The sequence below is a fragment of the Thioclava sp. GXIMD4216 genome, assembly GCF_037949285.1.
Classification (GTDB): Bacteria; Pseudomonadota; Alphaproteobacteria; order Rhodobacterales; family Rhodobacteraceae; genus Thioclava; species Thioclava litoralis.
Window position 1 is genome coordinate 537,501 of the sequence record NZ_CP149926.1, and the last position, 56,164, is coordinate 593,664.

Here is a 56,164-nt window from a genome sequence, read left to right on the forward strand (position 1 = left end):
TTCTGTGATATAGAACGCTGCCTCCTTAGTATCCTCGGATACATTGGAGGCAATGTTCTGACTGTGAAGCCGGGCTGTAAGGCATCCGGTGGAGTGATCAGAAGTGAGAATGTTGACATGAGTAGCGACAAACAGGGTGAGAGACCCTGTCGCCGAAAGTCCAAGGGTTCCTGCTTAAAGCTAATCTGAGCAGGGTAAGCCGGCCCCTAAGGCGAGGCCGAAAGGCGTAGTCGATGGGAACCAGGTTAATATTCCTGGGCCGTGAGATGGTGACGGATCTGAACCGTTGTTCACACTTATCGGATTGTGTGGGCAGCCTACAGGTCCCTGGAAATAGCCTCTCTATAAGACCGTACCCGAAACCGACACAGGTGGACTGGTAGAGAATACCAAGGCGCTTGAGAGAACCACGTTTAAGGAACTCGGCAAAATGCCTCCGTAAGTTCGCGAGAAGGAGGCCCCATCGCTAGGCAACTGGTGGTGGGGGGCACAAACTAGGGGGTGGCGACTGTTTACTTAAAACACAGGGCTGTGCGAAGCCGTAAGGCGACGTATACAGTCTGACGCCTGCCCGGTGCCGGAAGGTTAAAAGGAGGGGTGCAAGCTCTGAATTGAAGCCCCGGTAAACGGCGGCCGTAACTATAACGGTCCTAAGGTAGCGAAATTCCTTGTCGGGTAAGTTCCGACCTGCACGAATGGCGTAACGATCTCCCCGCTGTCTCAAACGTGGACTCAGCGAAATTGAACTGTGTGTCAAGATGCACACTACCCGCGGTTAGACGGAAAGACCCCATGAACCTTTACTACAGCTTCACACTGGCATCAGGATTGTGATGTGCAGGATAGGTGGTAGCCTTTGAAACCAGAACGCCAGTTCCGGTGGAGGCATCCTTGAGATACCACCCTTCGCACTCTTGATGTCTAACCGCGGTCCGTTATCCGGATCCGGGACCCTGTGTGGCGGGTAGTTTGACTGGGGCGGTCGCCTCCCAAAGAGTAACGGAGGCGCGCGAAGGTGGGCTCAGACCGGTCGGAAATCGGTCGTTGAGTGCAATGGCAAAAGCCTGCCTGACTGCGAGACTGACAAGTCGAGCAGAGACGAAAGTCGGCCATAGTGATCCGGTGGTCCCAAGTGGGAGGGCCATCGCTCAACGGATAAAAGGTACTCTGGGGATAACAGGCTGATGGTGCCCAAGAGTCCATATCGACGGCACCGTTTGGCACCTCGATGTCGGCTCATCTCATCCTGGGGCTGGAGCAGGTCCCAAGGGTACGGCTGTTCGCCGTTTAAAGAGGTACGTGAGCTGGGTTTAGAACGTCGTGAGACAGTTCGGTCCCTATCTGCCGTGGGTGTAGGATACTTGAGAAGAGTTGCCCCTAGTACGAGAGGACCGGGGTGAACGGACCACTGGTGGACCAGTTATCGTGCCAACGGTAGTGCTGGGTAGCTATGTCCGGACAGGATAACCGCTGAAAGCATCTAAGCGGGAAGCCCCCTTCAAAACTAGGTATCCCTTGAGGGCCGTGGAAGACCACCACGTCGATAGGCTGGAGATGTAAGTGCAGCAATGCATTCAGTTGACCAGTACTAATTGCCCGATTGGCTTGATTTGATCCAGTAGTAGACAGACACTCCTACAGATCAAAATCATGCATACAACTTGACTTGCACGCTCTTTATTCGGTTTGGTGGTCATAGCGCTGGCTATACACCCGGTCCCATTCCGAACCCGGCCGTTAAGGGCCAACACGCCAATGGTACTGCGTCTCAAGACGTGGGAGAGTAGGTCACCGCCAAACCTAATAAAGAGCGTCATTCATCTCTATAACGATAACACCCCCCCAAATCAGACACAAAATAACGCGGGATGGAGCAGCCCGGTAGCTCGTCAGGCTCATAACCTGAAGGTCGTAGGTTCAAATCCTACTCCCGCAACCACTTTTACTTGCATACCAACATCACCGCCAACACACCGCCTCGTATTCGGCGGGGTTTGCGCCGTTTCCGCCTCCTGCAACGTAAGAATTGAAGCCAGATCCCCCACAAGCGCGATCGCGTGCCCGTCCATGGCAGCGGCATCCGGCATGAGCCGTACCTGCGAAATCAACCCGCGAAGCGCCTCGCTCGCCTGAAGCTGGTGCGCCGGGTCTGACAGCGACGATGCCAGATCCGCCACTTTCGCCCGATAGGTCTTAGCGAGTCCCGGATGCAGGCGCAGGGCAGGGGGCTCGGGCGCCGCGGCAAGTGTCAACCGTGTCTTCTCGGCCTTCAGCGTCTCCATTCGTGCCTTCATCGATGGATCATACATCCCGTCTTCGACCGCCGCCAATATACCTGAAATCTTCCGCTCCAGCTGGGCAAGCTCACGCTCGGCCTTGGCGCGTTGCACGACCTGCCCAGCCAGCGCGTCGTTCCAGGCGCGGCGGTATTCTTCGACGAACAGAGCAATCAGCTCCGGGTGCATCAGGCGATCCTTCAGCCCGCCGAGCACGCGGGCTTCGAGGTCCTCTCGCCCGATGGTCGCGCGGTTGTCGCAGACTGCCAGTCCCTTGTTCCGGGAGACGGAGCACCCGTAGCGGGTGCGGTTGATCAGGATGTAGTTGCCACCGCAACAGCCGCATTTGATCAAGCCGGAGAGCAGGAACTTCGGTTGGCGCGCGAAATCGCGGCGCAGCGGTGTGTCATCCTGCGCGGTATGGTTCATCTCTTCCCGGATGGTGTCTTGCCGTGCCTTCACGCGGCGCCAAAGGTCATCTTCGATGATCCGTAGATGCTCGACCTCCTTGATGACCCATTCCTCGGGTGGATTGAGCCGAGCTTGACGCTTACCGCTCGCCGGATCCTTCACTAACCGTATGCCGTCCCGACTGTCTGGGTCTTTGCATGATCCGTATTGAGAGCCTCGATCTGCGACGTGGTGCTGGCGATGGCGGCAGCGATCCGGGTGGACTGCGCATCGGAAAGGCGTCCGCTATTTGTACGGAGGGGCATCTTTGGCCAAAGCCCGTCAAAATAGCGGTTTAGCGCAGATGTTTTCAGGCGTATGGCATTGCGCCTGAAGATCGCCCCCGCGTGCGATGTGCTCAATCAGGCCGGTTCTCTGAACATCACCGGCCCGCTTGTGCCCGGATTCTGGTGAAAACCGCACCGGTATCGCGGCAATAAAAAACGGGCCGTTTGGCCCGTTTTTTATTAACTTAAGCGTCCGCTTATTTGCAGCGGCTTTCCGCCTCGCCCATTGCGGCGGTGAAGCCCATGAGCGAGAAGGTGTCCTGCGTTTGCGTGCCGCGCGCGGAATGGGCGGTCAGCTTGACATCGGCACCGGCTTTCAGCGCTGCGATGATCTTCTTGTCCTCGTCAGGAGAACCGGCCCATGCGCCCTCGCCATCGGTGAACAGCTTGAATGTGTTGCTCCCCACGGTCATATCCACGGTCGAGCCACCTGCGAAGGGATAGCCGCCCATGAAAGACACTTCGGGCTGTTTGCCCGGGCGGAAGGTGACGAAGAGCAGGATATCACCACGGCGCACCTGAACCGGCTTGCCGTCTTTGGTGTTCACGGTCGTCTTCGGTGCCGAAACGCCCCAGCATTCTTTCGGGCTGTTTTCAACAAAGACGCTCCAGTCGGTTTCAGCAGCGACACGGTTGGTGGTTTCCTGCGCCAATGCAGGCAGGCTCATGGCCGCACAGGTCATCGCCACGGCAACAGTGGTGCGCAGAACGGAATTCATCATAGATACAGCCTCCAGCTGCTTGGTGCCTCGGTCCCGCCAGAATGGCTTATGCTCTTTTTCTTAGCGTGAAACGGATTTCAACTCGATTTGCGGATAGTAGCGCAAAATTGACCCTACAGGAAAGCCCCTGTGGATGAATTTCACATCATTGTTGAGGCATTCTTCCGATTTCCCGTGCATCTGCGCGCAAGCAAGCCGTGGATTTACCCTGCCAAATTCGTTAGACCAGCACAATCACGCTTGAGGCGGGTATTATTTGACCAGTGGGATGTCGCGCGATGAGACATTTTAAGACCCTAGAGGATCGCCAGACCGTCGAGGCCGAGATGTCCTGGCCCGACCGTCCCAAAGCGCCCACGATCCACCGCTTCCTTTCGCAAACGGCGCAGGCGCATCCGCAGCGTCCGGCGATTTCCTTCCAGCTGTTCTCGGCCCCCAAAGCCCCTGCCGAAACTCTGGACTGGGCCGCGCTTCTGGCGGCGGTGACCCGGCTGGCCAATGCGCTTCATGCGCGCGGGATCGGGCAGGAGGACCGCGTGGCCTATGTGCTGCCAAATTGCAATGAAGCCGTGATCAGCTTTCTGGCAGGTACGGTGGCAGCGACGATCTTTCCGATCAACCCGCTGCTGGATGCCGAACATATCGCGGCGCTCCTGCGCGAGACCCGAACCCGTGTGGTGATCACCCTGCGCGCCTTTCCCCAGACCGATATCGCCCAGAAGATGGCGCAGGCCCTGGCTGATGCGCCCGAGGTCACCGATATCATCGAGATCGATCTGGCGCGCTATCTGCGCGGGGTCAAACGGCTGGCCGTGCCTTTCCTGCGGCCCAAAACGGCGCGGCTTGAAAACCGCCGCTATCACGATTTCCATAGCCTCTGCGCAAGCCAGCCTGCGGACCGTCTGGTCTTTGATGATCCGCCCGAAGATCGTATCGCGGCGATTTTCCATACCGGTGGCACCACGGGCGCACCCAAGATTGCCCAGCATCGGGTCTCGGGGATGATCTATAATGGCTGGTTGGGCGGGCATCTTCTGTTCACCGAAGAGGATGTGCTGCTGTGTCCGTTGCCGATGTTCCATGTTTTTGCGGCCTATCCGGTGCTGATGTCGGCCATCGCCAGCGGCGCGCATGTCATCTACCCCACGCCCGCGGGCTATCGCGGGGCAGGGGTGTTCGACAATTTCTGGAAGCTGATCGAACGCTGGAAGGTGACCTTCCTGATCACCGTGCCCACGGCCTGTTCGGCGCTGATGCAGCGCAAGGTCGATGCCGATATCTCGTCCTTGCGGATCGCGATCTCGGGCTCGGCGCCGATGCCGCGCGAGCTCTATCACCGCTTCACCGCCGCCACGGGGGTCGAGATCGCCGAAGGCTACGGGTTGACCGAGGCCACCTGTCTGGTGGCCGTGAACCCGCCCGACGGGGTCAAGAAGATCGGCTCTATCGGTATTGCGATGCCCTATACACAGGTCAGTATCCGGCGTCAGGAATACGGGGACGAAATCGCCTGTGCCGTGGACGAGATCGGCGAGATCTGTGTGCGCAATCCCGGGGTGGCACAGGATGCCTGCCCCAATGGCGAGGCCCGCCATACCGAAGACGGCTTCCTGCGCACCGGTGATCTGGGGCGTATCGATGCCGATGGCTATCTCTGGATCACGGGGCGGGCAAAGGATCTGATCATTCGCGGCGGGCATAATATCGACCCTGCGGTGATCGAAGAGCCGCTGGCCCGCCACCCCGCGATTGCCAATGCCGGTGCCATCGGCCAGCCGGATGCCTTTGCGGGCGAATTGCCCTGTGTCTATGTCGAACTCTGTCAGGGCCATCAGGTCAGCGAGGCCGAGCTGATGGCCTATCTGCGCGAGCATGTCCATGAACGCGCCGCCATTCCCAAACATATCGAAATCCTGCCGGAACTGCCGAAGACGGCGGTGGGCAAGATCTTCAAGCCCGAACTTCGGCGTCGGGCGATCCAGCGCGTGCTTTCGGATGTTCTGGCCGAAGCCGGACTGGCAGCGCATGTCGCGGAGGTGCGTCAGGACCGCAGGCGCGGGCTTGTGGCGCATATCCGGACCGCCCCCGAATGTGATCACGCGCAGCTGCGCCACAGGCTGGAGGAATTTGCCCTGCCTTACGAGCTGGAGGGCGCGGGCGTTACAGCAGATCCCAGATAAGCTTCAGCGCCAGCAGGCTCGAGGTGGCCACCAGCAGCGGGCGGATCAGTCGGGCCCCGTTTTTCATGGCCATATGCGAGCCCAGCCGCGCCCCGAAAATCTGCGCCACGCCCATCGAGAGCCCCATGATCCACCAAGGGGCGCCCATCGCGGCAAAGCCGATCAGCCCGCCGGTATTGGAGGCGAAATTCAGAAGCTTGGTATGGGCGGTGGCCTTCAGCACGCCATAGCCCGCCAGCATCACGAAGCCGATCATGAAAAAGCTCCCCGTGCCGGGGCCGATCAGGCCATCGTAAAAGCCGATCAGGGGCACGATGAAGGCGGTGAAGGTGGCGGGGGGCATACGCTGGGCGCGGTCCTCGTCCCCCAGACCCGGACGGAAGGCGAAAAAGGCGGCAATCGCGATCAGGATCACCGGCAGCGCATAACGCAGCCCGTCGGTCGGGATCTTCGACACAAGGACTGCGCCCAGCAGACCCGCACAGCCCGACAAAAGCGCCGCCTTCCATTGTGTCCGCAGGTTCACATGCCCCGATCCGGCATAGGATAAAGCTGCGGTGGCGGCTCCGAAGACGCCCTGCACCTTATTGGTGGACAGCGCCTGTAGCGGCGAGGCCCCTGCCATGATCAGGATCGGCACGGTGATCAGCCCGCCCCCTCCGGCAATGGCATCCACAAACCCCGCCAGAAAAGCGGCTCCCAAAAGCAGCATGGCCAGATCGAACGAGACTTCAAACACAGGAACCTCCCTAAGGCCGTATGGATGTGGGAAAAACAGGATCGCGACTGTCTGCCGGCCGGCAGGGAATGTAAAGAGGCGCAACCCGAAAGAGCGTTTGATGACAAGGCCGCGCAAAGCTCTTACTGTGCGGCATATTCTGTAACCGCCCGGATCTGACGTGCCCCATTATCCCCTGCTTGCCAGCTACACCGCCCCCGCCCGTGCCACCGCCGAACTCTGGCGCAGCCTTGTCGGGATTCTCGCGATTATGGCGATCTATGCGCTGGGGGCCTCGACCCTGATCGGGATGAGCCTCGCCCATATGACGGGGATGGCGCAGGTTTTCCGGTTGCAGGAAATTGCCACCGGCTCCAGCCCCTTTGGCGTCACCGTGCTGCTGGCAAGCTTTCTGCCGCTTGTGGCTGGCGTGCTGATTGTCACGCAATATCTGTGCAAACGCCCCGCCAACAGCCTGTTCGGCGCCGGATGGGGGGCCGATTTCCGCCGTGCCTTCTGGCCCCTGCTGGCGCTGGGGGTGGTGATGGCGTGGATCGGTTCACGGGCACCGGATGTCGGCCATGCCACGGCGCTTTCGGCGGCGCTGCCGTGGTGGCCTGTGGTTATCCCGCTTGTCTTCGTGCAGATCTGTTCCGAGGAAGTGCTGTTTCGCGGCTTTCTGATGCAGCAGCTGGGCGCGTGGTCGAACAACAATGTCCTGATCTGCATGGGGGGGCCATCGATCCTGTTCGGGGTGCTGCATTACGACGCGGGCACCTATGGCGCACAGGCGCTGTGGCCGGTGATCTGGGCGGCGTTCTACGGTGTTCTGGCCTCGGATCTGACCGCACGGACCGGCAATCTGGGCGCGGCGCTGGCCTTCCATTTGGTCAATAACCTCTCGGCGATCCTGCTGGTCAGCTATTACGGCCATATCGACGGGGTTGCCCTGTTCAGTATTGTGGTGAACCTCCAAGATTTTAACACAATCGCCCCAGCAATGCTGGTCGATGGTGCGTCAATTACGGTTTCATGGCTTTTGATCCGCCTGAGCCTGCGGGTTTGAACGCTGGTTGATTGCATTTCTTCGCGACCCGTCTTATCTGGACCGCAATAGGAGCCAAAGGGGCCGCAAGAACATGAACTGGATCTCGAACTACGTCCGCCCGAAGATCAATTCGCTTTTCTCGCGCCGGGAGATCCCGGAAAATCTCTGGACGAAATGTCCGGAATGCGGGTCCATGCTGTTTCACCGCGAACTGGCTCAGAACCTGAATGTCTGCACGAATTGCGGCCACCACATGGCGATCAGCCCCCGCAGGCGCTTCGAGGCGCTGTTTGACGGTGGCATCTTCACCGAGGTGAAAGTGCCGGAGCCGATCGTCGATCCGCTGCATTTCAAGGACCAGAAGAAATATCCCGAGCGGATGAAAGCCGCCCAGAAGAATACCGGCGAGAAAGAAGCCATGCTGGTGGTCGAGGGCGAGATCGGTCGCACCCCCATCGTGGCGGCGGCGCAGGATTTCAGCTTCATCGGCGGGTCGATGTCGATGTATGTCGGCAATGCGATTGTGGTCGCAGCCGAACGCGCGGTGAAACTGGGCCGCCCGCTGGTGCTGTTTTCGGCCGCCGGTGGTGCGCGGATGCAGGAGGGGATCCTGTCGCTGATGCAGATGCCGCGCACGACCGTGGCTGTGGATATGCTGCGCGAAGCGGGCCTGCCCTATATCGTCGTGCTGACCCATCCGACCACCGGTGGGGTGACGGCCTCTTATGCGATGCTGGGCGATGTGCAGATTGCCGAGCCCAATGCGCTGATCTGCTTTGCAGGCCCGCGTGTGATCGAGCAGACCATCCGCGAGAAGCTGCCCGAGGGCTTCCAGCGCGCCGAATATCTCTTGGATCACGGTATGCTGGACCGCGTGACGCCCCGCAAGGAGCTGCGTGAAGAACTGATCACCATCATCCGTATGATGATGAACATGCCGCCTGCGATCGCCGCCGATCTGCCTGCGCCGGAAATCAAGGCAGAGGTGCCTGAAGTGGCTGAGGAGGCGCCTGCCGCCGCCAAAGCCGCGCCCCAGCCTGCGGCGGACGCCAAGGGTTGACCTGTCGCGCCGGAGCGACCCGGCGTTTGCACGATATCGGCGGGTCGCGGCGCCGCGGGCATCGAGCCCCCGCCCCCGCGCAGGGATGCGCCATTGGCGCACCCTGATTGCCTATGCCTGAGGGGGCTTTCATGAGGGACACGTCCGATATCATCCTGCAGCGTCTGATGGGGCTGCATCCCAAGATCATCGATCTGACACTGGACCGGATGGAGCGTCTGCTGACCGCTTTGGGCGAGCCGCAGGACAAGATTCCGCCCGCGATCCATATTGCGGGGACCAATGGCAAGGGATCGACCCAAGCCATGATCCGCGCGGGGCTCGAGGCGGCGGGCAAGTCGGTCCATGCCTATACCTCGCCGCATCTGGCGCGCTTTCACGAGCGCATCCGTCTGGCCGGAGAGCTGATTTCCGAGGCCGAGCTTTCTGCCATGCTGGATGAATGCGAGGCCCGCAACAACGGCGGGAATATCACCTTTTTCGAGATCACCACCTGTGCGGGCTTTCTGGCCTTTTCGCGCCATCCGGCGGATTACACGCTGCTGGAGGTGGGGCTTGGTGGGCGGCTGGATGCGACCAATGTGATCACGCCTGCGCTGTCGATCATCACGCCTGTCGATCTGGACCACCAGCAATATCTGGGCGAGACTCTGGCCGAGATTGCCGCCGAGAAGGCGGGCATCATCAAGCGCGGGGTTCCGGTGATCATCGGCCCGCAGCATGACGAGGCGCTGGAGGTCATCGAGGCCCGCGCCGCGCGTCTGGGCGCGCCGGTTCTGGCCTATGGCCAGCAGTGGCATGTGCGCGAAGAGGCGGGGCGTCTGGTCTATCAGGACGAGACCGGCCTGCTGGATCTGCCGCTGCCCAATCTTCCCGGCCCGCATCAGGTGATGAATGCAGGCGCCGTGCTGACGGCGCTGCGCTTCCTTGGCTGTGATGAGGCCGCCTGTGAGGCGGCGGTGACACAGGCCGAGTGGCCCGCACGGATGCAGAAGCTGAAGACCGGCCCTCTGGTCGAGGCCGCGCAAGGTGCGGAGCTGTGGCTGGATGGCGGGCATAACCCTGCCGCAGGCGCGGTGATTGCGGCAACGCTGGACCGCCTGCCCGCCCGCCCCACATATCTGATTTGCGGCATGTTGAATACCAAGGATATCGTGGGGTATCTGCATCCGCTGGCCAAGCGCGCCCGGAGCCTGACGGCTGTGTCCATCCCCGGTGAGGCCAATACCCTTCCGGCAGAGGCCACCGCAGAGGCGGCCACCCGCGCGGGCTTTGCCCATGTGGCCGAGGCAGAGACGGTTGCGCAGGCTCTGGCGGATATTGTCGCGAAAGATCCCCATGCGCGGGTGCTGATCTGCGGCTCACTCTATCTAGCGGGCGCTGTGCTGCGCGAGAACGGCTGATCTTTTTGAACAGGGTCTGTGCGGGAAAGGGGCTGGGGAGCTGGCCCCGTTTTGCCTAGATTGTGCTCCAGCGAAGGAGCCTTTCATGACCCATCTCGAACTTGGCCTCGATACATTCGGGGATATCACGACCGACGATAGCGGCGCGCGGTTGTCGCCGGCGCAGGTGATCCGCAATACCGTGGCCGAAGGGGTTCTGGCCGAAGAGGCGGGGGCCGATTTCATTGGTCTGGGCGAGCATCACCGCCCCGATTTCGCGATCTCCTCGCCGGAGCCGATCATGTCGGCCATTCTGGCACAGACCTCGCGTATCAAGGTCGGAACGTCGGTGACGGTGCTCAGCTCGGACGACCCGATCCGCCTGTTCCAGCGGTTTTCCACCATGAATGCCTTCGGGCAGGGGCGCGCCGAAGTCACCCTTGGCCGCGGGTCCTTTACCGAGAGCTTTCCGCTGTTCGGTTTCGCATTGGAGGATTACGAGGCGCTGTTTGACGAGAAGTTCGAACAGTTCGTCACATTGATCCGCAACGAGAAGGTGAGCTTTGAAAGCCGCTTCCGGCCTGCCCTGAAAAACGCCACGGTCCATCCGCGCCCCGAAGCCCCCATCCGGACATGGCGCGGTGTGGGGGGCTCGCCCGAGAGTATCGTCTCGGCGGCGGCGCATGATCTGCCGCTGCTGGTGGCGATCATCGGCGGTGCGCCTGCGCGCTTTGCGCCGCTGGTGGATCTGTATCGCCGCGCCCATGCGCAGATGGGGACCACGCCGAAAGAGGTCGGCGTGCATAGTCCGGGCTTTGTGGCCGAAACCGACGAGCTTGCCCGCGAGACCTATTTCGAGGGCTACCAGAAGATGCATGCGTCGATTGGCGCCTCGCGGGGCTGGCCGCCGCTGCGGCGCGAGGATTACCTGCGCGAGATCGAACATGGCTCGCTTTATGTCGGCGCGCCCGAGACGGTCGCGTTGAAAATCGCCTCGACGGTGGCGACGCTGGGGCTGAGCCGGTTCCAGTTGAAATACAGCTCGGGTCCGCAGAAAGCCTCGGCCATCCTGCGCAATATCGAGCTTTACGGCACGAAGGTGATCCCGCGCGTGCGCGAGATCCTTGACCAGATGCCCAGAAGCTGAGAGCCGCGCCGATCAGCCAAGCCACGCCTTGGCGACGGGGATCAGGCGGTCCGTGTCGCCGAGGCGGTCGGCAAACCGGCGGACCAATGTCTCGCCCGCGAAGAAGGGCACCAGGTCCTGCCATTCGCCCTGCGGCAGGACATCGCTTGCCGACATGGCCGTAACCTCGTCGACCGGCAGGCCGGCGCGCCCCAGATGCTCCGCGCGGTCGCTCGCCCGCCAGCTGAGGAAACGTGCCACATCACGGGCAATCGGCAGGAGCGGGAACCGGTCGATATCGAAGCCCCAGAGCGTTTTACCGTCAGGGGCGACATTCAGGTTGCGGTCGACGAAATCTCCGTGGCTGCGGGCGCGCAGCACCATCTTGCCATTCAGATCGGGCGCCATACGGGCCAGTTTGTCAAGGATTTCGCCCGATAGCCTGCGCGCCTCGCCCTGCATATGCCGGTGCGGAAGGTCCTCGATCTGGCGCAGCCAGAAAGTGGCGTAGAACCGGCCTTCTTCGCGGGTGGGCGCGGTGTAGCGTGCCAGCCAGTGTCCCGCCGCCCCGACCAGCCGCAGCCGCATATCGGGGGCGGCATCTTTGAGGACGCGATCCAGCCGGAGACCGGGGGTGCGGCCCATGATGATCATGCCCTGCGAGGCGAAAGAGGCCACCAGCGCCACCACCCGATGCGCCCCGTCCTGCATATGGCCCGCATGGCCCAGAGCCTCGGCCATCAGGGTGGCGCGGGCAGGGCCCTTGTCACCGAAGAACTGCTTGAGCACAAAGCTTTCGTCGCGGCGGCGGATGACCGCCACGGCGCGGTCTGGGGTCAGGCGCAGCACCTCTTCCACACGGGTGCCCGCCCAGCCGGGTAACAGGTTCAGAGCGCGTTTCAGATCTCGGGCAACCGCTTCGATCTCTTCGATCCGGGAAATATCGCGCTCTAGGGCCTGCATCTCAGTCTCCGTGGTCTTGCCCCCAATCCGCGGCCTGCATTTCGCGCAAACGGGAGGCGGTGCGTTCAAATTCGAAACTGCCGGTGCCCTCGTTATAGAGATGTTCGGGTTCGGCTGCTGCAGAGGCAATCAGCCGGACCTTCGCCTCGTAGAGCGCATCGATCATGGTTACAAAACGCTTAGCCTCGTTAAATTTAGATGAATCCAGACTGGGAATCCCGTCCAAAAACAAAACGCGAACATTTTCGGCGATAACCAGATAGTCGCCAGCGCCCAAATTTGCGGCACATAGATCCCAGAACGACGCGCGCGCCACGCCATTGTGGTAATGCGGCAACGTGATTTCGCGGCCCTTATGGGCCAGAGACAGTTTCTCGTCATGGCCGCCGGTCAGTTCGGCCCAAAGGCTGTCCATCTGCGTCTTGGCTTCACGGTCGGCGGGGGTGAAATAGACCTGCTGCCCCGACAGACGGTTCTGGCGGTAGTCATTGACCGAGATGATCTCGTGCACCTCCAGCTTGTCGCGCAGGATCGCGATAAAGGGCAGGAAAAGCTGGCGGTTAAGCCCGTCCTTATACAGATCCTCGGGCACGCGGTTCGAGGTGGTCACCACCACGACACCCGCTTCGAACAGCAACTCGAACAGCCGCCCCACGATCATCGCATCGGCGATATCGGTGATCTGCATCTCGTCGAAACAGAGCAGTTTCAGCTCGGAAGCGATTCGTTTTGCCACCGGCTGGATCGCATCCTCGACCTTGGCCTTGCGCGCTTTCTCGATGTCGTTTTGCACTTCCTGCATGAAGGCGTGGAAATGCACGCGGCGCTTGGGCGCTGTGACCGCCTCGCAGAACAGGTCCATCAGCATGGACTTCCCGCGTCCTACGCCGCCCCAAAGATACAACCCCTTGATCTGCGGCGGCGCGGCTTTTTTGCCGAACATACCGAAAAATCCGGCTTTGGGCGGGGTCTCGGGGAGGGTTTCCAGATCGCGGCGAACGCGCTCCAGAAGCGGTAATACGGCGCGCTGCGCATCATCGCCACGCAGGGTGCCCTCGGCCACGCGGGCCTCGTAGATCTGGGAAAGTGTCTGTGTCATGGCAATTAGGTATCTCTTGCTCACGCATTTGAAAAGCAACCAAATGCGCTGCATACCTTGAGAAGCGCGCGCGCTTGGCCTAGGGTCGCGCCATTCTCACAAGAGAGGTTCATCGAAATGCCCAAATCTCCGACGCAACGTCTGCATCTCGTGTTCGGCGGCGAACTCATCGATCCGCAGAAGACCGTCTTTCGCGACGTAAAAGACATCCACATCGTCGGGATCTATCCCAATTATGCGGAAGCTTTCAACGCTTGGAAAGCCGAAGCGCAGCGCACCGTGGATAACGCCCATATGCGTTATTTCATCGCGCATCTCCATCGCCTGCGCGATGAAGAAATGGAAGCGGCGCCGACCGCCGAACTCGGGTTCTGATACCCTATCATGCCGGTTCCGCTCTGGTTGCACCTGAAACTGTCGGGGCTGAACCGGCCATCTGCCCTGCCCGAGCGTCTGACGCCCGTTGCAGGCCGCACGAAGCCACCCATCTGGGTCCGGCTGTCGGGCGTTTCCTCCCTTCCCCATATCGAAGCTGTGCTGCAGATGCTGATCGGGCGTCTGGCGGACCGTCCGTTTATCGTGACAGGTCCTGCGGCTTTGCTGGATCGTGTGGCGCTGCCGCGGGAATGCCATCCCTTTCCCGATCCGCCCGATACCAATGCCGATATCCACGCCGCGCTCACGGTCTGGGCGCCCGATCTGGTGCTGCTGATCGGACAGGATCTGCCGCCTGCGCTGATTTCGGGCGCGCATAGCCACGCGATCCCGATCATTCTGGCGGGCGGGCACCATCCCCGAACCGCCTATGCCGCGCGGCTGCTGCGCATGGTCCATACCATTCTGACCGAGACCACCGAGGAAAACCTGCATCTGATCGGCCTCGGCGCGCATCCGAACCGGCTGATCGCCTGCGGTCCGCTGTCGCTGCCGCCGCCGCCGTTAAGCTGTTCCGGAAAAGAGCTGGTGGCGATGGGCGATCTTTTGCAAAACCGCCCCACATGGTTTGCGACCTCGGTGCCCGAGGACGAGATGGACATGGTGCTTGAGGCCCATATGCAGGCCCTGCGCCATGCCCACCGGCTGCTGCTGTTTCTGGCCCCCGACAGTTCCGGCGATGCCGTGGAGCTGGCGCAGAGGCTGACGGATGAGGGCTGGCATGTCGCGCGGCGCTCTCTGGAGGGCGAGCCGGACCCGCATACGCAGGTCTTCATTGCCGATGACCCCGATGATTACGGCTTGTGGTACCGGCTGGCCCCGCTGTCCTATATCGGCGGCACCTTCAGTGGCCAGTCGCGCGCGCCGCGCTCGCCTATGGAGGCCGCCGCTCTTGGCTCGGCGGTGCTGCACGGGCCGGATACCAGCGCCTTCGAGGCCGCCTATCACGAGCTTCAGGCCGGTCAGGCCAGCAAGCGCCTGACCTCGAAGGACGATCTGTCCGAAGCGGTGATCGACCTGCTTGCCCCGCATCGCGCCGCCTTTCTGGCCCGCAATGCCTGGGATGTTGAAACCGCTGGTGCGGGCGCGATAGAAGCCCTGATCGATGCCATCCATCAGGCCCTTCCCGCCGCGCCCTAATTTCCTGTCATGATCGGAGCCGCCCATGCGCCCGCCCGCCTTCTGGTATAGCGCCCCTTCACAGCCAAGCCTTATGGCAAGATTGCTGGCCCCGTTAGGACATGTGACCGCGAAAGCCACACAGAAGCGTCTTGCGCATAGGGGCGTTCACCTTTCGGTGCCGGTGATCTGTGTCGGGAATATCAATGCGGGCGGCACGGGGAAGACCCCGACCACCATCGCTATCGCGCAGATGCTGCAGGAGGAAGGGCTGACCCCGCATATTGTCAGCCGCGGGCACGGGGGCCATCTGGAGGGGCCGGTGCAGGTTGATCCCGATCGCCATCAGGCGGCGGAGGTGGGCGACGAGCCTCTGCTACTGGCCGCCTTTGCCCCGACATGGGTTTCAAAAGACCGCGCCCGTGGGGGCGAGGCCGCCGAAGCTGCGGGCGCGGATGTCATCTTGCTTGATGACGGTCACCAAAATCCCGGCTTGGTCAAGGATCTGACGATCGTGGTGGTGGATGCCCATAAGGGCTTCGGCAATGGTCGCTGTCTGCCTGCAGGCCCTTTGCGCGAACCTGTTGCAACGGGGCTTGCGCGCGCGGATCTGCTGATGTCGATCGGGAACGAGGCGGCCCAGATGCGGTTCCAGACCCTTTGGGGCGATGCCTTGCCCTGTCCGCATCTCAAGGCCAGTCTGCAACCTCTGGCCACCGGCATGGACTGGCAGGGGCTGGCCTGCCTTGCTTTTGCCGGCATCGGGCATCCCGAGAAGTTTTTCGACACGCTGCGCGGCCTCGGTGCGGATCTTCAGCGGTGCGAGGCGCTGGATGACCACCAGCCCTTTACCCGACAGCTTCTGTCGCGGTTGGAGCTGGAGGCGAGACAGTCCGGACTGCAGCTTGTCACCACGGAAAAGGACGCCGTGCGCCTTCCGGCAAGTTTCCGACCGCAGGTGCTGACGCTTCCGGTGCGGCTGGAGATTGCGCAAAAGGCCATGTTGCGTGATGTGCTCAGGGGCCTGATCCCTCCTCGGCAGGGCTGAAGCCGGAGGGCGGGGCGCAGGTGAGGTTGGCCCGTCGTTGGACAGTTGCAGGGGCGATAGCCACGCCGGTTTGCGGCCCGAGGACCGATGCGCTGGGCCTGTGCGCCTTTGCTATTTGAATTTTGCGCCGAATCCTGTATAGGGGCCACTCATTTTCAGGAAATCGCCATGACCGACGCATCCGCACCGATCACGCAGGACGTGCTGACGATCCCGCGTAAAGACCTCTCTTCCGACAAGATCAATCTTGTCGGCCTCACCCGCCCGCAGCTGCGCGCGGCGCTCATCGAGGCTGGCACGCCCGAGAAGCAGGCGAAGATGCGTGAAGGCCAGATCTGGCAATGGGTCTATTACTGGGGCGTGCGCGATTTCAACGCGATGACCAATCTGGCCAAAGCCTACCGCGAGATGCTGGAGGCCAAGTTCGAGATCCGCCTGCCCGAAGTGGTGACGCGTCAGATCTCGGAGGATGGCACCCGCAAATATCTGCTGCGCATTCAGGGCGGGCATGAGGTCGAGGCCGTCTATATCCCTGAAGAGGGCCGCGGGACGCTCTGCGTGTCGTCTCAGGTGGGCTGCACGCTGACCTGCTCCTTCTGCCATACCGGCACGCAGAAACTGGTGCGCAACCTGACCGCAGGCGAGATTGTCGGCCAGTTGATGCTGGTGCGCGACGACCTTGGCGAATGGCCCGAGCAGAACTCGCCCAAGAACGAACAGCGCCTTGTGTCGAACGTCGTGCTGATGGGCATGGGCGAGCCGCTCTATAACTTCGATAACGTCCGCGATGCGATGAAAGTGGTGATGGATGGTGAGGGGCTGTCGCTTTCGCGCCGCCGGATCACGCTGTCGACCTCGGGCGTGGTGCCGGAGATTGCCAAGACCGCCGAAGAGATCGGCTGCCTTCTGGCGATCAGCTTCCACGCCACCACCGACGAGGTGCGCAACAAGCTGGTGCCGATCAACAAGCGCTGGAATATCGAGGCGCTGCTGAACGCGCTGCGCGATTACCCGCGCCTGTCCAATTCGGAACGCATCACCTTTGAATATGTGATGCTGAAGGATGTGAATGACACCGATGAGGACGCGCGCCGTCTGATCAAGCTGATCAGGGGCATTCCCGCCAAGATCAACCTGATCCCCTTCAACGAATGGCCCGGCGCGCCCTATCAGCGCTCGGATTGGGAGCGGATCGAGCGGTTTGCGGATATCATCTATAAAGCGGGCTATGCCTCGCCGATCCGCACCCCGCGTGGCGAGGATATCATGGCCGCCTGTGGACAGTTGAAATCCGCCACCGAACGGGCGCGGAAGTCCCGCAAGGACATCGAATCCGAGGCCGGTCTGTAAGCCTTCGGGCCGCCCTTCGGGGCGGCCTTTTGCATTGTGACGGTTCCGTAAACTTTTCGGGAACCGGATGCTGCGGCGCGGCGTTCTTTCCAGATCAATTCCTGACCTGGGGGGCATCATGACGCAGGATGAACAGCGCGACATTCTTGATGATTGGCACGATCTGATGAATATGAAACCGGCCGAGCTGGAAGCATGGCTGGACACCGAGGAAAGCCGCAGCGCCTGTGCGATGCTGGGGCAGAACGGCCAGTTGACGGCGCTGAAGGTGCTGGAGCTTGCGCGCCTCAAGCCCACCGATCTGACCGCCGCCGAATGGAGCAAGATGCGCGAGATCACCTTTGATATCGAGCGGACCTTGGCGGCAGGCCGTCCGGCAGATCTGTCGCAGCAGGCCGCTTGGCGCTATGCTTTGATGAATTGCGGCCACGATCCCTTGCGATACTGACGCCCCGTCCCTGACGCTTTTTCCGCGACCGGTGTCGAAAGCCCGCGTTGCGCAAGGCGGTCACATCTGGGGAACGTTTCCGTGATGGGATGCGTTCACCGGATAGGACGGAGACGAGAATGACCGATATAAGGATCGCCGCGCCAGAGCGTTTTGCCCCGCTGCCCAATAGGACCGGACCGGATGGCACCCCGCGCCGTATCGGCGTCGAGGTGGAATTTGCCGGTCTGGACGAGGCGGAAACGGCCCGACTTGCCGCCACTTTTCTGGGAGGCACGGCACAGCGCGCCGAAGGGGATGACTGGAAGGTGCGTGGCACGCGGATCGGTGATCTGGATATCTATCTGGACATCGCGTTGCGCAAATCGCTTTCCGGTCCGCTGCGCGATCTCGGGATGCGGCTCGGGCGCGAGGTGCTTCCGGTCGAGATCGTGACCCAGCCGCTGACTTTGGAGCAGCTTGCCGATCTTTCCACCTTTCTGACAACGCTGCGCGAGCGCGGGGCATTGGGTAGCGAAGCCAGCGCCTTTTACGGCTTTGGCGTGCATTTCAACCCCTCGATTGCGGGGCCGGACCATGTGGTGCGCCCGCTTCTGGCCTATGCGCTGCTTGAACCGTGGATGCGGCGGGCGCTTCCCATCGAGATGACGCGGCAGGCTTTGCCCTTTACCGACCGCTATCCCGAAAAGCTGGTGCGCCATCTGGTGGAACTCGGGCCGGAGGCTTCCCTGCCCGATGTGATCCGCGCCTATCGCGAGGCCACTTTGTCGCGCAATCACGGGCTGGATATGCTGCCGGTCTTTGTCAAGCTGCATCCCGAGATCATTGCCGCAAGCGATGGCAAGGGCGGCACGGTCAATCCGCGCCCCGCTTTCCACTTCCGGCTGCCCGATTGCCGTATCTCGGACCCGCAATGGTCGCTGGATTACGAATGGCGCCGCTGGTGGCTCGTCGAACAGGTGGCTAGCAAGGAAGCGGTGCTGCGGCAGCTTTGCCGTGACTGGCCCGCCGAGCATAGCGGCATGAACTTCCTTGGTCTGGGCTGGCCCGAACATGTCGGGCGCATCCTGCGCGATGCGGATCTGATCGGATGAGCCGCGGGATGCGCCCTGTGATCGGGGTCACCACTTCGGTGAAAACCGGCTGGCGGGTCTTTCCGTTCATCGCCTTCGGGGTCTGGCTGGCGGGGGGACGTTCGGTGCGCTGGAGCACGCGGGGCGAGGCCGATGCAACGCAGGTGGACGGTGTCATCGTGGGCGGCGGGGATGATATCTCGCCCGAGCTTTATGGCGGCGAGCTGGTCACAACGGCCGTGCTGGACCCCGCGCGCGATAGGCTCGAGGCGGGGGTGGTGGCGCAGGCCTTCGATCTGGGGAAGCCGGTTTTGGGCATTTGCCGCGGGTCGCAGATGCTGAATGTGGCACTGGGCGGCACGCTGCATCAGGATGCCTACAGCCATTATGGCGCGCGCAAATATTCGACACTCTTGCCCAAGAAGGATGTGCAGGTGATTGCGGGCACCCGACTGGCCCAGCTGACAGGGGCGGCGCCGATGCGGGTGAACGCGCTGCACAGTCAAGCCGTGGACCGTCTGGGAGAGGGGCTGGTGGTGGCGGCGCGCGACCCCTCGGGAATGGTGCAGGCCATTGAACGGATCGCCGATCCCTTTGCCTTGGGGGTGCAATGGCATCCCGAATATCTCACCTATGCCCGCCGTCAGCGCGCGCTGTTTCGGGCGTTGGTGGCGGCTGCGCGCGCCTGTCGGGAGGATCGCGCGCAGCTTGCCGAAGTCAGTGCCGAGGCGCTGACCCTTTAGGCGGGGTCAGCATTCACACTCGGGGTGGAAAGCCTCCAGCACGGCCATCGCCTCTTCTGCCGTCTCGACAAAGCGCACCAGATCCAGATCCTCATGCGCGATGGTGCCTGCCTCGGCCAGCGCCTCCCAGTTGATGATCTTCTGCCAGAATTCACGGCCGAACAGGATGACCGGCACCCGTTTCATCCGTCGGGTCTGGATCAGGGTAAGGCTTTCGAACATCTCGTCCAATGTCCCGAAGCCCCCCGGAAAGACCACGATCGCCGCGGCGCGCATCAGGAAGTGCATCTTGCGGATGGCGAAATAGTGGAAGTTGAAGGACAGGGCAGGGGTGACATAGGCATTGGGGGCCTGTTCATGCGGCAACAGGATATTCAGCCCGATAGATTCCCCGCCCGCTTTATGCGCACCGCGATTGCCGGCCTCCATCACCCCCGGGCCGCCGCCCGTGCAGACCACCAGCTCGCGGCCATAGGCCTCAAGCGAACGGGCGGTGACCAGTTCGGCAAACCGTTCGGCCTCGGTGTAATATTTTGTCAGCTCGGCCAGTTGCGGTGTCTTGGCGGTGTCTTTCTTTTCGGGCGAGGGAATGCGTGCGCCGCCAAACATGACCACCGTCGATTCGATGCCACGTTCATCCATGATGAGCTGTGGCTTGAGCAGTTCAAGCTGCAGGCGCACGGGCCGCAGCTCTTCGCGCATCAGGAAGTCTTTATCGGTGAAGGCCAGCTTGTAGGCGGGCGAGCGGGTCTGCGGCGTGTCGGGAACACGCTCGGCAGAGCGGGCATCCTCGACACTGTCGCGCAGCGTCGAATTATGCGGCTCCTGAAAGGCGGGGTCGTGTTCGCTGGCCATGAAAACTCCTGTTTCTGAATTTCGGCGAACCTATGCGCTTTGTCGCGGTTCTGCCAGACTCCCATAAAACAGGTTTTGCATTGAGAAATTCCGAAAGCACTGGCATTACGGGTCTCAATCGAAATGCTTGGAGAAGACCATGTCGAATGCACAGCTTGAAGCGGCCATCGAAGCCGCCTGGGAAACCCGCGACACGATCACGCCCGCAACCACCGGCGAGACCCGCGAGGCGATCACCGATACCCTGAACGCATTGGATTCGGGCAAGCTGCGCGTGGCCGAAAAGCAGGCAGACGGCAACTGGCATGTGAACCAATGGGCGAAGAAAGCCGTGCTGCTGGGCTTCCGCCTGAAAGACATGGAAATCCACGAAGGCGGCCCGCAAGGCAGCGGCTGGTGGGATAAGGTCGACAGCAAGTTCAAAGGCTGGGGCGAGAACCAGTGGAAGGCCGCAGGCTTCCGCGCCGTGCCCAACTGCGTCGTGCGCAAATCTGCCTTTATCGCCAAGGGCGTGGTGCTGATGCCGTCCTTCGTCAATCTGGGCGCTTTCGTGGATGAGGGCACCATGGTCGACACTTGGGCGACCGTCGGCTCCTGCGCACAAATCGGCAAGGGCGTGCACCTGTCGGGCGGCGTCGGCATCGGCGGCGTGCTGGAACCCATGCAGGCGGGTCCGACCATCATCGAGGACAATTGCTTCATCGGTGCGCGCTCCGAGGTTGTCGAGGGCGTGATCGTCCGCGAGGGCTCGGTGCTGGGCATGGGCGTCTATATCGGCCAGTCGACCAAGATCGTGGACCGTGAAACCGGCGAAGTGATGTATGGCGAAGTGCCGCCCTATTCGGTGGTCGTCTCGGGCTCCATGCCGTCGAAAAACGGCGTCAGCCTCTATTGCGCCGTGATCGTGAAACGTGTGGACGAAAAGACCCGTTCGAAAACCGGCGTGAACGAGTTGCTGCGCGACTGACTTCCGGTGCAGCCCCTCAGGGCTGCCATTCTGCCAGATAGCCCCCGAAGATCTCTTCGGGGGCTGTTTTCGTAAACAGCCGTACGTTTGCCACGCCCAGACAGGGGGGGCAGACCGGAAGCGGCTTTCCACGAACGGCTCCGGCTCTGGCACATCATCTGATAAAGTCAGGGCAAAATCCGGGGCATAGCCTCAGGCAAAGGCTGCCGCGAAGGCCTCGGGCATCTCGAATGTGGCAAGGGCTTTCTCGCGCGCCTCGGGCGACATTTTACGCGCGGTTTTCCGGACGATCTCCAGAAGCTGCTCCGTCTCTTGGGTCTGCGCGAACCCGCCCAGATAATGGCGGATGAAGGTAAAGCAGATGATATCTTCCAGCGCCTGCACTTCCGTGTCGCGCTTGATCCCTTCCTTGCGCAGCATCTTTTCGACCTGCGCGACATCCTCGGCCCCATAGCCCGCCTCTGCCATGATCGCCCCCACACGGGCGGCATGCCTGCGGCCCTGTTCGCGACGCCATTCCAGATAGCCTGCACGACCTTGTGGATAGGTGTCGCGCGGCAATGTCCAGCGTTCGATATGCTGGCCCCGCGCCGCGATTTTCAGGCGGTCCGAGGCATGGGGACACAGCGCCGCCTGCTCGGCGCTCATGCGCTGACCGTATAGCAGGGCGGCAGGCTGGCCGTCCTCCAGATTGGGGTCTTGCGCATTTGCGGCATCAATGGCGGCGAAAGCGCTCTCTAGCTGGGTCGTCATGGCGGGGCTCCTAACTGGTCCCGCCATGAAAGCGCGTTAGCGCAGGGTCTGCAAGAGTTCCAATGTCGGATACCCGTCCGGTGCCAGACCCGCCGAGCGCTGGTAGGCAACGATTGCCTCGGTGGTATTGGCCCCGATTTTGCCGTCGGTGCCCTGCGTGTCGAAACCGCGCGCGGTCAGGCGCTCTTGCAGTTCGATCTTCTGGGCCTCGCTCAGCGGTTTTCCGGTGCGCGGCCAATCCCGCACGAAGGGCCCCTTGCCCGCGATCCGGTCCGCCAGATGCGACACCCCCAGCGCGTAGCTATCGGCATTGTTGTAATGCAGGATCGCACGGAAATTGCCCGAAATCAGGAAGGCCGGTCCCTTGGCCCCTGCCGGTACGATGATCGAGGTGGCGCCCATATCGGGAAGCGTGCGGCCCTGCGCATCACGCACGCCAAGTGCCGCCCATTGCGCTGCCGTCTTGCGCGTTCCCTTGCCCGTCAGGCCATAGTTGAAACCTGCGGGCAGCACCACTTCGCGGCCCCATTCCTGCCCGCGCTGCCAGCCGGATTTCGCCAGATAGGACGCGGTCGAGGCCAAGGCGTCGGTCGGGTCGTTCGACCAGATGTCACGGCGGCCATCCCCCGTGAAATCAACCGCATAGCTGAGATAGGAGGTGGGGATGAACTGGGTATGGCCCATCGCCCCCGCCCAAGAGCCGGTCATGTGGTCGGCATCGATATCCCCCGCATCGATGATTTGCAGCGCCGCAATCAGCTGTTTGGCGAAAAACTCGCCACGGCGGCCATCATAGGCCAGCGTCGCCAGCGAGGACACCACAGCCATTTTGCCGCGATTGGCCCCGTAATTGGATTCCATCCCCCATACGGCCACGACGACCTCTTTGGGCACCCCGTAGCGCGCTTCGATCTTGTCAAGCGCGGCACGGTTTTGCGCCAGAACCGCACGGCCATTGGCAATGCGGGTATCGGAGACCGCGCTGTCGAGATAGTCCCAGATGGATTTGGTGAACTCGGACTGGTAGCGGTCGCGCTCGATCACTTTGGGGTTATATTTGATGCCACGGGTGGCGCGGTCCCATGTGCGTTCGGAAATCCCGCTCGACAGGGCACGGCTGCGGAAATTATTGACCCAAGCCTGAAAACGGGCCTGCGTGGCCGGATCGGTATCCGGCACCGGATCTGCCACCGGATCCGCCCCCCGCACCATCGGGCGCGGCGAGACATCGACCGGCCCCGCACAGGCCGACAGGCTGGTCAGAGCCATCAGAGAGATGAAAGTCACTTTAGCGGCACGAAACATGGGCGTCCCTTTTTCTGCTCGAACACGCGGCTTATATGCCGCCTTTGTGACCAGTGTAGCAGGACGCCGTTGGGTTGCAATCAAGCCGCTGTGAGCCCGCGTGAAAGAGCAGGACGGGCAGCAGCTTCTTGCCACCCGTTTCCCGCCAGTCGGGCGCAGGTCCGGTATGGGGCGCTTAGCTGTCTTTGAAGAACGGGGTCATCTGCGCAACGATAACCGAATTCTCGTCCAGAGCCCGCTGCATCAGGGCGCGCTCGTCCTCGCCCACCTCATGGCCCTGTTTCTCGCGCTCGGCCAAGGTGCCGTAGCTGTTCACATCCAGCGGGGCCAGCTCGGCCTGTTTGAGGATTGCCACGGTTTCGCGCACGGCTTCGGCCTCGTCGACCCCCGAGGCAAAGCACATCAGCGCCCCGCCTGTCGCCCCTTTGGGCAGGCCGTCATTGGCGCAGCGCCCGACCTCGACGACCAGCGTATAGACCTCCTGCGGGCGTTTGGGCTTTTTCGGGGGCTCGACAGATTTGTCGGATACGGGTTTGTCACTCATCGGGGCGCGCTCCTTTTCCTCTCGCTTAGAAAGCGTAGCCCGTCGCGTCAAACGAAAAAACCTGACCCAAGAGGGCCAGGCTTTTCCGAGACAATGAAGGCGGGGCGCGTTTAGGCGCGGCGGATCATGCGATAGCCGCCGATCAGCAGGCAGGCGCCGATCACACCAACGATCAGCTGACCGATCCAGCCGCCCATCGTGGTGCCGACAATGGCGAACAGGATGAAGTTCAGAACAACGGCACCAACGATGCCCAGAACGATATTCATCAGCAGGCCCATATTCGAATGCATCAGCTTCTCAGCGATCCATCCGGCGAGGCCACCCACGATAATTGCTGCAATCCAACCAAGTCCGGCCATGTTACTACTCCAAGCTAACTGCGTTTGAGCTAACAACACCTGCCAGCGGATTCGGTTCCCGCCCTGCTCGATATCTCTTGTTTTTGTCCTAACGTATTGGGCTGAAACTATAGAAAATTATTGATGAAAAGGCCTGATTTTCCGATACTGGCCGCAGAACGACGATTTCAGCGGAACAAGCCTATGTTGTTGGTAAAGGAATTTCTGCAGGCGCAGGGATTTTCGGCCCCTGCCGAATATACCGAGGTCGAGACATCCGGCACGGATGCGACGCCGCCGGCAGAGACCTGTGCGCTGATCCTCGACAGGCAGAACCTCATCGTGGCCGCCCATCGGCACGGGGTCTTGTTGGGGGATACCGGATTTGTCGAGATCTGTACGCAGGCTTGGGCCGATGTGCTTGAGGGTCCGGACGGGGCGACCGCGCGGAGCTGTGTCGATCTGGCGTTTCAGGGGCAGCGGAGCGGTTTCCAGACGGTTTGGCACGGGCCGGGATATGCCACCCATTGGGATGTCACCATGATGCCGCTACAAGATCGTGACAACCGGATCCAGCATATCCTGATCTGTGCCAAGCGCACGGATATCCGCAGGCGGACCGAAACCGACCTGCGCGAGGAATTGCGGGACATCGCGCATACGCTGGCCAATCTGACATCGGTGACGCGGTCCGGTGCCAAGATCCTGCGCCGCGACAGTATGACGGACGATCTGCGCGGTGATGTGGCCGACGGGCTGGCCGAGTCTGCCGCCAAGGCCGATGCCGCGCTGGAACGGTTGCGCGCCATCCTGAAATAAGCCCGCCGGTTCTGTTCTGCGAGGGGCGGAAAGCGGACGCCCGCGCCTGCCAGCCCCTCTGGCGCGACCGCCCGCAGGGCCAAGCCCCTAGTGGCCAGAGGGGGCGGGCTCTTGGGTGGTGCTGGGGGTCAGCTTCAGTTGCGAGGGGCTGCGTTTGGAATATTGCACGGCGATAATGCCCAGCGTGATCACGGCCACACCGATGAAATCGCCCAAGCCCAGAGGTTCGTGCAGGATGATCGCGGCGAGTGCGACGCCGAAGAAGGGGTTCAGGAAGTGGAATGTGGCCGCCTTGATCGGGCCCAGACGCTCGACCAGAAGGAACCAGACCCACGTCGCCAGAACACCGGGCACCAAGGCGGTATACAGAAAGGCGATCACCAGTTTCGGTGTGTAGATGATATCATGCGGCTCGAAGAAGGCCGAAAGCAGGCTGAGCGGAATGGCTCCGACAAACATCTGCAAGCCGACGGTCATCAGCACATTGCCCCCCGAGGTCGCGCCGCGCACGGCCAAGGTCGCCACGGCCAGCGCCATTGCGCCCGCAAAGCACAATGCCACCCCCATCGGGCTGATCCCGCCCGAAAGACGCGCGCCCATAATGATGGCAACTCCCAGAATGCCAAGCACCAGACCGGCAAGACCGAGCGGCTTCATCCGGTCACGCAATACGATCCAGCTCAGTCCGGCCACGATCAGCGGCATGGTTGAGGCGATGATCGAGGCAACCGAGGCCCCCACCCATTGCATGGCGATGAAATTGAGCCCCAGATAGATCGCGTTCTGGCACAGACCGAAGATGATCACGCCGCGCCATTGGGCGGCACTGAGCCGCAGGCTCTGGCCTAAAGCGGCGGCAAGTCCGCATCCGACAAGACCCGACAGCAGGAACCGCGCGGCCAGCGCCGCCATTGGCGGGGCCTCGGTGACAATGATCCGGGCGGACGTGAAGGCCGAAGACCACATCAGGGCAAAGGCCAGCCCCATGAAAATTGCACGGAAATCCATGATTGTCCTATCCGATACGAAAAGAGGGCCGCGCGAAGTAACGGCGACCCTCTCCAAGATGTCGTTTGTCGGCGAAATTAGCCGTTGACCGAGTCTTTCAGCGCTTTTGCGATGGTGACTTTCACCTGACGGTCTGCCGGTTTGGTCATGGTTTCGCCGGTGGCGGGGTTGCGGACCTGACGCTCGGGGCGATCTTTGCACATGAATTTGCCAAGACCCGGAAGCGTCACAGCGCCGCCTTCAGCCACTTCTTTGGTCACGATTTCGCTGATCGCATCCAGAGCTGCCGATGCAGTCTTCTTATCCGAACCCATGGTTTCGGCCAGAGCGGTCACCAGTTGGGTTTTGGTCATCGGTTTCGACATCAAATATTCCTCTTTGTCGCCCCGCTTTTGCGGGATCAATTATCAGGCGCGAAAATCGCTCGTGGGCCTTGTAACACACGGTTTTTCGCGCGCCTGCAAGGGTTTTTCATATGTCACGCGCGAAAAATCGCGCGCGATACATGAATTCTGCATGATTGGCAGGCGAGACCCATTTAGAGGAAGGCGGTTTCTTCAAAGCTTCGCAATTTGCGACTGTGGATGCGATCCAGCGGCATGGCCGAGATCAGTTCCATCGCGCGCACCCCGATCTGTAGATGGTTGGCCACTTGCGTGCGGTAGAATTCGGTGGCCATGCCGGGCAGCTTCAGCTCGCCATGCAGCGGCTTGTCCGACACGCAGAGAAGCGTGCCATAGGGCACACGGAAGCGGAACCCGTTGGCGGCAATCGTGGCGCTTTCCATATCCAGCGCCACGGCGCGGGACTGGCTGAGCCTTTGCACGGGGCCTGTCTGGTCGCGTAGCTCCCAGTTGCGGTTGTCGATACTGGCCACGGTGCCTGTGCGCATGATGCGCTTGAGTTCATAGCCCTCAAGCTGGGTGACCTCGGCCACCGCATCCTGAAGCGCCACCTGAATCTCGGCCAAGGGCGGGATCGGCACCCAGATCGGCAGGTCATCATCCAGCACATGGTCTTCGCGCAGGTAAGCATGGGCCAGCACGAAATCCCCCAGCTTCTGCGAATTGCGCAGCCCCGCGCAATGGCCCACCATCAGCCAGGCATGCGGACGCAGCACGGCAATATGGTCGGTCGCGGTTTTGGCATTCGACGGGCCGACCCCGATATTGACCAGCGTGATCCCCTGACCATCGGGTTTCTTCATATGATAGGTGGGCATCTGCGGCAGTTTCGCCAGCCCCGGAATATCGCCCTGAGGATCGGTGATCTCGAAATTCCCCGGAGCGACAAAGCTGGTATAGCCCGAAGACGGATCAGCCAGTTTCTCGCGGGCCATCTTCTCGAATTCATCCACATAGAACTGGTAGTTGGTAAACAGCACATGGTTCTGGAAATGCTCGGCCGAGGTCGCGGTGTAATGCGACAGCCGCGCCAGCGAATAATCCACCCGCTGGGCGGTGAAGGGCGCCAGAGGTTTGGTGCCATCAGGCCCCACAGTGAAGGTGCCATTGACGATATCATCGTTCATATTCGCCAGATCGGGCACATCGAAGACATCGCGCAGCGAGAAATCAAGCGCGCCTTCCTGCGGGATCGTCACATCGGGTTTTGACGCCACGGCGAAATGCACCGGCATCGCGGTGTCCGAAGGCCCCACCTGCACCTTGATGCCGTGATTGCGGATCATCAGGTCCAGCTGCTGGGTCAGATAGTTACGGAACAGATCGGGGCGGGTGATCGTGGTGGCAAAGACCCCCGGCACCGGCACATGGCCAAAGCTCAGCCGGCTGTCATGTTTGAGATGCGAGGCCACGGTGACCCTAACTTCCGGATAGAAGGCGCGATACCGCGTGGCGGCCTGACCGCTTTCCATCGTGGCGTTGAACTTCTCCAGCAGGAAGCCGGTCGCCTCTTCGTAAAGCGCGATCACTCGGGCCACGGCGGCCTTTGCATCATCAAAGAATTCCGGCTCGGCCGAGGCGGGCATCTGGATTTCGAGGCGCTCACTCATTCAAAAAGCTCCGTCAGTTCGAATTTCGTCACATCCACAAGGCCAAGGTCCGAGATCCGGATTTCGGGGATCACCACAAGGGCCAGCAGGCTGTGCTGCATATAGGCGTTGTTCAGGGTGCAGCCGCAGGCGGCCATCGCCGCGACCATCGCATCGGCGCGTTTGGCCACGGTGGCCGCCGGATCATCCGACATCAGCCCCGCGATCGGCAGCGGCACCGAGGCCAGTTCCTCGCCATCCTTCCAGACCGAGATCCCGCCGCCCATCTCGCCCAGACGGTTGGCGCATTTGGCCATCATCTCGCGGTCGGTGCCGACAACGATCATATGGTGGCTGTCATGGGCCACGGTGGACCCCATCGCCATCCGGCCTTTATAGCCAAAGCCCGACACAAACCCGTTGGTGACCTGCCCCGTGGCGCGATGGCGTTCGACCAGCGCGATCTGGGCGACCTCGCCTTGGGCCTCCACGCGGCCCTCGGTGACGGGCAGGGTGGCGGTCAGCGCGCGGGTAGGCGCCTGGTTTTCCACAACCCCGATCACGCGGGCGGTGACCTCATTGGCGCCCTCGGGTGCGTCGATGATGAAGTCATCGGCGTCCAGCCGTTTGCCCAGCTTCACCGTCTGCCGAGCCGCGGGCGGCCAGTCGTAATGCGGACACTCGACCATCAGCGTGCCATTCATCGCGACCGTTTGGCCCCGCGCGATCACATGTTCCACCGGCAGGGTCTTGAGATCCGAGGACAGGATAATATCCGCCCGACGGCCCGGCGTGATCGAGCCCAGCTCGCGCTCCAGCCCGAAATGGGTGGCGGTGTTGATCGTGCACATCTGCAAAGCCACCAGCGGATCGGCGCCGCAATCCACCGCATGACGGTAGACGCGGTTCATATGACCGTCATTCACCAGAGTGCCGGAGTGGCAGTCATCGGTGCAAAGGATAAAATTGCGCGGGTCCAGACCCTTTTGGGTGATGGCGGTAATCTGGCTTTCCACATCATACCAAGCCGACCCGAGCCGCACCATCGCGCGCATCCCCTGCCGCATGCGGGCAATCGCATCGGCCTCGCAGGTGCCCTCGTGGTCATCCGCCGGACCGCCCGCCACATAGGCGCGGAAGGGCGCGCCAAGATCGGGCGAGGCATAATGCCCGCCCACCGTCCTGCCCGCGTCTTGGGTCGCGGCAATCTCGGCCAGCATCTTGGGGTCGGCATTCACCACTCCGGGGAAGTTCATCATCTCGCCCAGACCGATGATACCGGGCCAGGTCATTGCCTCGGCCACATCCTCGGGGGAAATCTCGAAGCCCGTCGTCTCCAGCCCCGGAGCCGAGGGCGCGCAGGACGGCATCTGGGTGAAGATATTCACCGGCTGAAGGGCAGCTTCGTCATGCATCATCCGCACACCCTGAAGGCCAAGCACATTGGCGATCTCATGGGGGTCGGTGAACATGGTGGTGGTGCCATGCGGGATTACGGCTGCGGCAAATTCCGCCGGTGTCAGCATGCCGCTTTCGATATGCATATGCGCATCACATAGACCGGGCAGCATGAAACGCCCATTGGCCTCGATCACCTCTGTCTCGGGGCCGATAGAGGCCGACAGATCGGGCGCTACGGCCGCAATGCGGCCATCGGCAATCGCGATATCATGGCCGTCCAGCACCTCGCGGGTGTGGACATTGACCCATTTGCCCTGACGGATCACCAGATCGGCGGGCGCGCGCCCTGCGGCCACGGCAATCAGGCGCGTGGCGGCTTCGGGCCATGTTTTCAGTGTGTTCATATCCATGTCCCACTGTGTCTTGGGTTTTTCCACAACGCAAGATGGTGCGAACATCATGCGTTGTTTTGACGTTTTGTCCGCGCTACATCTTCCGTATGACACAGATGCGAAAACCCAAGATCTCGATCACCTATTGCACCGGCTGCAACTGGCTTTTGCGTGCCGGATGGATGGCGCAGGAACTGTTGCAGACCTTCACCGAGGATCTGGCCGAGGTCTCGCTGATCCCCGGCTATGGCGGGGTCTATGAAATCCGGCTGGATGGCGATCTGATCTGGGAGCGCAAGCGCGATGGCGGCTTCCCCGAACCCAAAGAGATCAAGCGCCGCATCCGCGATGTGATCGAACCCGACCGCGATCTGGGCCATATCGACAAACATAGCGAGGCAAAGCCATGAAGACCCTTCTTTCCATCGGGCATGGCTATTCGGCCCGCGCGATTGCTCCGGCGCTGATCGAGAATGGCTGGACGGTCTATGGCACCGTCCGCACGGAAGAAAGTGCTGCTTTGGCCGAGGCGCAGGGGGTCAAGCCGATTATCTGGACCGCGCCTGATGATCCGTCGGTGCTGCCTCTGGATGAGGCCACGCATATCCTGTCATCCGTGGCGCCCGAGCGTGGCGAGGACCAGATGGACCCAGTGCTGGCCTGCGCTGCGATGGAGATCGCCCATGCGCCGCAGCTCGAATGGATCGGCTATCTGTCCACCATCGGCGTCTATGGCGACCGTGAGGGCGGCTGGGTGGATGAATATTCCGAGCGCACGCCCTCTACCGCGCGGGGGCGCGCCCGCCTTCAGGCCGAAGAGATGTGGACGCGTCTGGGCCAGATTGCCGATATTCCGGTCAATCTGTTCCGGCTGGCGGGTATCTATGGTCCGGGACGAGGTCCTTTCGAAAAGGTGCGCCAAGGCAAGGCCCGTATCATCAACAAACCGGGGCAGGTGTTTTCGCGCATCCATGTCGAGGATATCGCGCAGGTGGTCCATGCCGCGATCCTGCGCCGTGATCTGGCGGGGGCGTGGAATGTCTGCGACGATTGCCCCATCGATCCGGGCGAGGTGCTGGCCTATGCTGCCGAGTTGCTGAACCTGCCCAAACCACCCGTGGTCGATTTCGATAGCGCCGAGATGTCGCCGATGGCGCGCAGTTTCTATTCTGAATCGCGCCGCGTGAAGAACGACCGCATCAAGGATGAGCTGGGCGTCACGCTGAAATATCCCGATTATCGCACCGGATTGCAGGCTCTGCTAGATCAGGGGCTGGATCAGGACGCGCGCTAGACGGCCTTTTCCGACAGGCTGTCATCTGGTTGTAAGGTTCGTTTCCGAAAACTCTCCACAACGTTTTATGTTGTGGAGTGGTCCATGATCAACCAGCCTTTGCGCAGCTTTTCCCTGTCTTCGGGCCGCCGCCTGCGTGCAAAGCGGGTGCCGCTTCTGGTGATGGGGATTCTGGCGCTGGTGATCGCGCTTAGCCCACCCAGCCCGCGCCGCTATGGCGACCACCTGCAAATCGCGCTGCCGGTTCTGGCGCTGGGCTGCGAGATCGCCAATGGCAATGGCCTCGAATATCTGGGCCGCTATGTGGTGCTGTTTGCCGGAATTCACGGCACCAAACGCACGCTTGGGGATATTCCGCTGAACACGCGGCCCAATGGCAAGCCTTATGGCTTCCCCTCGGGCCATACCGCGACGGCCACATTCGGGGCTGCAAGCCTTGTGAACAGCTGCCTGCTTTCCAGCCCTGTGGCAAAGGGGGCTGTGATTCTGGCAGCGGCATTCACCGGTGCCAGCCGTATCCAGTCGCATAATCATGACATCTGGCAGGTTCTGGCGGGCGCGATCTGGGGGATCGCCTGCAATGGCCTGTTCCGGCGCGAAAGCTTCATGCGGCGGGTGCTGAGACGGGGCGCGAAAGCGGCGGGTCGTGCAGCCCGTCGCGGGATGCGTCCGGTTCTTGCCGTAGGAGCGTGGCTTCCGGCGCAGGTTTTCGCGCTGCGTCGGGCCAAGCCATTGCGTACCAGAAAGGGAGTATGAGCGATGCGGGTCCGTGCAAGGGGCGTTGCCTGCGGAATTGTCGCCTGCGGGTGCGCGGGGCTTGCGCTGGCTGAACCCGTATTGGCTGAAACGGACGTCTCGGTCTATCTGGGCGGCCAGTCCGCTCCGCATTCGGGGGTCAGGATCCGCGATCATCTCGACCTTGGTGACCGCGACTTTACAGCCGGTTGGGACGGGAACTCCTGGACGGCCCCCTATTACTGGGGGGCGCGTATCACCCGCTGGCAGGATGCCCGTTTTGGCTGGGGCGCGGAGTTTACGCATACCAAGGTCTATGCCGATCGCGCCACATTGGCCAAGGCCGGTATGTCGCATTTCGAGTTTTCGGACGGGCTGAATATCGCCACGGTCAATGTGATGTATCGCTGGCCCGGTGTGCTGCGGCCAGAGGTGACGCCCTATGTGCTGGGAGGGGTCGGGGTGTCCATCCCGCATGTTGAGACGGTGACGGCCAATGACCGCACCTGGGGGTATCAGCTGGGCGGTCCTGCGGTCCGGCTGGGCGCGGGCGTCAGCTATGCTTTTACCGAACGCTGGTCGGCCTTTGGCGAATACCAGTTTACATGGTCGCGCAATGATGTGGATTTCAAGCAGGGCGGCAGCCTGACGACGGATCTTGTCACCAATGCGGTGAATATCGGGGTAAGCTATGCGTTCTGACGCGACAAGCGGTGCCTGAAGGAAAAAGCCCCGCAGATGCGGGGCTTTCGTTGCGTGCTGGCTCAGGCGGTTTGCAGGTCCAGCGGGCGTTCTCTCACGGGCAGATGGATGATGGCCGAGAGCAGCCCGACCCCGACGCCCACCCACCAGACCGCGGTGTAATTGCCGTAGATGTCGTAAAACCGCCCGCCCAGCCAGACGCCCAGAAACGCCCCAAGCTGATGGCTGAAAAACACCACCCCGTAGAGCGTGCCCATATAGCGCAGCCCGTAAATCTGAGCCACCAGCCCTGAGGTCAGCGGCACCGTGGCCAGCCACAACGCGCCCATCACCAGCGAGAAGACCAGCACAGAGGCAGGGGTGATCGGCAACAGGATGAAGGCCCCTGCCGCAATCGTCCGGCCCAGATAAACCGTGGCCAGCAGGTATTTCTTGGACCAGCGATGGCCGGCCCAGCCCGCAAAGACGGTGCCTGCGATATTGGCCATGCCGATGACGGCAATCGAGACCGCCCCAAGCGCCGAGGTTGTCTCGATGCCGAGCCCTGCCAGAAGCGAGCCGGGAGCGATGGCGCCGCACATTTCGGTAATCATGGCGGGGAAATGCGCCGTGATGAAGCCAAGCTGGTAGCCGCAGGAGAAGAAGCCGATAAAAATCAGCGAATAGCTCGGGTCGCGGAACGCGCGGCCCAGCACCTGCCCCATGCTTTCGCTCGGACCGTTCGGGGCGCTGGCCTCGGGGGCGCGCAGCATGGGCAGCAGGGAGAGGGTGGCAAGGATCATCAGGGCGAAGATTATGAAGACGCTCTGCCAGCTCATGAAGGCCAGCAGGATCTCGGCCAGAGGGGCACCGAAGACTTGCCCCGCCGACCCTGCGGCCGTGGCGATGCCAAGCGCCAGAGACCGGTTCTTGTCGGAGCTGGCCCGCCCGACGATGGCGAGGATGACGCCAAAGCCTGTGCCCGCAATGCCGAACCCGACGAGGGTTTCAAGAAACTGGTGTTGCAGAGCCGTTGTCGCGAAGGAGGAAAAGACCAGCCCTGCGGCGTAAAGGAAGGCCCCCAGAATGATTGCCCGACGGTCGCCGAAACGTTCGGCGATGGCCCCGAAAATGGGTTGGCCGATCCCCCAGAACAGGTTCTGGATGGCGATGGCGAGCGAGAACTCGGCGCGGGGCCAGCTGAACTCTTCGGCGATCGGGATCTGGAAGACCCCGAAACTTGCGCGGATGGCGAAGCTGATCATCAGGATAATGGCGGATCCGATCAGGATCGGGGTGAAAAGGCGTTGGTTTTGCATGGGGGCTCCCTGTCTTGCGGCCACAGTCGGGGGAATGCTCTGGCGCGTCAAGCGGGGGCTTGTGATGGATACAATCGCGGCAGGGGCTCTGCCCCTCTGGCCCTTGCGGGCCATTCACCCCGGGATATTTCAGGCAGCTGGAAGGTCAGGCAGCTGGAAGGGTTGAGAGCCTTCGGGCGGCGGCGCGGCCTGCGGCATATCCGGTGGCGAAGCAGGCGGTCAGCAGGTAGCCGCCTGTCGGGGCCTCCCAGTCGAGCATTTCCCCTGCGGCGAAGGTGTTGGGGATGGCTGTGAGTTCGAGGCCGTCTGTCAGGGCCGTGGCGGCGATGCCGCCTGCCGTGGAGATGGCTTCGGTGATCGGGAAGGGCGCGCCCAAGGGAGTGGGGAGATGTTTCAGGCGTCGGGCCAGTTGGACTGGGTCAGAGGGCAGCGGGCGGGCCCATTCGTTCAGGAGTGCCAGTTTGGTCGGGTCGAGTCTGGTGATTTTGCGCAGGTGGTTGGAGAGGCTTGCCTTGCCGCGGGGTTTGGCGAGTTTCTGTGCAAGTGCGTCGAGTGGCGTGTCGGGCAGCAGGTCCAGTGCCAGCGGGGCGCCATTGCGCAATTCGGCCGAGAGTTCATAGATGCCGCCGCCTTCCAGCCCTCGGGCAGAGAGAACGCATTCTGCTTTCAGGCTGCGGGTCGGGGTAATGAGCGCGATGGATTTCAGCGGGCTGCCGAAATGGGGGTGCATATGGGGCGACCAGTCGATGTGGAAGCCCATATTGGCGGGTTGGAAGGGGGTGAGGAGGACGCCTTTTGCCTTGAGCGCGTCGGTCCAGCCGCCTGTCGAGCCGAGTTTGGGCCATGAGGCACCGCCCAAGGCGAGGACGCAGACCTTGGGGGTCAGTCTTTGCGGGCCGTCGGGGGTGTTGAAAAGGACGGCGGTGCCGTCCCAGCCCGTCCAGTGCCAGCGTTGGTGTCTTGTGACGCCGAGGCTGTCGAGGCGGGCGAGCCATGCGCGCAGGAAAGGCGAGGCTTTCATGCCGGTGGGGAAGACGCGTCCGCTGGAGCCCGTGAAGATGTCGATGCCGAGGTCGCGGGCGAAGGCCTGCATCTGCGCGGCGCCGAAGGATGTGACATAGGGGCGGATCCATGCCTCGGGGTAATGGGCGGCAAGGGCCTCGGGCGGTTCGTCTTTGGTGAGATTCAGCCCCGATTTGCCCGCCATCAGGAATTTGCGGGCAGGGGTGGGCATCGCATCTGCCACGGTCACGCGGTGGCCTGCGCGGGCGATCTGTTCGGCGGCCATCAGCCCCGCAGGGCCTGCGCCAATGACCAGCGCCGTCATCGTCTGGCCATCATCGACAGCCGAAGGAAGGCACGCTCGATCAGGGCCATTTGTGGTGCGCGCGAGGCGGACCGCAGGGTGAGGTCGGTCTCGATCAGGATCTGGAGCGCCTCTTCCAGACGGAACATGCCCCAGCTTTGCGCCTGTCTTTGCATCCGGTCGCGGCGTGGGCCGAAGATGGGCGGGCGCATCTTGGCGATGCCTGCTCCGGGGCCGCCGGGGTCGGAGGCCGCAGCATGGAGGGCGCGGAAGTGGCGCAGCGCCTGAATGGCAAGTGCGACGGGCTGGATACCCTGACCGGTCAGGCGGGTCATCATGGGCCCCAGCTCATTGGCGCGGCCTTCGGCAACGATGTTCAACAGATCATCCGTGCCTGCCTCGATGGTGGCGGGCGCGCAGGCATGGATATCGGCGGGGGTGACAGGGGCGCTTTCGCCATGCATATAAAGCGCAAGCTTATCAACCGTTTGCCGGAAGTCACCCGGATCAAGGGCGCGGGCGAGGTTATGCAGGTCTGTCGTGGCCTCGGGCGTCATCTGGGCAATGCCCGCGCGTTTGAGGATATCCTCGATTTCCTCGCGCGAGGGCGGGTCGTCATAGATGCCGATGGCATAGGCGTTCTGATGGGTCTCGAAGACCTTGCGCAGCTTGGATTTGGCGGTCAGCGACCCTGCGGTGACCACAATCTGTGCGTCCCCCGCATGCCAGTCCTTGACCGCCGCTGCGATGGCATCGGTCAGACCGTCGGTTGCCTGTTCCACGAAAACCGCCCGAGGGCCGGGGAAGAAGCCCACGGCTTTGACGGCATCGGCCAGCAAGGCACTGTCGCGGCGCAGCTCGGAGGCTTCGATGCGGGTCAGCCGCATCTCTTCTTCGGCGGTGGGCCCCAGAAGCGCCTTCAACATCTCTTGTCGGCGCAAGGCCACCCGCATCGCATCCGCCCCGAAGATCAGCAGTCCCATACGGTCTGGATCGGGCTTGGCAAAATAGCGTGTGGCAGCGGCGCCGGTCAGTTTCATGCCAGAGTCTTTCTTGGGCCGGTCTTGCTTGCAAAGGCCGGAACGGCCCGCATGGGGTTATTCGGGAAGCGATCCGGCCTGCGCCAGAAGCCGTGTCACGGTCTGGTCTGCCAGAATACGCATCAGGCGTTTATGGGCGTCGCGCTCGGCGGTCTGGGTAGCAACAATGGTGCCGGTTGCCGACCAGCTGGTGAAGGAGCTGACACGCCCCGTCAACAGGACCGCATCATTGGCCATATCATACAGCCGGTAGGTGGCCGTTCCGTTGAGCGAATAGCGGTTGGTCACATCGTCCTGGCTAATGGCCTGCCCCATGACGCCGGTGGTGATCGTGTAGGACAGGCGGTAGCGCGGAGTTTGCGCCGGACCCAGACGTTCGGACAGGCGGCGGCGATAGGCGAAGTCGTCCTGGCTTTGGGGGGCATCGACCTGCAAGGCCGACAGGAGTTTCGCGCCACCGCCCTGCGGGCCATAGGCGGGAGTGAAGCCGCAAGCGGCCAAAGCGGGGGCGGCAAGCGCCCCCAGCAGGAAGGTTCGGCGGTTAGATGACCACATTGACGATACGCCCCGGAACAACGATCAGTTTCTTGGGCTGCCCACCGGCCAGCGCCTTTTGCACATGCTCGTCTGCCAGAACCCGTTTTTCAACCTCGTCTTTGGGCATATCCTTCGGCACGCTCAGTTCCGAGCGGCGCTTGCCATTGATCTGGATCGGCAGGGTGACGTTGTCATCCACCACCAACGCCGGATCGGCCTTGGGCCAAGCGGCTTTCACCACGAAACCCTCGCCGCCCATCAACGCCCAGATATCCTCGGCCAAATGCGGCACCATCGGCGACATCAGCTGCGCGGTCAGCTTCATTGCCTCGCGGCGGGCCGCATTCGAGGCCTGCGTTTTCGACAGGGTGTTGGCCTGTTCATAGAGTTTCGCGATCGCCTTGTTGAAGGCGAAGCCCTCGATGGATTTGGTGATCTCGTCGATGGCCTTATGGGTCGCGCGCATCAGGTCTTCATCGGCCTTTGCCTCGCCATCGGCCCCTTCCGCGATGTCATTGGCAATGCGCCAGACACGGGCAAGGAACTTGCTGGCGGCTTCCGCACCGGCCGCCGTCCATTCGACATCACGCTCGGGCGGGCTGTCGGACATAACAAACCAGCGTGCGGTATCGGCGCCGAAATCGCGGATGATATTCATCGGGTCCACGACGTTGTTCTTCGATTTCGACATCTTGGCCGAGGGCACCACGGTGACCTTCTCGCCCGTTTCCTTCACATAGGTGCCGTCTTCGCGCTCTTCGACCTGTTCGGGATAGTGATAGACGGGGCGACCGTCTGCTCCGGTGGTCTTGAAGATCGCATGGGTCACCATGCCTTGGGTGAACAGCGCGTTGAAGGGCTCGCGGGCCGAATCGGGCAGATGGCCGGTCTCATTCATCGCACGGGCGAAGAAGCGCGAGTACAGCAGGTGGAGAATCGCATGCTCGATGCCGCCGATATACTGGTCGACATTCATCCAGTATTTCGTCTCGTCGGTGGTGGGCGTATCGGCCCGCGCGCAGGTGAAGCGCGAGTAATACCACGAGCTGTCCACAAAGGTGTCCATCGTGTCGGTTTCACGCTTGGCCGCTGCCCCACATTTCGGGCAGGTGCAATCGCGCCATGTCGGGTGACGGTCCAGCGGGTTGCCGGGCACGTCGAAAGCGACGTCATCGGGCAGGCGGACGGGCAGATTGGCCTTCGATTCGGGGACCACGCCGCAGGTCGGGCAATGGACAACCGGAATCGGGCAGCCCCAATAGCGCTGACGCGACAGGCCCCAGTCGCGCAGGCGGAACTTGGTCACGCCTTTGCCAAAGCCCTTGTCTTCGGCGAACTTGATCGCTGTAGCTACGCCCTCTTCGCCGGTTTGCAGGTCATTGCCCGCGAATCCGCGGATATAGCGGACCTTCTCGGTTTTGGCGGGAACGAAGGCTTCGGTCAGCGCCGCCTCTTCCGCGCCTTCGGCGGTGAAGACAGGGGTGATCGGCAGCGAATATTTGGTGGCAAATTCGAAATCGCGCTCGTCATGGGCGGGGCAGCCGAAGATCGCGCCGGTGCCGTAATCCATCAGGATGAAGTTGGCGACCCAGACGGGCAGTTCCCAATTCGGGTCCAGCGGGTGTTTCACGCGGATGCCGGTGTCGCGGCCCAGCTTCTCGGCGGTCTCGATGGCTTCTTCGGTGGTGCCGCCCTTGCGACAGTCCGCGAGGAAGGCGGCAAACTCGGGGTTGCCCTTCTCCAGCTCTTTCGCCAGCGGGTGATCGGGCGAGATCCCCACAAAGCCCGCGCCCATCAGTGTGTCGGGACGGGTGGTATAGCAGTCGATGGTCTCAAAACCGGCAGGCGCATTCAGCGTTTCAAAGCCGAATTCGAGGCCCTGCGACTTGCCGATCCAGTTGGCCTGCATCAGGCGCACCTTCTCGGGCCAGTCCTTCAGATTATCGAGGCTGTCCAGAAGATCGCCCGCCATATCGGAGATCTTGAAGAACCATTGCGTCAGTTCCTTACGCTCGACATCCGCGCCCGAGCGCCAGCCCTTGCCGTCGATCACCTGTTCGTTGGCCAGAACGGTCATATCGACCGGATCCCAGTTCACGACGGCATTCTTGCGATAGACCAGACCCTTTTCCAGCATATCAAGGAACATCGCCTGCTGCTGGCCGTAATATTCCGGATCGCAGGTCGCGAATTCGCGCGTCCAGTCAAGCGAGAAGCCCAGCGGGCGCAACTGGCCCTTCATCGTCTCGATATTGGCATAGGTCCAGTCTTTCGGATGACCGCCCGAGGCCATCGCGGCATTCTCGGCGGGCATCCCGAAGGCGTCCCAGCCCATCGGGTGCAGCACGGCCAGACCGCAGCTCATTTTGTAACGGGCAACCACATCCCCCATGGTGTAGTTGCGCACATGGCCCATATGGATGCGCCCCGACGGATAGGGGAACATCTCGAGCACATAGTATTTCTCTTTATCGGCATCGGGCTTGGCGGTGAAAACACCGGCCTCCGCCCATGCGTCTTGCCATTTCTGTTCGGTCTGGCTCGGTGCGTATTGCGCCATGTCTCGCCCCTTGAGCTGCGAATTACTGTATTTACGTGCTTGCTACACTGTCCACAGGGCCAAGGTCCAGACAGCTTGGGGATAAAGCATGGCCCCTATGCAAAACGCCCGGCACTTGGCCGGGCGTTTCGGAACCTCTGTCGGGGCCGCTTACAGCTTCGAATCGGCCACGCGCAGCTGGCGGGCGCGGGTCAGGATCGCATCCTCGACCGCCTGCACGGTTTCCGCCGATACCGTCCCGCCACGCGATTCGAGCGCGACTTTCAACGAGCGCGCATCCAGTGCCGGGTCCGTGACATGGATCGTGGCACGATAGGCACGGCCACCGCCGGGCGGGGTGCCATAGCCGGTGACGATCACGCCGGTGAACGGGTCGACCGACTGGATCGGCAGGAAATCGAGCACATCAAGGCTGGCCTGCCAGATATATTTGTTCACCTCGACCGTCACATTCGGGTCGTCATTGTTTTTGAACAGATCGAACAGCGTCGAACGCGGGCCACGATCCGCCGGATTCGTGCGGGTCGCGCCTTCGACATCATCGCTCATATGCGATTCTTTCGAAACATCGCGATATCCGCCCTCGGGCGCATTTTTCTGATTCCACGTGAAATTATGGCCGCATGCAGCCAGAGACAGAATAAGGCCGCCAACTGCCGTCATGCGGATGGTCTTTTGGATCGTCATCAAAACGCTGCCCCCTGATCGCCTGCCACACACACTTCATACACGCGCGCAGGATCTAGTGTCGTCTATTGGTTTTGTCCTTATCTTATGGCCCAAGAGGGGACAAGGCATTTCCCTTTAAACATTCGTCATCACACTGCCAGAAAAGGGCGCATTGGCGGGGCCGCGCCGTGTGGCGGGGTGTGGCAAGAGTGCACCACGCAAATATGCCTGTGCTCACGAGGCTTTGCTTTTCGTTGCATTGCGCGGCGCAGAGGGTGAAAAGACTGCCATACCCAATTCGGATTTCCCTGAGTTGGGGCTGACCTTAGAGACAATGAGGGAAAACGATGAAAAAGGTTCTCTTCGCGACGACCGCTCTGGTCCTGTCCGCAGGCGTCGCAGCAGCAGAAGTTTCGCTTTCGGGCGACGGCCGTATGGGTGTCAAGTCGGTTGACGACGCGATCAACTTCTCGAGCCGTGCACGTGTGAAATTCACCCTGTCGGGTGAGTCGGACTCGGGTATCGCATTCGGCGGTTCGTTCCGTGTTGACCAAGAAGACGAAAACGGCGCTTCGGCATCCAAAGGCGGCGCGGGCACCGTGTTCGTTTCGGGTTCGTTCGGCCGTGTTGAAATGGGCGACGCAGTTGGCGCACCCGAAGCACTGTGGGGCGACTTCTACGAAGTTGGCTACACCGATCTGGGCGACGAAGAAGGCCGTCTCGGCAACGACATCGCGTACCTGACCGGCGACAGCAACCTCGGTATCGCAGGCAACGAAAACCCCGTTCTGCTGTACACCTACTCGACCGGCCCGATCTCGCTGGCAGCATCGTTCTCGGATGGCAAAGAAGGCTACACCGATCAGAACGATCACCAAGAGATGGCTGTTGCAGCTGCCTACACCTGGCAGAACTACACCTTCGGTATCGGCTACGAATATGCTGACAGCAACGATGCTGGCAACTTCGGCACCGGCCTGACCACCGGTACGGTTCTGACCGATGCAACCACCGGTGATTTGTATCTCGAAGAGTACACCGCAAACAAAATGGACCAGGTTGAGCTGGCATTTGTTGGCGCGTTCAACGACCTGAACGTGAAAGCAGTCTACGCTAAAGGCGGCAAAGACAACCCGGTTGACAACTACTTCGCAATCGGCGCCGACTACACCATGGACGCATGGACCTTCGGTGGCTACGTCCAATACGCTGAGCTGGACGATGGCGTTTACTTCACTGACGGTTCGGACGACGTGACCTGGTACGGTCTGGGCGCAGAATACGATCTGGGCGGCGGTCTGTCGGTCAAAGGCGGTATCGCTGACTCGAACCTGGACGACACCGATGTCATGTACGACCTCGGCATGAAGTTCTCGTTCTAATCCCTAACCGGATTGAACGGAAAGAGCGGGCCTTGTGCCCGCTCTTTTGCATTTGTGCTTTGCCTTTTTGTCTGTCGCGTGGTGTCTTGCGCCCGACGAGGTTTAGGCAAAGGACAGGATCATGGGGCTGGAAGACATTATCGAGCGCATCGCGAGCGCCGAGAAACGTGCGGGGCGTGCGCTGGGGTCGGTGCAGCTGATCGCGGTCTCCAAGGTCCAGCCTGCCGAACGTGTCGAGGCCGTTCTGGCGCAGGGCCACAGGCTGTTCGGGGAAAACTACGTGCAGGAAGCGCAAGGCAAATGGCCAAGCTGGCGCGAGACCTATCCCGATGTGCGGGTGGAAATGATCGGGCCGCTACAATCGAACAAGGCCAAGCTGGCGGTCGAGCTGTTCGAGGCGATCCATTCGGTCGACCGGATGTCGCTGGCCAAGAAGCTGGCCCATCTGGCGCAGGAGCGCGGTGAAACGCCCGATCTTTTCGTGCAGGTGAATACGGGCCGCGAGCCGCAGAAGGCCGGTATCCTGCCCGAAGATCTGGACGCCTTCGTGAAAGAGCTGATTGCGATGGACCTGCCGGTGCAGGGGCTGATGTGCATCCCCCCCGAGGGCGCCCCCGCCCGCCCGCATTTCGATGCGCTGGCCGAGATGGCGGGCCGCAACGGGCTTTGGGGGCTGTCGATGGGGATGTCGTCGGATTTCGAGGACGCGATTGCGGCGGGGGCGACCCATGTGCGTGTGGGATCGGCCATTTTCGGCGCGCGCGATTACGCCAAAGCCTAGGCCTTGTCGCGCGGCTTGGCCGTGTGCCGATGCGGGTAACAGGCAAGGGGCGGGATCACGAGGGTCTCGCCCTGTTCCACATTCTGCGCCAGCCAGATCAGGTGATCGCGGCGAAAGGCCAGACAGCCCGCCGTCGGAAAGCCCGCGCGGCGGCGTTGATGCAGGAAAATGGCGGAGCCTTTGCCGTCTTCTGCCTGTGGGTAATTCCAGCTTGTCAGCAGGATGATATCGTAAAGCGGGTCGGCGCGACGCAGTATCTCGTGGCTGGCAGGGAAGGGGGCGCGGACCTGCTGGTTATAGGCGGGATGGCCGGAGGCATCGCACCACAGATCGCGCGGCCCGATGGGTATGGCCCAGGCCGCAGGCGCGGCGATCCGGTCGGCGCGGTAGCGCATGCCGACAATCCGGAGCGTCCCGACCGGCGTGGCCCCGTCGCCCTCGTGCTTGTCCTCCGACAGCCCGCCACGACCGATTTCCACCGGCAGAACCCGCCCGCGCATCCACAGCCCCCGCGGCGTGAGGCGCATCACAGGATATGCCCCGATTTTGCCGCTTTGGTTGCCAGATAATTGGCGTTGAAGCGGCTCATCCCAACTTTCAGCGGCACCCGCTCCACCACATCTATGCCGTGGCTTTGCAACATGGCGACCTTCTTGGGATTGTTCGTCAGCAGCCGCGTCTGGGAAAAGCCCAGCCGTTTCAGCAGAGCCGCCCCGATACGGAAATCGCGCTCGTCATCCTCAAAGCCCAGCCGGTGATTGGCCTCCACCGTGTCAAATCCCTGATCCTGTAGCGAATAGGCGCGCATCTTGTTGGCCAGCCCGATGCCGCGCCCCTCTTGGTTGAGGTAGAGCAGGACACCGGCCCCTGCCTCGCCCATCTGGCGCAAGGCGGCATCAAGCTGCGGGCCGCAATCGCATTTCAGGGACCCCAGCACGTCGCCGGTAAAACAGGCCGAATGCAGCCGCGCCAGAACGGGCTTCATCCTGTCGGGCGCGCCGATCTCGATGGCATAATGCTCTTCGGCACCATTATCGGGGCGGAACACATGCACGCGCCCCGCTTCGGAGGCCCGCAACGGCACCCGTGCGGCAGAGACAGGCGCGAAACGGGCCTCGTTCGCCATGCCTTCCATCGCTTCGGTGACGGTCAGGCGGGTCAGGCCCTCGGGCGCGTCAGCCACCTGAACCAGAAGCGCGGCAGGCAGAAGCTGGGCCGATTTCACCAAGCGGATCGCGGCTCGCGCAACCGAGGCGTCGTCCTCGCGCTGGGTTCTGAAGGGCCCCTTCATCGGGGTTGCAAGGTCGTCCGCGGGGTCCGCGATGGCCTGTAGCCAGCGCAGATCGGCGCTTTCGGTGACCATGATACGGGCCAGATCCCCGTCATAGACGCGGGCCTTCAGCGTTTCGGCCCGCCATGAGGTGATGGCAAGGGTCAGCGGCCCCAGCGCACGCATCGCCGCAAGGCGCGCCGGATCGAGGCTTTCCACCGAGGCGGCCAGCGTCGTTTCATCAAGCACGACCGGCAGCCCCATGCGCAAATCGGCGCGGGCGCGATTGAGTCGTTCGGCAGGCGAGGGGCAAAGAGAACCGGTCATCATGCGAAACTGATAGCGGGGGCTGAAACAAATTGAAACATATCTCGTGATTTTGACACGTCCGCGTGAGAAAGATTTCACCCCCCTTGCCGAATTCGCGTATCGGCACAAAGTCTAACCCGAAGAATGTAAGTAACGACTTGGCGGTGCCGTGACCCTTGACGGGCCTGTCCGCCGGAACGGAGGCATGAATGTCAGGTTTGAAGAAAATCCTTCTGGTGGATGACGATACCGATCTGCGCGAAGCACTGGCCGAGCAACTGGTCGCGACGGAGGATTTCGACGTCTTCGAAGCGGGCAATGGTGCCGAAGCTGTCGAGAAGGCCAAGGCGGGTCTTTATGATCTGGTCCTCCTCGATGTGGGTCTGCCCGATACCGATGGTCGCGAGCTGTGCAAGAAGCTGCGCAAGCAGGGCGTGAAATGCCCCATCGTGATGCTGACCGGCCATGACACCGATGCCGATACCATTCTGGGTCTCGACTCGGGGGCCAATGACTACATCACCAAGCCGTTCAAATTCCCCGTGCTTCTGGCCCGCCTGCGCGCCCAGCTTCGCACGCATGAACAGTCGGAAGACGCCGTATTCCAGCTTGGCCCATATACGTTCAAACCCTCGCTCAAACTGCTTGTCGACGATAAGGACAAGAAGATCCGCCTGACCGAGAAAGAGACGAATATCCTCAAGTTCCTCTACCGTGCCCCCGATGGTGTGGTGCCGCGCGATATCCTGCTGCATGAGGTCTGGGGCTATAATGCGGGCGTGACCACCCACACGCTGGAAACCCATATCTACCGCCTGCGCCAGAAGATCGAGCCCGATCCCACCAATGCGCGCCTTCTGGTGACCGAATCCGGCGGCTATCGACTGGCCGCCTGACCCTTCGCCTTTTCACTTATTGTCTCTAAGGGAAAACTCTGGCGAACTGGCCCTACCCGTCTCGGGTGGGGCCTTTGCATTTGCGCGATGTCTCGGGCAGGGATGTCGCCGCCACAGATGCTATTGCCGCAGGCCCAAGGTCATATCCATGCAGAGCGGCGCATTCAGCGGTGTGCCCGCGTCGCGGATCGCGCGCAGTTTGGCCTTATAGGCTGCGGCTGCGGGAAGCGCGGGAATAAGGGGCGTTACGACCGCCATGGATTCCGGTGTGCCGATCTGGCGGCTGATATCTTCGATGATATCCTGTAGCGGCGTCTCGGGTTCGATGGTCAGCCGCCACATCGCCATTTCCAGAATGGTGGCGGGGCGGCGCGCCTCGAAGGCGCTGCCCAGAGTTTCGCGGTTCGAGGCCTCGTCCGGAGGTTCCATCAGTCCCATGCGGTTGGCGGCGGCCTCCGAGGCCTGTAGCGCGGCAAAGACCTCGAGCGCCTCGCGGAAGCTGCGCCCCGCATCGAAGGTATAAAGCTGCGAGAATTGTGGCACGTCACAATAGTCGAGCTGGTCCATATCCGCACCGGTCTCGTTGACCCATGCCGTCAGCAGGGGCAGGCCTTCGCGCGGGAGCGGCGTGAATTTGGTCTGGCCGAGATCGGTGGTCAGGGTGAACCCTCCGGCGGCATCGCCGGTCAGCTTGGCACCGTTCATGCGCCGGATCAGCGGCTCGTAATAGAGTTTCTGATCGGCTGTCGGATCGCCGCTTTTGCGATTGGCATCGCTGGGCTTGTCGTCGCGCGTGACATTGCGATCGGTGATCTTGATGGTGCCGTCTTTTTCGGAATAGCGCAGCTTCAGCCCATCCCAGAGCATGTCGCAATAGCCGGTATCGCGGCAGGTCGTGACATCGGGCGTTTTGACCGAGGCATAGGTCACCGTGATGGTGGTGCCGTCAATCTGCAGATGGATATAGCGCGGGTCTGTCGTCTGGTTGTCGAGAATGGGGGTCGCCAGCAGGAACCCGCCATCCGGCAGGGCAGAAGCCGTCTCGGCCCAGAGCAAAGCAGGAATCAGACAAAAAAGCGCGCGCATGCCAAAGATCCGAAAGAACTATCTCTTTCGTAGCCTGCACCTAGGTCGCTGTGCAAGGCCGCAGAGACGACAAAACCCCTAAGCGGCCTCACTAATCTGACAAAAATAGAGATGTCCGGTCCATGTTTTCCGGCGCGGCTCAGACCGTGGGGAAGGTCTCTTCCTCTGCGGCATCCAGATCGATCCCCAGCGCGTCGGCGCCCATTTCCAGATGGTCGGCCAGAAGCGGGTTATCCAGAAGGTAGTCCTCGGTCGGGACGGTAGCCTCGGTTTTCGCCATTTCGATGGCTTCGTCCAGATCTTCCGGCTCGTAGGTATCGCGGCCAATCCACATGATTGCGGTCAGTTCGGCCTGTTCGTCCTCGTTCAGGGCCGCGATAAAGCTTTTCAGCTCGCGCGCCTTGCCACTGCCGGGAATATCGGCATCGAATTTGCGGGCACGGATGATGATCGTGGCAAGTTTGGACGGGGATAGCGTCATCATGGGAAAGTCCTCCATATAGCGGTAGTGTTGCGCTATCGCGATCCTCCGGCAAGCGAAATCGTTTGGATCTCAGGCTTGCGACGTATCATCGGCAAGAAGCGGCGAAGAGAGGCCGCGCGGATGGGCTTCGACAAAGCCGGGGCTGTCCATGCTGCTTTCCTCGGGCACCACGCCCATCACCTCGAAGCGCCGCGCGGCGGGCAGCACGCGCCCCTCGAGCGAGCCGACGGCCTTGTTGTAGCGGTCCACCGACTGGGTGAGCGCGCGCCCGATTCCATCCATATGGGTGCCGAACACCTTCAGCCGGTCATAGAGGTCGCGGGCGGTTTTCTGCACCTCCAACGCGTTTCGGGCCATGCGTTCCTGTTGCCAGCCATAAGCGATCGCCTTCACCAACGCCATCAGCGTGGTGGGCGTGGCAATCAGCACCTTCTGCGCAAAGGCATAGTCGATCAGGCCGGGGTCGGCTTCGGCGGCGGCCGACACGAAGGTTTCGCCGGGAATGAACATCACCACGAAATCGGGCGTGCCCTCGATCTGCGACTGGTAGGATTTGGAGGCGAGCTGTTTGACATGGGTGCGGATATGGCTGGCGTGGCGGGCCAGTTGCGCGGCCTGCTGATCGGGGGTCTCGGCGTCGAGCGCATCCAGATAGGCCTCAAGCGGTGTTTTGGCATCCACCACAATCGAGCGCCCGCCCGGAATATGCACCACTGCATCGGGGCGGCGCGCACCCTCATCTGTGGCCACATGCTGTTCCAGATGGAAATCGACATTTTCCGTCATGCCTGCCATTTCAAAGACCTGACGCAGCTGCATCTCGCCCCAGCGGCCCCGCGTTTTTGGCGCGCGCAGCGCCTGCACCAGCTTGCGGGTCTCAAGGCCCAGATGCGCCTGCCCCTCGGCCAAAGCCTGCACCTGCTGGTGGATCGCGCCGTAAGCCTCGCCACGGGCCTTTTCCAACTCGGCGATCTTCACACCCATCTCGCCCAGACGCTGGTCCAGCGGTTTCACCAGATGTTCGATGGCTTTGCTGCGGCGGTCGAGTTCCTCACGCGCGCCCTGTTGATGGGTCTGGAATCGCTCGGAGACCAGCCGCAGGAACGCTTCGGAGTTCTGCTGCAAAACGCCAGAGGCCACATGGGAAAACCGGTCCTCGATCTCGCGCTTCATGCCGCGCAATTCTTCCAGCCGCGCCTCATGTTCGCGCTTGAGCGAATGGAAGGCCTGTTCGGCCTGCACGCGGTGGCGATATTCGCCCTCCAGCCGCGCACGGGTCTGGCGCAGCTCGTCCATCACATCGGGCAGACGCTGGGAATTGGCTTCCTCGATCAAAAGCGCCTCGCGCATGCGCCGCGCCTCGCCCTCCCAAGCGCGGGTTCGGGTCAGCTCGGCCTCGGCACGGCCTGCACGGCGCAGGGCCGCGACCAGTGCCAGAAACAGCACAAGGGCCAGACCCGCAAGGCCCAGCGTCACAGGATCATTCGGGATGTTTTCCACAGGCGGGGTCCGTTTATTCAGCGAGGACGTCAGGTACGGCCAAACAGCCGCTCGATATCGGAAAGTTTGAGTTCCACATAGGTGGGGCGGCCGTGGTTGCACTGGCCGGAATGGGGCGTGGCCTCCATCTCGCGCAGCAGGGCGTTCATCTCTTCGGCGCGCATCTGACGCCCCGAGCGGATGGACCCGTGGCAGGCCATACGCGACAGAACGGCCTCGATTTTGGCCTGCACCAGCTGGCTGTCGCCCAGATCGGACAGCTCGTCCAGCACATCGCGCAGCAGGTTTTCGGCGTTGATTTCCCCAAGGATCGCAGGGGTTTCGCGCACGGCAATCGCATGGCCGCCGAATTCCTCGATGCTCAGGCCCAGTTTGGAGAGCGTTTCGGCATGTTCCAGCAGAAGGGCGGCATCCCCTGCCGAAAGCTCGACGATCTCGGGGATCAATAGCGCCTGAGCAGGCACGCCGTTTTCGGCCATCTGGCGTTTGAGACGCTCATAGACCAGACGCTCATGGGCGGCATGCTGGTCCACGATCACCATACCGCGTTCGGTCTGGGCCACGATGTAGTTTTCATGCAGCTGGGCGCGCGCGGCCCCCAAGGGACGGGCGGTCAGATCGGCAGGGGCGGTTTCAAACCGTGCCGAGGGGCTGGCATAGCCGGGCTGGGCCTCGTGGAAGGCGGTCGTTTCGGCAAAGCCGTCCTGCGGTTGTGAAGGGTAGGCGCGGGCCGGATAGGCGGGCGCGGGCTGGAAATCGGGCGCTTGGGCGGCATAGGCCGCGCGGGTTGCCCCCATGCTGGGGCGGTCCATCTGATAGACGCGGGCAAAGCTGGGCTGTTGGGGGCTTGCTTCGGGCATCGCTTCGGGGCGGAATGCCGCCAGCGTTGCATCGGCCACCGTGGTCGAGGCACGATGCCCTGCACCCCCCAAAGCCGCCCGCAGACCCGAGACGATCAGCCCGCGCACCACTTGGGCTTCGCGGAAACGGACCTCGGCCTTGGCGGGGTGGACGTTGACATCGACCCGCTCAGGATCGCAGCTGACAAACAGCGCCGCCGCCGGATGACGCTCGCGCGAGAGGAAATCCATATAGGCCGCGCGCAGGGCGCCGATCAGCATCTTGTCCCGCACGGGGCGGTTGTTCACAAAAAGATACTGCTCCACCGCTGCCCCCCGCGAATAGGTGGGCAGCGCCGCATAGCCGGTCAGCCGGATGCCCTCGCGCTCGGCGTCAATCCGGATTGCGTTATCGGCAAATTCGCGGCCAATGACCCGCGCCAGTCGCATGCCAAGCGCATCAAACATCTCGCCCTGCTCGGCGTCAAAGCGGAAGATCTCGCGCTCGCGCCGGCCTTCGGAAATATCGCGCAGGGTGAAGCTGATCTTCGGCTCGGCCATCGCCAGCCGCTTCATCACATCCGAGATCGCCTGCGCCTCGGCGCGGTCGGTGCGCATGAATTTCAGCCGCGCGGGCGTCGCATAGAACAGATCGCGCAGCTCGACCACGGTGCCACGGTTCAGCGCCGCCGGTTTCACCGCGCCGATCTGCCCGCCGTTCACGGTGATCGTGGCCGCATCATAGCCTTCCGCACGCGAGGTGATGGTCAGCCGCCCGACCGACCCCAGCGAGGGCAGGGCCTCGCCGCGGAAGCCGAAGGTATGGATATTCAGCAGATCCGAGCCGTCAATCTTCGAGGTCGCATGGCGTGACAGCGCCAGCGGCAGGTCTTCGGCGGTCATGCCGCAGCCGTTATCGGTGATGCGGACCAGCGTCTTGCCGCCATCGGCATAGGCCACATCCACCCGCGTGGCACCTGCGTCGATGGCGTTCTCCACCAGCTCCTTGACGGCAGAGGAGGGGCGTTCCACCACCTCGCCCGCCGCAATGCGGTTGGCGGCGGCATCGTCAAGCTGGCGGATAACGGGGCGTTTCGGGCCGATATTGGGGGTGTCAAGCGTCATGCCACCACACCTAGCATAAATAAAGCCTGCCCGAAACGGGTTCGGGCAGGCTTTCCTGTGGATATCTCGGTCATTACTCCGGAGGTTATTTCAGGCCCGTAGGCCGACCGACCACAACAAAGCGCAAATCCTCCGCCTTGAGCAGCCGCTTGGCCACGCGGGCGATATCGTCCTTGGTGACCGCTTCGATCTTGGCATTGCGCGTGTTGATATAATCGACAGGCATATCCGAAAGCTGCATCCCTGCCAGAATGCTGGCGATCTGGCTATTGCCATCAAAGCGCAGCGGATAGGCGCCGGTCAGATAGGTCTTCGCATCGGCCAGTTCCTTGTCGCTGACCTTGCCATCGGCCGCCTTGGCCCATTGGTCTTTCACGACCTTGATCGCCTCTGCGGTCTTGTCATTGGCCGAGGCAAAGCTGCCCTGCCATGTCTTCGCCAGATCCTGATCGATCAGATAGGTGTAGATGCCATAGGTCAGCCCGCGTTTTTCGCGCACCTCATCCATCAACCGCGAGGAAAACCCGCCCGCTCCAAGGATCTGGTTCAGCACGAAGGCCGCGAAGAAATCGGGGTCTTCCATGCCGATCCCTGCCTGACCGAACATCACCACCGATTGTGGCGTGTCGAAATCCACCACCGTGGTGCCGCCGCTGAGTTTCAGCTTGGCCTCGGCTGGCATATCCGCGCCTTTGGCGGGCAGATCCCCCAGCAGCTTGTCCAGCAGCGGGCCAAGCTGGTCTGCGGTAATGTCCCCCACGGCAGAGACAACCATCCGGTCCTTGGCCATGACGCGGGCTTTGGCGTCAAACATATCCTCGCGGGTCAGCGCGGCCACGCTTTCGGCGGTGCCGTTGATCGAGCTGCCATAAGGGTGGCCGCCAAAGGCCTCATGGGCAAAGGTCTTGGACGCGATGGCATTGGGGTCTTGCGCGTTCGAGGCGATAATGGCCTGCACCTGACCGCGCACACGGTCCACGGCGGATTGGTCGAAACGCGGGTTGATCAGCGCCTGACGCAGTAGGTCCACCGCCTGATCGCGGTTTTCGGTCAGCATCTGCGCGCTGATGGTCAGCGTATCGTCGCCCACATCAAAGCCGAATTTCGCGGCAAGGGATTCTTCGGCTGCGGCGAAATCCTGTGCCGACATATCGCCTGCACCTTCCTCCAGCGTGGCCGTCATCAGGTTGATCTCGCCGCGCTTGTTGGGCGCGTCAAGGCTGGCACCGCCCTTGAAGCTGATGCGCAACGCGGTGAAGGGGATGTCATGCGCCTCCACAAGCCAGGCATGAAGCCCGCCGGGAGAGGTGACCTGTTCGATATCCAAAGCACGCGCGGGCAGCGACAGTGTCAGCGCGAAAAGGCCTGCAAGGAAAAGCCGGATCATTGTTTGGGCGCCTCCTGCGCGGCGGGTTTCTCAAGATAGCCTGTCACGGCATTGCGCTTGTTCAGCACGTCTTTCGCGGCGGCCATGACATCTTCGGGGGTGACGGCTTCCAGCACCTTGGGCCAGTTCTGCACATCTTCCACCGAGAAGCCGGACGCAAGCGCCGTGCCATAGCGTTGGGCAAGGCCCTGCACATTGTCCTCGGTATAGATCTGGCTGGCATGGATCTGGGTCTTGATCCGTGCGAACTGGTCGGGGTCGATCCCGTTGGCCATGAAATCGGCCAGCGCCTTGTCCAGCGCGGTTTCCGCCTCGGGCAGGGACACATCGGCGGCAGGCACGACAGACAGGCCGAAGGTCGTCTTGTCGATCGACATTCCGTCATACCATGCGCTGACAAAGATCGCCTCGCCCGAGCCGAAGATCAGCTTCTTGCCCAGAACGGAGGTCTGGGAATTGCCGCCCAGAAGCTCGGCCAGAACGGTCAGGGCCGCCGCTTCTTTCTGGTCTCCGGGATTGCGCTCGGGGGCGAGATAGGTCCGCATCAAAGAGGGCTGCGCCACGCGCGGGTCCTGAAAATCGACCTTGCGTTCGGCCAGTTGCGGCGGTTCCTGCGGACGCAGGCGCGGCGGCAACTGGGTATTTGCGGGGATCTGGCCGTAATATTTCTGGGCCAGCGTCTTCACCTCTTCGGGGGTGACATCCCCCGCCACGATCAGCACGGCATTATTGGGCGCATAATAGCGTTTATACCATGCCAGTGCGTCCTCACGGGTCAGCCCTTCCATTTCCGCGCGCCAGCCGATGATCGGGGTGCCATAGGCCGAGTTCTGGTATTGCGCCGCGCTCATCTGTTCGGCGAACTGTGCCTGCGGGTTGCTGTCGATCCGTTGCGACCGCTCTTCCAGAATCACCTGACGCTCGGTTTTCCAGTCATCGGGAGAGATGCGCAGATTATGCATCCGGTCCGCTTCCATCTTCATGACCAGATCCAGACGGTCTGCCGCGATGCGCTGGAAATAGGCGGTATAATCATCGCTGGTAAAGGCGTTGTCGGCCCCCCCGTTGGCCGAGACGGTCTTGGACAATTCGCCCGGTGCCATGGTCTTGGTGCCCTTGAACATCAGGTGTTCGAGATAGTGGGCGATGCCGGATTTTCCGCGCACCTCATCGGCAGAGCCGACCTTATACCAGACCATCTGGACCACAACCGGAGCACGATGATCCTCGATCACCACGGTCTGCAACCCGTTATCCAGTGTGAAGGAGCTGACCTCCGCCGCCGCAGCCGGAAGGGCTGTCAGGGCAAAGGCAGCGGCAAGCCATGCGCGCAACATTCGGACCTCAAGTGTTTTGCGCTACCTTGTCGCCTGTTGCCGTGGCCCGCAAGTCGTTTGACGGGGAGTTGATGGATAACTCCCCTCAAATAACGAAGAAATTATAGCTGCGCGGCAGAGCGGGCCTTATTTTGCGGCCTGTGCCGCGCCCGAGGGCGGTGCCGACGGCGTTGCGGCATTCAGTTTGCGCCAACGTTCAAGTTCGGCTTCCTGATCAAGGGCCATCGGTGCATAGGCCTGATAATAGAGCGTCTTGCCGGTCAGGCGGTCAAGAAGGCGCCCGTTATGGTCCTTGCGGTATTCCAGATCGGCGGCCGCCAGCTGGCTGCGGATCGCAGGATCCGTGCCTTTACGCATTGCATAGCCGATCAGGGCGCGGTCCGCGCCTGCGGTCGTGCGGGCATTGGAGCTTCCGCCAAGGGCCGCAATCGCATCGGCTTCCGGCGTCGGGTCAACCAGATTGCGCCCGCCCGGCGTCGGCGTCGGCAGGTCATTCAGGTCCGAGGGCATTTGCAGCGACTTGGTCGGCACAATGGCAAACTCGTCCGGACCCGGCCGGTTGGTACGCAGTTTCATCAGTTCGGGCACATTCGACCCGCCACAGGCACCCAGCAAAAGCACCCCTGCAAGGGCGATCCCGAGATTTGATGCTGCCGACATTGGCCACTCCCTCATCGATACTGCCTCGTCATAACCTAAAGTCCAGCGGGCGTCACGCCCCTTTGGACCGTCCTTTTTTGCCGCGCGATTCATTGCCCGTAAAGAGCGCAAGCCCGACCGCGCCAAGGAAGATCGCGATATCCGCCACGTTGAAAGAAAACGGGTTTTGCCAGCCGGGGAGGGAGGTGTTGATGAAATCGGCCACGGCTCCGTAGAAAATGCGGTCGATCACATTGCCCAAAGCCCCGCCGATCAGCAGTCCGGCGGAGGCTTGCACCTTGGCCGTTTGCGGTTTGCGCGCGATCCAGATGGCGACCCAGACGGAAATCATCAGGGCCAAGGCGATCAGCAGGATGCGCGTATAGTCGGTATCGCCGGAGAACAGCCCGAAATTCACGCCCCTGTTCCACGCCATGCGAAAGTTCAGGAAAGGAGGCAGCACCTCGATGGCATAGCGCTGGTCGAGCTGCATCAGATGCACCACGATATATTTCGAGGCCTGATCGAGCACCAGAACGACCAAGGCCCAGAGAGTTGCCAAACGCATGCGTGATCCCTTTTACAATCATCCCCCTATGCCCCGAAAGCGGGGGCGGGGGCAAGAGATCTAGGGCCTGGATGGCGTTTTGGTGATGGGGGACGGGTGTTTCTTCGATGAGCGCAGGAGCCAGATGCCAAGCGCGAGCCCTGCGCCGCCAAGGCCGAGCGGTAGACCGATAAACATCGCGAGGAGCAGAGCCTCTTCCCCTTTGCTGCATCCGGTCGCGCTGCCGAAGGCACAGCCTTGTCCGGCAATTCGAGGGCCAAAAAGCAGGGTGGCAAGGCAAAGCGGAAAGGTAATGGCGATCAGGATATAGCCGACAAAGCGTTTCATTGAAATCCGTTTGGAAAAAGGCGGACCCTGAGGCCCGCCTTTGGCGGATTAGTGACGGAAGTGGCGCATGCCGGTGAAGACCATCGCCAGACCGCGCTCGTTGGCGGCGTCGATGACTTCCTGGTCGCGCATCGAGCCACCCGGCTGGATGATCGCAGTGGCGCCTGCTTCGGCTGCGGTGATCAGACCGTCGGCGAAGGGGAAGAAGGCGTCCGAGGCCACGACCGAGCCGATGGTCGGGGTCTTGTCGAAACCGCAGGCTTCCTGCATGTCTTCGGCCTTGCGTGCGGCAATGCGGGTGCTGTCCACGCGGCTCATCTGGCCTGCGCCCACGCCCACAGTTGCGCCGTCCTTGACGTAGATGATCGCATTCGACTTGACGTGTTTCGCGACTTTCCACGCGAACAGCAGGTCTTGCAGTTCCTGCTCCGAGGGCTTGCGCTCGGTCACGACCTTCAGGTCGTCCAGCGTGATGATGCCGTTATCCTTGTCCTGCACCAGAAGGCCACCGGCCACTTGGCGGTAGGTGGTGATCGGCGCATAGACATCCGGCAGGCCGCCGGTTTCCAAAAGACGCACGTTCTTCTTCTTGGCGATGACCTCTTTGGCGGCGTCATCGACAGCAGGCGCGATGATGACTTCCGAGAAGATCTTGGTGATCTCTTCGGCGGTCTCGGCGTCCAGCGTCTGGTTCAGCGCGATGATCCCCCCGAAGGCAGAGGTGCGGTCGCAGTCGAAGGCGCGCTTATAGGCCTCGATCACGGTCTCGCCGGTGGCCACGCCACAGGGGTTTGCGTGTTTGATGATCGCAACGGCGGGCTTTTCGGTGCCGAATTCCGACACCAGCTCGAAGGCCGCATCGGTGTCGTTGATGTTATTGTAGGACAGTTCCTTGCCCTGAAGCTGCTTGGCCGTCGCCACGCCCGGACGGTTCGTGCCATCCAGATAGAAGGCCGCCTGCTGGTGCGGGTTCTCGCCATAGCGCAGGGTCTGCGCGATGGTGCCAGCGAAGGCACGGCGGCGCGGGGCTTTCTCGCCGATGGCGCCTGCCATCCAGGTGGAAACAGCCGCATCATAGGCTGCGGTGCGGGCATAGGCGATCTGCGCCAGCTTCTGACGGAAGGGCAGGGTGGTCGCACCGTCATTCTCGTCCAGTTCTTTCAGAACCGCGTCGTAATCTTCCACATCGACCACGGTCGCCACGAAACCGTGGTTCTTGGCCGCTGCACGGATCATTGCCGGACCGCCGATATCGATATTCTCGATGCAGTCGTCATATGCCGCGCCTTTGGCGACGGTCGCCTCGAACGGGTAGAGATTCACCACGAGCAGGTCGATATTCAGGATATCATGCTCTTTCATCGCGGCGAGATGCTCTTCGTTGTCGCGCAGCGCCAGCAGGCCGCCATGCACCTTGGGGTGCAGCGTTTTCACGCGGCCATCCATCATCTCCGGAAAGCCGGTGACCTCGGCCACATCGCGCACCGACATGCCCGCTTCGCGCAGGGCTTTGGCAGTGCCGCCAGTGGACAGAAGTTCAACGCCGCGCGCGGAAAGTGCGCGGGCAAAATCGATCAGGCCGGTCTTGTCGGAGACCGAGATCAAAGCACGGGTGAGCGGAACGGAACGGGTCACGGGCAGCATCCTTGGATCAGGTGTCGGAATCGTCGCGATCCGCACCATACTGCAGGTCGCGTGTGCCCTGCGACCTATCCTGTGCCTTCGTGAAGGTCCAGCTAATCTGACATCTTTCGTCCAAAAGACGGCCTGAAAGCACGATCTGTTGCGTCGCGCGCGGCCTCAGGCGGCCCTTTTCAAGGTAAACGGACGGATCAAGCGCCAGTTTTAGCGCCCCGTCATGGCGGAAGACCCAGATCTCGCCGGATTTCAGCGCGATGGAAACGGCGTGGCCCCCCATATCCAGCGTGGCATTGGCCTCGGGATGCAGATGGAACCGGATCTGGTAGGGAATGCCGGTAAGTTTCTCGCGCTCCAGCACCGTTTGCAGCCGCTTTTGCCCCTGCGGTGTGGCCGCCGAAAGCGAATCGCACCCTTCCAGCAGGCGGCCGTCGGTGGCAAGCGACAGGCGGCGCAGATGGGTCAGTCCGTGGGTGGCGCTATAGCCGTCATGGCCCGCCATCCAGCTCTGGCCGCTGTCTTCATCGCGCACGGCCCAGACCAGTTCGGG

General features: G+C 61.9%; 54 protein-coding genes, 1 tRNA gene and 2 rRNA genes (2 of these 57 only partly in view). 25 read left to right on the top strand and 32 right to left on the bottom strand.

Features of this window, described 5'->3' with window-relative positions; translation table 11 throughout:
* The 4 genes from WDB88_RS02695 to WDB88_RS02710 all read left to right on the top strand — a co-directional run.
* Positions 1–1,613, top strand: a 23S ribosomal RNA gene (locus WDB88_RS02695) (it extends 1,218 nt beyond the left edge of the window).
* 72 nt (positions 1,614–1,685) lie between these two features.
* Positions 1,686–1,800, top strand: a 5S ribosomal RNA gene (gene rrf, locus WDB88_RS02700).
* 62 nt (positions 1,801–1,862) lie between these two features.
* Positions 1,863–1,939: transfer RNA gene (locus WDB88_RS02705), tRNA-Met, on the top strand.
* A gap of 445 nt (positions 1,940–2,384) precedes the next feature.
* Positions 2,385–2,771: a hypothetical protein gene (locus tag WDB88_RS02710; protein ID WP_339108404.1), complete on the top strand. Its 387-nt coding sequence runs from the start codon at positions 2,385–2,387 to the stop codon at positions 2,769–2,771.
* A gap of 439 nt (positions 2,772–3,210) precedes the next feature.
* Here WDB88_RS02710 and WDB88_RS02715 read toward each other — a convergent pair whose 3' ends face one another.
* On the bottom strand, positions 3,211–3,735 hold the full coding sequence (locus tag WDB88_RS02715) for an invasion associated locus B family protein (RefSeq protein WP_339108668.1): 525 nt from the start codon (positions 3,733–3,735) through the stop codon (positions 3,211–3,213).
* A gap of 278 nt (positions 3,736–4,013) precedes the next feature.
* Between WDB88_RS02715 and WDB88_RS02720 the strand changes: the two genes are divergently transcribed.
* Positions 4,014–5,915 (top strand): acyl-CoA synthetase, encoded by a 1,902-nt coding sequence (locus tag WDB88_RS02720; RefSeq protein WP_339108669.1) that lies wholly within the window; start codon positions 4,014–4,016, stop codon positions 5,913–5,915.
* Here WDB88_RS02720 and WDB88_RS02725 read toward each other — a convergent pair.
* Positions 5,896–6,654 carry a TSUP family transporter gene (locus WDB88_RS02725; protein ID WP_339108670.1) on the bottom strand — a complete coding sequence of 253 codons (759 nt, stop codon included), beginning with the start codon at positions 6,652–6,654 and terminating at the stop codon, positions 5,896–5,898. The genes WDB88_RS02720 and WDB88_RS02725 overlap by 20 nt on opposite strands.
* A gap of 160 nt (positions 6,655–6,814) precedes the next feature.
* Here WDB88_RS02725 and WDB88_RS02730 point away from each other — a divergent pair, with 160 nt between their 5' ends.
* The 4 genes from WDB88_RS02730 (at position 6,815) to WDB88_RS02745 (ending at position 11,270) form a co-directional block, all read left to right on the top strand.
* Positions 6,815–7,699 carry a CPBP family intramembrane glutamic endopeptidase gene (locus WDB88_RS02730; RefSeq protein WP_339108671.1) on the top strand — a complete coding sequence of 295 codons (885 nt, stop codon included), beginning with the start codon at positions 6,815–6,817 and terminating at the stop codon, positions 7,697–7,699.
* A 73-nt stretch (positions 7,700–7,772) separates the two neighbouring features.
* Entirely contained in the window at positions 7,773–8,741 is a 969-nt protein-coding gene (accD, locus tag WDB88_RS02735; protein ID WP_339108672.1) for an acetyl-CoA carboxylase, carboxyltransferase subunit beta, read from the top strand.
* Between the two features lie 131 nt (positions 8,742–8,872).
* Positions 8,873–10,144 (top strand): folylpolyglutamate synthase/dihydrofolate synthase family protein, encoded by a 1,272-nt coding sequence (locus tag WDB88_RS02740; RefSeq protein ID WP_339108673.1) that lies wholly within the window; start codon positions 8,873–8,875, stop codon positions 10,142–10,144.
* A gap of 85 nt (positions 10,145–10,229) precedes the next feature.
* Complete coding sequence (locus WDB88_RS02745) at positions 10,230–11,270, top strand: LLM class flavin-dependent oxidoreductase (protein WP_339108674.1); 1,041 nt, start codon at positions 10,230–10,232, stop codon at positions 11,268–11,270.
* Positions 11,271–11,282: 12 nt separating this feature from the next.
* Here WDB88_RS02745 and WDB88_RS02750 read toward each other — a convergent pair whose 3' ends face one another.
* Positions 11,283–12,212 (bottom strand): hypothetical protein, encoded by a 930-nt coding sequence (locus tag WDB88_RS02750; protein ID WP_339108675.1) that lies wholly within the window; start codon positions 12,210–12,212, stop codon positions 11,283–11,285.
* A gap of 1 nt (position 12,213) precedes the next feature.
* Positions 12,214–13,311 (bottom strand): cell division protein ZapE, encoded by a 1,098-nt coding sequence (gene zapE / locus WDB88_RS02755; RefSeq protein ID WP_339108676.1) that lies wholly within the window; start codon positions 13,309–13,311, stop codon positions 12,214–12,216.
* Between the two features lie 117 nt (positions 13,312–13,428).
* On the opposite strand from zapE, the gene WDB88_RS02760 reads away from it, so the two are divergent.
* The 7 genes from WDB88_RS02760 to WDB88_RS02790 all read left to right on the top strand — a co-directional run bounded on the left by WDB88_RS02760 (position 13,429) and on the right by WDB88_RS02790 (position 19,527).
* Positions 13,429–13,686 (top strand): DUF4170 domain-containing protein, encoded by a 258-nt coding sequence (locus WDB88_RS02760; protein ID WP_339108677.1) that lies wholly within the window; start codon positions 13,429–13,431, stop codon positions 13,684–13,686.
* Positions 13,687–13,695: 9 nt separating this feature from the next.
* A complete protein-coding gene (locus WDB88_RS02765; RefSeq protein WP_339108678.1) occupies positions 13,696–14,886 on the top strand; it encodes a glycosyltransferase N-terminal domain-containing protein in 1,191 nt (396 codons plus the stop codon).
* Between the two features lie 25 nt (positions 14,887–14,911).
* Positions 14,912–15,913 carry a tetraacyldisaccharide 4'-kinase gene (lpxK, locus tag WDB88_RS02770; RefSeq protein ID WP_339108679.1) on the top strand — a complete coding sequence of 334 codons (1,002 nt, stop codon included), beginning with the start codon at positions 14,912–14,914 and terminating at the stop codon, positions 15,911–15,913.
* Positions 15,914–16,081: 168 nt separating this feature from the next.
* Positions 16,082–17,263: a 23S rRNA (adenine(2503)-C(2))-methyltransferase RlmN gene (gene rlmN / locus WDB88_RS02775; RefSeq protein ID WP_339108680.1), complete on the top strand. Its 1,182-nt coding sequence runs from the start codon at positions 16,082–16,084 to the stop codon at positions 17,261–17,263.
* A gap of 118 nt (positions 17,264–17,381) precedes the next feature.
* Positions 17,382–17,711: a DUF3140 domain-containing protein gene (locus WDB88_RS02780; RefSeq protein ID WP_339108681.1), complete on the top strand. Its 330-nt coding sequence runs from the start codon at positions 17,382–17,384 to the stop codon at positions 17,709–17,711.
* Positions 17,712–17,830: 119 nt separating this feature from the next.
* Complete coding sequence (locus tag WDB88_RS02785) at positions 17,831–18,805, top strand: amidoligase family protein (protein ID WP_339108682.1); 975 nt, start codon at positions 17,831–17,833, stop codon at positions 18,803–18,805.
* Complete coding sequence (locus tag WDB88_RS02790; RefSeq protein WP_339108683.1) at positions 18,802–19,527, top strand: gamma-glutamyl-gamma-aminobutyrate hydrolase family protein; 726 nt, start codon at positions 18,802–18,804, stop codon at positions 19,525–19,527. Before WDB88_RS02785 ends, WDB88_RS02790 begins: the two co-directional genes overlap by 4 nt.
* Positions 19,528–19,533: 6 nt before the next feature.
* Here the strand turns inward: WDB88_RS02790 and WDB88_RS02795 are convergent, their stop codons facing one another.
* Entirely contained in the window at positions 19,534–20,382 is an 849-nt protein-coding gene (locus WDB88_RS02795; protein ID WP_339108684.1) for an LOG family protein, read from the bottom strand.
* A 139-nt stretch (positions 20,383–20,521) separates the two neighbouring features.
* Here WDB88_RS02795 and dapD point away from each other — a divergent pair, with 139 nt between their 5' ends.
* Complete coding sequence (dapD, locus tag WDB88_RS02800) at positions 20,522–21,349, top strand: 2,3,4,5-tetrahydropyridine-2,6-dicarboxylate N-succinyltransferase (RefSeq protein WP_339108685.1); 828 nt, start codon at positions 20,522–20,524, stop codon at positions 21,347–21,349.
* 192 nt (positions 21,350–21,541) lie between these two features.
* On the opposite strand, the gene WDB88_RS02805 is transcribed toward dapD, so the two are convergent.
* From WDB88_RS02805 to WDB88_RS02820, 4 genes are all read right to left on the bottom strand, one after another.
* Positions 21,542–22,102: a DUF4202 domain-containing protein gene (locus tag WDB88_RS02805; RefSeq protein WP_339108686.1), complete on the bottom strand. Its 561-nt coding sequence runs from the start codon at positions 22,100–22,102 to the stop codon at positions 21,542–21,544.
* Positions 22,103–22,138: 36 nt separating this feature from the next.
* Complete coding sequence (locus WDB88_RS02810; RefSeq protein ID WP_339108687.1) at positions 22,139–23,407, bottom strand: lytic murein transglycosylase; 1,269 nt, start codon at positions 23,405–23,407, stop codon at positions 22,139–22,141.
* A 175-nt stretch (positions 23,408–23,582) separates the two neighbouring features.
* Positions 23,583–23,951 carry a hypothetical protein gene (locus tag WDB88_RS02815; protein ID WP_339108688.1) on the bottom strand — a complete coding sequence of 123 codons (369 nt, stop codon included), beginning with the start codon at positions 23,949–23,951 and terminating at the stop codon, positions 23,583–23,585.
* 110 nt (positions 23,952–24,061) lie between these two features.
* Positions 24,062–24,313, bottom strand: a complete 252-nt coding sequence (locus tag WDB88_RS02820) for a GlsB/YeaQ/YmgE family stress response membrane protein (protein WP_339108689.1) — start codon at positions 24,311–24,313, stop codon at positions 24,062–24,064.
* A gap of 183 nt (positions 24,314–24,496) precedes the next feature.
* On the opposite strand from WDB88_RS02820, the gene WDB88_RS02825 reads away from it, so the two are divergent.
* Entirely contained in the window at positions 24,497–25,111 is a 615-nt protein-coding gene (locus WDB88_RS02825; RefSeq protein ID WP_339108690.1) for a hypothetical protein, read from the top strand.
* An 87-nt stretch (positions 25,112–25,198) separates the two neighbouring features.
* On the opposite strand, the gene WDB88_RS02830 is transcribed toward WDB88_RS02825, so the two are convergent.
* The 4 genes from WDB88_RS02830 to ade all read right to left on the bottom strand — a co-directional run bounded on the left by WDB88_RS02830 (position 25,199) and on the right by ade (position 29,923).
* Positions 25,199–26,119: a DMT family transporter gene (locus WDB88_RS02830; protein ID WP_339108691.1), complete on the bottom strand. Its 921-nt coding sequence runs from the start codon at positions 26,117–26,119 to the stop codon at positions 25,199–25,201.
* Positions 26,120–26,196: 77 nt separating this feature from the next.
* Entirely contained in the window at positions 26,197–26,484 is a 288-nt protein-coding gene (locus WDB88_RS02835) for an HU family DNA-binding protein (protein WP_339108692.1), read from the bottom strand.
* Between the two features lie 173 nt (positions 26,485–26,657).
* Entirely contained in the window at positions 26,658–28,133 is a 1,476-nt protein-coding gene (locus tag WDB88_RS02840) for an AMP nucleosidase (protein WP_339108693.1), read from the bottom strand.
* Positions 28,130–29,923, bottom strand: coding sequence for an adenine deaminase (gene ade / locus WDB88_RS02845; protein WP_339108694.1), 1,794 nt, complete (start codon positions 29,921–29,923; stop codon positions 28,130–28,132). The genes WDB88_RS02840 and ade overlap by 4 nt, the downstream gene beginning before the upstream one ends.
* Positions 29,924–30,012: 89 nt before the next feature.
* On the opposite strand from ade, the gene WDB88_RS02850 reads away from it, so the two are divergent.
* From WDB88_RS02850 to WDB88_RS02865, 4 genes are all read left to right on the top strand, one after another.
* Positions 30,013–30,315, top strand: coding sequence for a SelT/SelW/SelH family protein (locus tag WDB88_RS02850; RefSeq protein ID WP_339108695.1), 303 nt, complete (start codon positions 30,013–30,015; stop codon positions 30,313–30,315).
* On the top strand, positions 30,312–31,199 hold the full coding sequence (locus WDB88_RS02855; RefSeq protein WP_339108696.1) for an SDR family oxidoreductase: 888 nt from the start codon (positions 30,312–30,314) through the stop codon (positions 31,197–31,199). Before WDB88_RS02850 ends, WDB88_RS02855 begins: the two co-directional genes overlap by 4 nt.
* 84 nt (positions 31,200–31,283) lie before the next feature.
* Complete coding sequence (locus WDB88_RS02860) at positions 31,284–31,955, top strand: phosphatase PAP2 family protein (RefSeq protein WP_339108697.1); 672 nt, start codon at positions 31,284–31,286, stop codon at positions 31,953–31,955.
* 81 nt (positions 31,956–32,036) lie between these two features.
* A complete protein-coding gene (locus WDB88_RS02865) occupies positions 32,037–32,636 on the top strand; it encodes an outer membrane beta-barrel protein (RefSeq protein WP_339108698.1) in 600 nt (199 codons plus the stop codon).
* Between the two features lie 62 nt (positions 32,637–32,698).
* Here WDB88_RS02865 and WDB88_RS02870 read toward each other — a convergent pair whose 3' ends face one another.
* The 6 genes from WDB88_RS02870 to WDB88_RS02895 form a co-directional block, all read right to left on the bottom strand.
* Positions 32,699–33,934 carry an MFS transporter gene (locus WDB88_RS02870; protein ID WP_339108699.1) on the bottom strand — a complete coding sequence of 412 codons (1,236 nt, stop codon included), beginning with the start codon at positions 33,932–33,934 and terminating at the stop codon, positions 32,699–32,701.
* Between the two features lie 145 nt (positions 33,935–34,079).
* Complete coding sequence (locus tag WDB88_RS02875; protein WP_339108700.1) at positions 34,080–35,261, bottom strand: TIGR03862 family flavoprotein; 1,182 nt, start codon at positions 35,259–35,261, stop codon at positions 34,080–34,082.
* Positions 35,258–36,280 carry a DNA polymerase III subunit delta gene (locus WDB88_RS02880; RefSeq protein WP_339108701.1) on the bottom strand — a complete coding sequence of 341 codons (1,023 nt, stop codon included), beginning with the start codon at positions 36,278–36,280 and terminating at the stop codon, positions 35,258–35,260. Before WDB88_RS02880 ends, WDB88_RS02875 begins: the two co-directional genes overlap by 4 nt.
* A gap of 57 nt (positions 36,281–36,337) precedes the next feature.
* Positions 36,338–36,835 (bottom strand): LPS assembly lipoprotein LptE, encoded by a 498-nt coding sequence (gene lptE / locus WDB88_RS02885; protein ID WP_339108702.1) that lies wholly within the window; start codon positions 36,833–36,835, stop codon positions 36,338–36,340.
* Positions 36,822–39,377 carry a leucine--tRNA ligase gene (gene leuS, locus WDB88_RS02890; protein ID WP_339108703.1) on the bottom strand — a complete coding sequence of 852 codons (2,556 nt, stop codon included), beginning with the start codon at positions 39,375–39,377 and terminating at the stop codon, positions 36,822–36,824. Before leuS ends, lptE begins: the two co-directional genes overlap by 14 nt.
* Before the next feature lie 150 nt (positions 39,378–39,527).
* Positions 39,528–39,926, bottom strand: a complete 399-nt coding sequence (locus WDB88_RS02895) for a DUF3576 domain-containing protein (RefSeq protein WP_339108704.1) — start codon at positions 39,924–39,926, stop codon at positions 39,528–39,530.
* A 467-nt stretch (positions 39,927–40,393) separates the two neighbouring features.
* On the opposite strand from WDB88_RS02895, the gene WDB88_RS02900 reads away from it, so the two are divergent.
* Complete coding sequence (locus tag WDB88_RS02900) at positions 40,394–41,428, top strand: porin (protein WP_339108705.1); 1,035 nt, start codon at positions 40,394–40,396, stop codon at positions 41,426–41,428.
* Positions 41,429–41,549: 121 nt separating this feature from the next.
* Positions 41,550–42,209 carry a YggS family pyridoxal phosphate-dependent enzyme gene (locus WDB88_RS02905; RefSeq protein WP_339108706.1) on the top strand — a complete coding sequence of 220 codons (660 nt, stop codon included), beginning with the start codon at positions 41,550–41,552 and terminating at the stop codon, positions 42,207–42,209.
* On the opposite strand, the gene WDB88_RS02910 is transcribed toward WDB88_RS02905, so the two are convergent.
* Together WDB88_RS02910 and ribA are read right to left on the bottom strand one after the other, a co-directional pair.
* Positions 42,206–42,736 carry a L,D-transpeptidase family protein gene (locus WDB88_RS02910; RefSeq protein WP_339109457.1) on the bottom strand — a complete coding sequence of 177 codons (531 nt, stop codon included), beginning with the start codon at positions 42,734–42,736 and terminating at the stop codon, positions 42,206–42,208. The genes WDB88_RS02905 and WDB88_RS02910 overlap by 4 nt on opposite strands.
* A complete protein-coding gene (gene ribA, locus WDB88_RS02915; protein WP_339108707.1) occupies positions 42,736–43,809 on the bottom strand; it encodes a GTP cyclohydrolase II in 1,074 nt (357 codons plus the stop codon). The genes WDB88_RS02910 and ribA overlap by 1 nt, the downstream gene beginning before the upstream one ends.
* A 188-nt stretch (positions 43,810–43,997) precedes the next feature.
* Here ribA and WDB88_RS02920 point away from each other — a divergent pair, with 188 nt between their 5' ends.
* On the top strand, positions 43,998–44,684 hold the full coding sequence (locus tag WDB88_RS02920; RefSeq protein WP_339108708.1) for a response regulator transcription factor: 687 nt from the start codon (positions 43,998–44,000) through the stop codon (positions 44,682–44,684).
* 120 nt (positions 44,685–44,804) lie between these two features.
* On the opposite strand, the gene WDB88_RS02925 is transcribed toward WDB88_RS02920, so the two are convergent.
* The 11 genes from WDB88_RS02925 to WDB88_RS02975 all read right to left on the bottom strand — a co-directional run.
* On the bottom strand, positions 44,805–45,770 hold the full coding sequence (locus tag WDB88_RS02925) for a hypothetical protein (RefSeq protein ID WP_339108709.1): 966 nt from the start codon (positions 45,768–45,770) through the stop codon (positions 44,805–44,807).
* A 139-nt stretch (positions 45,771–45,909) separates the two neighbouring features.
* Positions 45,910–46,254, bottom strand: coding sequence for a DUF3775 domain-containing protein (locus WDB88_RS02930; RefSeq protein ID WP_339108710.1), 345 nt, complete (start codon positions 46,252–46,254; stop codon positions 45,910–45,912).
* Between the two features lie 69 nt (positions 46,255–46,323).
* Positions 46,324–47,754: a DNA recombination protein RmuC gene (gene rmuC, locus WDB88_RS02935; RefSeq protein ID WP_339108711.1), complete on the bottom strand. Its 1,431-nt coding sequence runs from the start codon at positions 47,752–47,754 to the stop codon at positions 46,324–46,326.
* Between the two features lie 29 nt (positions 47,755–47,783).
* Positions 47,784–49,718 (bottom strand): DNA mismatch repair endonuclease MutL, encoded by a 1,935-nt coding sequence (gene mutL / locus WDB88_RS02940; protein ID WP_339108712.1) that lies wholly within the window; start codon positions 49,716–49,718, stop codon positions 47,784–47,786.
* 85 nt (positions 49,719–49,803) lie between these two features.
* Positions 49,804–51,105 (bottom strand): pitrilysin family protein, encoded by a 1,302-nt coding sequence (locus WDB88_RS02945; RefSeq protein WP_339108713.1) that lies wholly within the window; start codon positions 51,103–51,105, stop codon positions 49,804–49,806.
* Positions 51,102–52,442: a pitrilysin family protein gene (locus WDB88_RS02950; RefSeq protein ID WP_339108714.1), complete on the bottom strand. Its 1,341-nt coding sequence runs from the start codon at positions 52,440–52,442 to the stop codon at positions 51,102–51,104. The genes WDB88_RS02945 and WDB88_RS02950 overlap by 4 nt, the downstream gene beginning before the upstream one ends.
* 126 nt (positions 52,443–52,568) lie before the next feature.
* A complete protein-coding gene (locus tag WDB88_RS02955; protein WP_339108715.1) occupies positions 52,569–53,102 on the bottom strand; it encodes a DUF3035 domain-containing protein in 534 nt (177 codons plus the stop codon).
* Positions 53,103–53,154: 52 nt separating this feature from the next.
* A complete protein-coding gene (gene lspA / locus WDB88_RS02960; protein WP_339108716.1) occupies positions 53,155–53,649 on the bottom strand; it encodes a signal peptidase II in 495 nt (164 codons plus the stop codon).
* Positions 53,650–53,709: 60 nt separating this feature from the next.
* Positions 53,710–53,976, bottom strand: a complete 267-nt coding sequence (locus WDB88_RS02965; protein WP_339108717.1) for a hypothetical protein — start codon at positions 53,974–53,976, stop codon at positions 53,710–53,712.
* Positions 53,977–54,024: 48 nt separating this feature from the next.
* The gene (purH, locus tag WDB88_RS02970; RefSeq protein ID WP_339108718.1) at positions 54,025–55,611 is read right to left on the bottom strand and encodes a bifunctional phosphoribosylaminoimidazolecarboxamide formyltransferase/IMP cyclohydrolase; all 1,587 of its coding nucleotides are present in this window, start codon (positions 55,609–55,611) and stop codon (positions 54,025–54,027) included.
* A gap of 16 nt (positions 55,612–55,627) precedes the next feature.
* On the bottom strand, positions 55,628–56,164 hold the 3' portion of the coding sequence (locus tag WDB88_RS02975; protein ID WP_339108719.1) for a heparinase II/III family protein. Its footprint extends 1,245 nt past the window's final position; the window shows 537 of its 1,782 coding nt (coding positions 1,246–1,782); its start codon lies beyond the right edge, outside the window; it ends in the stop codon at positions 55,628–55,630.

Bases quoted from the DNA above. Each gene is read 5' to 3' on its own strand.
- WDB88_RS02715 (WP_339108668.1), bottom strand. From the start codon at position 3,735: ATGATGAATTCCGTTCTGCGCACCACTGTTGCCGTGGCGATGACCTGT.
- WDB88_RS02720 (WP_339108669.1), top strand. From the start codon at position 4,014: ATGAGACATTTTAAGACCCTAGAGGATCGCCAGACCGTCGAGGCCGAG.
- accD (WP_339108672.1), top strand. From the start codon at position 7,773: ATGAACTGGATCTCGAACTACGTCCGCCCGAAGATCAATTCGCTTTTC.
- WDB88_RS02740 (WP_339108673.1), top strand. From the start codon at position 8,873: ATGAGGGACACGTCCGATATCATCCTGCAGCGTCTGATGGGGCTGCAT.
- WDB88_RS02745 (WP_339108674.1), top strand. From the start codon at position 10,230: ATGACCCATCTCGAACTTGGCCTCGATACATTCGGGGATATCACGACC.
- WDB88_RS02750 (WP_339108675.1), bottom strand. From the start codon at position 12,212: ATGCAGGCCCTAGAGCGCGATATTTCCCGGATCGAAGAGATCGAAGCG.
- zapE (WP_339108676.1), bottom strand. From the start codon at position 13,311: ATGACACAGACACTTTCCCAGATCTACGAGGCCCGCGTGGCCGAGGGC.
- WDB88_RS02760 (WP_339108677.1), top strand. From the start codon at position 13,429: ATGCCCAAATCTCCGACGCAACGTCTGCATCTCGTGTTCGGCGGCGAA.
- WDB88_RS02765 (WP_339108678.1), top strand. From the start codon at position 13,696: ATGCCGGTTCCGCTCTGGTTGCACCTGAAACTGTCGGGGCTGAACCGG.
- lpxK (WP_339108679.1), top strand. From the start codon at position 14,912: ATGCGCCCGCCCGCCTTCTGGTATAGCGCCCCTTCACAGCCAAGCCTT.
- rlmN (WP_339108680.1), top strand. From the start codon at position 16,082: ATGACCGACGCATCCGCACCGATCACGCAGGACGTGCTGACGATCCCG.
- WDB88_RS02780 (WP_339108681.1), top strand. From the start codon at position 17,382: ATGACGCAGGATGAACAGCGCGACATTCTTGATGATTGGCACGATCTG.
- WDB88_RS02785 (WP_339108682.1), top strand. From the start codon at position 17,831: ATGACCGATATAAGGATCGCCGCGCCAGAGCGTTTTGCCCCGCTGCCC.
- WDB88_RS02790 (WP_339108683.1), top strand. From the start codon at position 18,802: ATGAGCCGCGGGATGCGCCCTGTGATCGGGGTCACCACTTCGGTGAAA.
- WDB88_RS02795 (WP_339108684.1), bottom strand. From the start codon at position 20,382: ATGGCCAGCGAACACGACCCCGCCTTTCAGGAGCCGCATAATTCGACG.
- dapD (WP_339108685.1), top strand. From the start codon at position 20,522: ATGTCGAATGCACAGCTTGAAGCGGCCATCGAAGCCGCCTGGGAAACC.
- WDB88_RS02805 (WP_339108686.1), bottom strand. From the start codon at position 22,102: ATGACGACCCAGCTAGAGAGCGCTTTCGCCGCCATTGATGCCGCAAAT.
- WDB88_RS02810 (WP_339108687.1), bottom strand. From the start codon at position 23,407: ATGTTTCGTGCCGCTAAAGTGACTTTCATCTCTCTGATGGCTCTGACC.
- WDB88_RS02815 (WP_339108688.1), bottom strand. From the start codon at position 23,951: ATGAGTGACAAACCCGTATCCGACAAATCTGTCGAGCCCCCGAAAAAG.
- WDB88_RS02820 (WP_339108689.1), bottom strand. From the start codon at position 24,313: ATGGCCGGACTTGGTTGGATTGCAGCAATTATCGTGGGTGGCCTCGCC.
- WDB88_RS02825 (WP_339108690.1), top strand. From the start codon at position 24,497: ATGTTGTTGGTAAAGGAATTTCTGCAGGCGCAGGGATTTTCGGCCCCT.
- WDB88_RS02830 (WP_339108691.1), bottom strand. From the start codon at position 26,119: ATGGATTTCCGTGCAATTTTCATGGGGCTGGCCTTTGCCCTGATGTGG.
- WDB88_RS02835 (WP_339108692.1), bottom strand. From the start codon at position 26,484: ATGTCGAAACCGATGACCAAAACCCAACTGGTGACCGCTCTGGCCGAA.
- WDB88_RS02840 (WP_339108693.1), bottom strand. From the start codon at position 28,133: ATGAGTGAGCGCCTCGAAATCCAGATGCCCGCCTCGGCCGAGCCGGAA.
- ade (WP_339108694.1), bottom strand. From the start codon at position 29,923: ATGGATATGAACACACTGAAAACATGGCCCGAAGCCGCCACGCGCCTG.
- WDB88_RS02850 (WP_339108695.1), top strand. From the start codon at position 30,013: ATGACACAGATGCGAAAACCCAAGATCTCGATCACCTATTGCACCGGC.
- WDB88_RS02855 (WP_339108696.1), top strand. From the start codon at position 30,312: ATGAAGACCCTTCTTTCCATCGGGCATGGCTATTCGGCCCGCGCGATT.
- WDB88_RS02860 (WP_339108697.1), top strand. From the start codon at position 31,284: ATGATCAACCAGCCTTTGCGCAGCTTTTCCCTGTCTTCGGGCCGCCGC.
- WDB88_RS02870 (WP_339108699.1), bottom strand. From the start codon at position 33,934: ATGCAAAACCAACGCCTTTTCACCCCGATCCTGATCGGATCCGCCATT.
- WDB88_RS02875 (WP_339108700.1), bottom strand. From the start codon at position 35,261: ATGACGGCGCTGGTCATTGGCGCAGGCCCTGCGGGGCTGATGGCCGCC.
- WDB88_RS02880 (WP_339108701.1), bottom strand. From the start codon at position 36,280: ATGAAACTGACCGGCGCCGCTGCCACACGCTATTTTGCCAAGCCCGAT.
- lptE (WP_339108702.1), bottom strand. From the start codon at position 36,835: ATGTGGTCATCTAACCGCCGAACCTTCCTGCTGGGGGCGCTTGCCGCC.
- leuS (WP_339108703.1), bottom strand. From the start codon at position 39,377: ATGGCGCAATACGCACCGAGCCAGACCGAACAGAAATGGCAAGACGCA.
- WDB88_RS02895 (WP_339108704.1), bottom strand. From the start codon at position 39,926: ATGAGCGATGATGTCGAAGGCGCGACCCGCACGAATCCGGCGGATCGT.
- WDB88_RS02900 (WP_339108705.1), top strand. From the start codon at position 40,394: ATGAAAAAGGTTCTCTTCGCGACGACCGCTCTGGTCCTGTCCGCAGGC.
- WDB88_RS02905 (WP_339108706.1), top strand. From the start codon at position 41,550: ATGGGGCTGGAAGACATTATCGAGCGCATCGCGAGCGCCGAGAAACGT.
- WDB88_RS02910 (WP_339109457.1), bottom strand. From the start codon at position 42,736: ATGCGCCTCACGCCGCGGGGGCTGTGGATGCGCGGGCGGGTTCTGCCG.
- ribA (WP_339108707.1), bottom strand. From the start codon at position 43,809: ATGATGACCGGTTCTCTTTGCCCCTCGCCTGCCGAACGACTCAATCGC.
- WDB88_RS02920 (WP_339108708.1), top strand. From the start codon at position 43,998: ATGTCAGGTTTGAAGAAAATCCTTCTGGTGGATGACGATACCGATCTG.
- WDB88_RS02925 (WP_339108709.1), bottom strand. From the start codon at position 45,770: ATGCGCGCGCTTTTTTGTCTGATTCCTGCTTTGCTCTGGGCCGAGACG.
- WDB88_RS02930 (WP_339108710.1), bottom strand. From the start codon at position 46,254: ATGATGACGCTATCCCCGTCCAAACTTGCCACGATCATCATCCGTGCC.
- mutL (WP_339108712.1), bottom strand. From the start codon at position 49,718: ATGACGCTTGACACCCCCAATATCGGCCCGAAACGCCCCGTTATCCGC.
- WDB88_RS02945 (WP_339108713.1), bottom strand. From the start codon at position 51,105: ATGATCCGGCTTTTCCTTGCAGGCCTTTTCGCGCTGACACTGTCGCTG.
- WDB88_RS02950 (WP_339108714.1), bottom strand. From the start codon at position 52,442: ATGTTGCGCGCATGGCTTGCCGCTGCCTTTGCCCTGACAGCCCTTCCG.
- WDB88_RS02955 (WP_339108715.1), bottom strand. From the start codon at position 53,102: ATGTCGGCAGCATCAAATCTCGGGATCGCCCTTGCAGGGGTGCTTTTG.
- lspA (WP_339108716.1), bottom strand. From the start codon at position 53,649: ATGCGTTTGGCAACTCTCTGGGCCTTGGTCGTTCTGGTGCTCGATCAG.
- WDB88_RS02965 (WP_339108717.1), bottom strand. From the start codon at position 53,976: ATGAAACGCTTTGTCGGCTATATCCTGATCGCCATTACCTTTCCGCTT.